This window comes from Cupriavidus sp. (genome assembly GCF_057315035.1).
The window spans coordinates 1-48,181 of record NZ_DBHKYV010000056.1 but is presented as its reverse complement, the minus strand read 5'-3'; the positions used below and the strand labels follow the sequence as shown (position 1 = coordinate 48,181).

Genomic DNA, 48,181 nt, shown 5'->3' with positions numbered 1-48,181 from the left:
TGGTCCACAAGGCAGCCCAGCGTACCGCAACCCTGCATGAGTCGATCGCCCCGGTCCATGCGCCGGTGACTGAATACTGAAATCCACAGTCGGTGGCGCGGCATTGAAAGCCGGGCCACCTTGAATAAGCGCAGGGGAAGGGCGGTAACCGCTATGACACGCAATCACAATCTCGGTCGCAAGCTGGAAATGGCCGCCGTCGCCTTCGCGACGGGATTTTCATCTCACGGGCACTCCTCGTCGTCCCTGGGTGTACTGGCTGGAACGCTGGCGGTTTGCGCCCTGGTTGCGCGCAGTACGTTCAACAAGCGCTCGGCGACGGCGAGCATGTTGCTCTCCCAGGCAAAACGATCAACGTTTCGGCACGCGTAAAAAAAATCAATCAATCATGACCAAGCAGTTTCCGACCTTCGCCGACCTGTTCGCCCAACTTGGGCTCCCCACCGACGAAGCCGCCATCGGTGAATTCATCGCCGGACATTCACCTTTGCCGCGCAGCATTGAGTTATGCGAGGCGCCATTCTGGACACCGTCTCAAGCAGCATTGCTGCGCGACGAGTTTATCGATGACGCTGACTGGGCTCCGGTCGTCGACCAATTGAATCTTGCGCTGCGTGGTACAGCCTGATTTATCGACGTTTCAAATGCGTCGATCTGGCACCTCCAGCGTTCTAGTTCGCCACCGAAGCCTCAAACACGCGTCGATAGTTGCCACCCAGGATTTGCTCCGATTCAGACTGGGAGAACCCGGCAGCAACTAGGGCGCTGCCAAGGCGTGGCAATTGCGCGTAGCTATTAAACACGGGTGGGGAAATGAACCCAAGCATGTCCGTCCCAAGGCCGACGTGGTCTACGCCTACGACGTCGGCCATGCGCCGGAAGCCATGCGCCATGTCCTGCAGGTCGCGAAACGTGGCGGAGTTCGGCCATACGCCGATGACGCCGCCAGTGCCGGCGATCGCGCGCGCATGATCGGCTGAGATCGATCGACCGCGACTAGTCGGCCGCGTAGCCAGCGCGGTGTGCGACAGGACCAGCGGCTTCGTTGTCACCGCGGCGGCGCGTTTCACCAGATCGAAGGTGCCATGCGCCACGTCAACCACGATGCCCAGTGCGTTACAGCGGCGCACCACGTCGGCGCCGAAATCGGTCAAGCCGCCGTGGACGGGCGCCTCTGTCTGGATGTCCCCGAGTTCGTTGACGCGGTAGTGGGTCAGCTGCAGGTGTCGCAGTTGATGCAGCGTAAAGGCCTCGTCGACACGATCAAGTTTGCCTTCAAGAAAATCCGCACCTTCCGCCGAGATAATCGCCCGTGGCCCGGCCGCATCAGCCGATGCGAGTGCGGCCGCATGTGTGATTACCTTGATCCCTTCGTGCTCGACGAGCGCCTTTGCGCGAGCGAATTCGTCCTGCGATAGCCGATAGAGTTCGCCTGGCTCCGGCTTGCGCCAAGCCTCGAAGCGCCGCCGATCGGCGGATACCCGCGTGACCAGCGTATCCGTCACGATCGCAAGACAAATCACGTCCATGCCGCCCGCGACCATTGGCGCACTAACGGGCGTGAACGGACGATGCGCGCCAAGCGCCGGATCGCGGGATACCGTCACCCGGCCGGCATGGCTATGCATGTCGATTGTCACGACACCCGCAGACGCGCGCCAGGATGCCGATTCGTCCTGGCGCGGTTCGGCATGCCCGCCGGAACGCCCCGGTGCGCATGCTGCAAGGCCCAATGCGGCCCCCAGGGCGAGAAACGCGCGTCGATTTGGCCTGAGCGTTGACGTCGCGACAGCGGCGGGTTCGCACGCGAGCTCTGCATCTTCCAGTCGGTATCGCCAGCCGTTCGGATCGTCCTGCAGGCGCAACAGGCGGCCACGCAGACGAACCGGCCCGGCGCTCAACGCAATACTATCGATCGCGAAAACTTCCACGCTGGTCAGTGGATCGCATGGCGGGCAACTGCCACAGCAAGGCTCCGCTGCGGCGAGCACGAAATAGTCGGCCGCGTCCGAGTTCGGATCCAGGGGAATCATCCAGCCAACGATCTCCACTTCCATCGAGTGCCAGGCAACCGCAGCATCGCTGCGAATTTCGGCCCAAGCCAATTGAGTGGTTATGTCGCAGTGCAAGGTGTCTCCTCGGCGTGTTTGATCGAAAAATTCACTGACGCACCAGTTCGCCAGTATGTCATGTGTAGCTTGCATCTCCCGCCATTTACGGTAGTTTCTGCGTTGGTACGCGAGCCAACATAACAACGTCTACGGGGCGCGTACTGTACCGTTGTAGAAGTGCAAGAGATGCAATGTCCCGGCTATTGAGGGTCACCGGCGTATCGAGCTGGAAGGGATGGCATCGATAAGACGGGGTGGAAGTCGTGAGTTCTCCAGGGTTGCAGCAGGACGTGATCAATCGCAGGGCATGGGGGAGTTGGGGCGCCAGGCACTGGTTCCGGGCGCTCAGTGACTGGACCGATCCTGGCGAGGCTGCAGCGGTTGCCTTGGTGGCTGACAGCGTTCGGGGCACGCCTATCCTCGACGTAGGTGTGGGCGGAGGCAGGACGGTGCCGCTGCTGCGCCGCCTGAGCACTGACTACCAAGCCATCGACTACATGCAGGAGATGGTTGATATCTGCCGCCGCAACCATCCCGGCGTGCGCGTGCGGCTGATGGATGCACGCGACCTTTCCGCGTTTGACGACAACAGCTTCGGGCTGATTGCGTTCAGTTTCAACGGCATCGACGCGGTGGACTATGCCGGTCGGCAGGCCATCCTGCGGGAATTCAGGCGTGTGTTGCATCCGGGCGGAAGGTTGATTTTCTCAACCCATAATCTGCAAGGCCCCTCGTATCGCGAGACGCCGATTCGCGGTCTGCATTGGCCGTCTGGGTCGAATAATCCCCTGCGGCTGGGGTTTGGCGTGGCGCGGATTGTGATCAATTTCCCGCTGGCCGCGATCAACTACCGGCGCAATTCACGGCTGAATCGCGAGTTCGACGGGTATGCAATACACGTTTGCGCCGCGCACAAGTTCGCCATCGTCATTGTCTACACGGAACTGCAACACCAGCAGCGCGAGTTGGCCGCATTGGGTCTTGAGACGGAAGCGGTATTTGGCAATCTCGACTGTCAACCGCTTACGTTGGCAAAGCCGCTCCGAGACGTCAACTGGTTTCACTTCGTAGTGCGCAAGCCGTAGCTGAATCCTCGGGCGCTTTGCGGTCGATTGGCGAAACGGCGATGGCTGTTGCGCAGGCCCAACTGCAATTCCGATCCAAAAATACGTCTTATCTGAGGAGTTGATAAGACGTTTTTCGCTTTGCAACTTGTCTTTCATTTGCGACTTCCTTGCCGGGCTTGACGACATGGGTCATCGGCATTACGGGTGCCATGTATATGTGGGTGACATAGGAGTTTGGCTAGGACCAAAGTGGGGTGTGAACCCTGTACATCGCGATCTATCCTGCGCCCCGATTGTGTCGCTCTAGACGGCTAAAGCTGTAGTTGCAGGTGGTGAGAGTTGTTCATCCCGAGTTTGCAGCAGTTCAGTGCGTTGCCGCGAGACACGCCAGCAAACCGGGTCGTCCATGAATCGCCTTCGTTACCGTATTGTTTTCAACCGCACACGTGCCATGTTCATGGCTGTGGCGGAGACCGCAAGCAGCATTGGCACAGGCAAGCTGGGTGCCAGCAAGCAGGGCAACACGAAGGACAAGGGAACCGATGTCGCACGGCTGGCGATTCCCGCTATCCGGCTGGCCATCTTGGGAGCGATGGGCCTTCCGTTCGTGGCGGTCGCGCAGATCGTCGCGGACCCGAATGCCGGTGCCAATCGACCGGGCGTGGTTCAGACCGCCAATGGCCTGCCGCAGGTCAATATCACGCGGCCTTCGGGCGCCGGTGTCTCGGTCAACCAATACACGCAGTTCGACGTCAACAAGCCCGGCGCGATCCTGAACAACTCACCCGTGATCACGGGTACGCAGCAGGCGGGCTACATCAACGGCAATCCCAACCTGCTGCCCGCGGGCGCCGCAAGAATTATCGTCAATCAGGTCAATAGCACCTCACCGAGCCAATTGCGCGGCTACCTCGAAGTCGCCGGGCAACGTGCAGACGTAGTGATCGCGAATCCGAACGGATTGCTCGTGGATGGCGCGGGCTTTATCAACACCAGCCGTGTGACGCTGACCACTGGCACACCGATCTATGGCGGCAGCGGCAGCCTTGATGCATTTCGTGTCACGGGCGGTCAGATCAACGTCGAGGGGGCGGGGCTCAATGCCGCTAGCATCGACCAGGTAGACCTGATCGCGCGTGCGGTCACGGCCAACGCCGCCATCTACGCCAACAAGCTCAATGTAGTGGCCGGTGCGAACCAGGTCGACTACAACTCGCTGGCCGCAAGCACGATTGCGGGCACTGGGCAAGCTCCCGCGGTCGGTATCGACGTGAGCCAGCTTGGTGGCATGTATGCGAACAAGATCCTGCTGGCATCGACGGAACTCGGCGTCGGCGTCTCTACGCGTGGCGTGCTGGCGGCCCAGGCCGGCGATTTGACCCTGACCACGCAGGGTAAGCTCGTGCTGGCCGGGCAGACCAATGCCAGTGGCAACATCGCTGTCTCGGCGCGCGACGGTATCGACCACAGCGGCACGACGTACGCTGCTGGCGCGGCATTGATCCAAACCGACGGCACACTTGTCAATAGCGGAATGCTGGTCGCGCAGCAGTCGCTGGGTATCCAGGCGCAGAGCGTGGCATCGAGCGGCACGCTCGCGGCGGGTTTGCATCCGGATGGCACGCCCGGCAATGCGGCGGATCTGATGGTAAATGCGACCGGTGCCGTGTCTGCGACGGGGCAAAACCTTGCGAGCGGCAATGCCGCGATCCAGGGCAGCAGCGTCAGCCTGGCTGGCGGCCAGACCGCGGCCAATGGCAATCTGAACCTGACCGCCAGCGCCGGCAACCTGGACCTGACGGGGGCTACGACCAGTGCGGGTATTGGCATTGTGGCCAGTGCCCAAGGCGCGCTCGTCAACGACCGGGGTCAGATGTCGAGCCAGGGCGCCACCAGCCTCACAGCCGGCAGCCTGTCGAATCAGGGTGGCCAGATCGAGGGCGAAACCGTCCAGATCAACAGCCCGGCGATGATCAACACGGGCGCGGTCATCGGCAACAACGTGCAGGTTCAGGGGGCGGACATCGTCAACAACGGTGCCTCGGCACTGATGGCGGCAGTCCAGAACCTGAAGCTCTACGCCTCGAACTCGGTGCAGAACCTCGATGGCGCCACACTCTACAGCGCAGGTAACCTGCAGATCGCGCGCGATGGTACTCGCGATGCCAGTAACGGGTTGCTTGCCAATCAGGTGAATTCGCTCGTCAACCGCTCGGCCAATATCGAGGCCGACGGCGATATCGACATTGCGGCGAACCAGGTCAGCAACACCCGCACGAGCATTGTGACGGTGGCTGGCACGCCGGTGGAGACAGCCGTTCAGACGCTCTCGCTCTGGCAGGCAGGGCTCACGGACGGGGACCTCAACAACCATCTCAGCATCACATTCCCGGCCTGGCGTTGGAACACGCAAAGTGCACAGGTTAGTACGCCGCAAACCAATGCGCTGCGTGCCCCCATCACCGTAACGGTGGACAAGGCGACGGTGACGAACCTGAACACCGGCAAACAAACGCTGTCGTTCACACAGTCGCCCATCGAGGAGTACGAGAATTTCCTGGCGATAACCAACTCGCCGAACTGCGACGTGGATACCGGCATCTGTTCACGCCCCATCGCGACGAACGCGACGCAGTACTACCAGTCGATCCAGGACAACGGATCCACCTACAGCATCACCTTCTGGCCAGACTGGGACCCGAGCAAGAATATCCGTCCGGACCAGGTCCGCCAGCAGAACTTCGGGCACGATTACAACGAGATATCCCGCACTACCGTCACCATGACGGCAACGGACCAGCTCGTGAGCGCCACCGACCCGGCCAAGATCCAAGCCGACGGTAACATCCGCATCAATAGCAACGGCGGCAACATCCTGAACCAGTCCTCGACGATGGCCGCCGGGGGCAACCTGGTGCGATTGGCAGCAGGCGGCACGGTGCAGGACGTTGGTACGACTCTGCAGCAGACCGTGACCACCACGGACACATCGACTTTCTATTGGCACCAGCGGACCGGCGCGAGCGACGACACTCAGGTCGTACCGTATCCGAGCGAGCCCCAGGCGCCTACCACCGTCGCGGCGCTGCCCGCCATTGCGACTGCCAACCAGACGGTGCAAACCACGGCCCAGAATGTGACCGTGGCGTCGGTCAATGCCGTCGGTGCGACCGTTACCGGGAGCAGTGTTGCAGGGGGAGGTGCGAGTGGCACCCAACTGGCCGGGGCCACTGGCAGTGCAGGTGCTGCATCTGCGGGTGCAAACGGGACCGGTGCGGTCCCGGGGCAAGCTCACCCCCCGCAGACACTGGGTACTGCCAAGGGCGGCATTCCAAACCTGAAGCTGCCTACCAACGGTCTGTCCACGTTGCGCACGGCTCCGGGGGACACATACCTCGTTGCCACAGATTCGCGCTTCACCCAGTACACCAATTTCATCTCCAGCGACTACATGCTCAACGCGCTGGGGCTCGATCCGCAGAAAACCCAGAAGCGCCTTGGCGACGGCTTCTATGAAGAGAAGCTGGTGCGCGATCAGGTCACGCAGTTGACGGGCAAGACGTTCCTGGCCGGCTTTACCGACCAGTTGGAAGAATACAAAGCGCTGATGAACAACGGCGTCACGTATGCCAAGACGTTTGATCTGACCCCCGGGGTAGGCCTGACCGACGAGCAGATGCGCCAGCTGACCACCGACATGGTGTGGATGGTGTCGCAAGACGTGACGCTGCCCGATGGCACGACGCAATCGGTACTCGTGCCCAAGGTCTATCTGGCGCAAGGTAATGGCGTCGACCTGAAGTCCACTGGCGCGCTGGTGGCCGGCAATGCCGTGGCAATCAATGCGACCGGCACCGTGCAGAACAGCGGCGTGATCGTCGGCGACATCGCCACGCAGGTGGTGGGCACGGACATCGTCAACCGGGGCAGCATCGGCGGCGCGGGCACGACCGTGGTAAATGCCACGCAGGACGTACGCAACCTGGGCGGCCGCATTGGTGGACAAGACGTGGTGGTGGCCGCAGGTCGCGATGTTGTCAATGAATCGCAGACGATTACGAATTCCACGGTGCTAGCAAATGGCAATAGTGCGAATGCCACGAGGATTGGCGCAGTGGCGTCGATCTCGGGGACGAACAATGTGGCTGTGCTGGCTGGGCGTGACCTCAGCATGGTCGGCGGAGCCATCACTGCCGGCAACAATGGGCTGATCGCTGCAGGCCGGGATATCAACCTCGGCACCGTCGTAACGGGCACCACGCAGGACGCCGCCGCGCATGGTGGACAGGACTACCTGCGCGACCAGACCGTTGTGAATGTCGGTAGCACCGTTCAGACAGGCGGGGGCGTGACGGCAGTCGCCGGCCGCGACATGATGCTCACGAGTGCAAACGTCCAGTCTGGCGACAGCACCACGCTGGTTGCCGGACAGAACGTGGCCATTGTCAATGCCACGGACACTCGTGCGCACAGCGCGGGCGCGCAATCGAACCGGGAGCAATCCAGCTTCAGGCAATCATCGTATGACGAGACCGTGCGTGGCACTACGGTGCAAGCTGGCGGCAACGTGCGAGTTGCCGCAGGTCAGGCCGACATCGCTGCCGATGTGCTCACGGCCAACGGCATCACAGCCGAGAAGTCCTCTGGTGGAACCCTTGGTGTGGTTGGTTCGAGTCTCACGGCCGGCACTGGCACTGCCGGCGGCAATGTGACGCTGGTGGCCAAGGACGATATCGTCGTGGCTGAAGCCCGCGAGATACACGAGGAGAGTAGCGAACAGCGATCGCGCAGCAGTGGTTTCCTGTCGCGCAAGTCCAGCTACGATGCCACTTCGACGTATGAGAATGTCGGCATCGGCAGTCTGGTCAGCGGCGACACGGTGACAGCGGTGGCGGGCAATGACCTGCTGGTACGCCAGAGTGCCATTACGGCGACAGATGCCGTCAATCTGACGGCCACTCGTGGCGATGTGTTGATCACTGCCGGTCAGAACACGCGCGAATCGACGGAAGCGCACGAGCGTTCGGCGTCCGGGCTGTCGTTCTCGGCAGGTAAGGGCGGCATCGGCATGTCGGCTGGCAGCAGCGATGCCAAGTCGAACTCGCATACGGTGGCTGTGACGCAGAGCGATGCCCGCTCCACGGTGGGGGCCACCAACGGCAACGTGACCATCGTCGCTGGCAAGGACGCCACCATCGTCGGCAGCGACCTGATCGCAGGGCGCACTGGCGACAACAAGGACGCCGGCAACATCGCGATCCAGGCTGAAAACATCACGGTTACGACCGGTGTCGACAGCGTCGTGCAGGACAGTAGCCGGAGCAGTCGGTCGACGACGTTCGGTATCAGCCTGGTGGGTACGCCGCTCGACACGATCCGCAACCTGCAAGCCAACAACCAATCGGACAGCACGGTCACGCGTGCCAAGCAAAACCTTGGCGAAATCGGCCACTCGGCCGGCACGGCGCCGCAGGTGGCTATCACGCTTGGTAAAAATTCCAGCAATGCCACCTTCCACTCCGAAAGCGTTACCAACAGTGGCAGTTCGCTGACTGGCGCCGGCGATATTACACTGCGTGCCACCGGCAGCGGGCAGTCCGACGCCAATGGTAAGGCGACGGATGGAGATATCCTGCTGCACGGCTCGGCAGTCAGCGCCGGCGGCAAGGCCACGCTTGACGCACAGCGCAATGTCAATATCGAGGCGTCGACCGACACCTACAGCGAATCAACGTCCTCGAACTCGAGCGGCTGGAAGATCAGCACGGCCGCAGCGACGCTTGGCGATATTGGCCGCAACCTGAACGGTAGCGCCAACAACAGTGGCGTATCGACGTTGCCGTTTGGCAGCCAAAAGAGCAATGCGAGCAGCGATCTGGCCGTCAGCCAGCAGAACGCCAGCACCGTGACGGGCGATTCCGTATCCATCGTCAGTCGCACGGGCGATGTGCGCATCGCCGGCAGCGGCGTGGCGGCCGAGAACGATATCGCGATCGCCGCGAAGCAGGGGCGCGTCGATATCCTGTCAGGTCGGGAGGCGAAGTCGCAGCGCAGTGACAGCAGCAGTCGCGTGATCGGCGATCTGGGTGGCGATGGCTATACCGGCATGACTGGCATCCGTACCGAATCGCACCATCTTGACGCGGGCGGCACCTCCGAGAATACGATTCGCAGCCAGGTCGTGAGTCAGAACGGCAGCGTAAGCATCGCCGCCAAGGATGACCTGACGGCACGCGGTGCAGATATTGCCGCAGGCCAGGACGTCACGCTGATTGGCAAGAATGTGGTGCTGGACCCCGGTACCGATGACAGTACGTACAACCAAGTCGACAAGTCGAGCCAGTATGGCGTGACACTGGCACTCTCGGGCTACAGCATTACCGCGGCCAAGGCGGCCGAATCGGCTGCCAGGGCAGTGGAGGATGGCAAGGACAGCCGTGTGGCGGCGCTATACGCTACGCAAGCAGGTCTGGCGCTGGTAAATGGCGGCGTCATTGGCAAGGAGGTGCTCACCAGTGCCGGGCAGCAAACGCCGGAAGTCATCAAGGTGACGGTCAGTGTGGGCGGTGGTAGTCAGCAGAGCGAGTCTCACAGCACGGCCAGCAGCCAGCAGGGCACGACCGTGAAGGCGGGCAATGCCGTAACTGTCGTGGCGACGGGCTCGGGACAGAAGGACGCCGAGGGCTATGCGATCGACGGCGATATTACCGGCCGCGGCGTCCAGATCAGCGGAAAGACTGTGGACTTGGTGGCTGCGCGTGACGTGACGCTTGAAAGCGCGCAGGATCGCACCAAGAACGACAGCCGCAGCAGCGGCAATAACTTTGGGGTGGGCGTTGGCTTCGCTCTGGGCGGCGCGCAGAACGGTTTCACGATCGAACTGTCGGCCGCGCAGAACAAGGCGAAGGGCAATGGCGAGTCGGTGACGAATCAGAACTCGCACGTCTCGGCCACGGACTCGCTGACCGTGACCAGCGGGCGCGACACAAACCTCAAGGGTGCGCAACTGATTGCCGACCGAATCGAAGGATCCGTCGGGCGTGATCTCAATATCGAAAGCCGTCAGGACACGGAAACCTACCACTCGAAGGAATCGTCGTCGGGCATGCAGGCCAGCATCTGTGTTCCGCCGATTTGCTATGGCACCACGGTAAATGCGTCGGCGACGATGAGCAGTGGCGACACCGACAGCACGTATGCATCGGTGCGTGAACAAAGCGGCATCTATGCCGGTCAGGGCGGGTTCGATGTCAACGTCAAGGGCAACACAGACCTGAAGGGCGGCATCCTGGCCAGCACGGCAGACCCGACGAAAAACAGCCTCACCACTGGCACGCTGACGACGAGCGACATCGAGAACAAGGCGGAATACAGCAGCAGTTCTTCGCAGTATGCGGCGACCTTTAGTGCGGGCAAGAGCCTGCCGGATGGCAAGGATCTGGCTGGCAATACAGTGAAGCAGGGAGCCTACTTTGCGGACAATCTGAATCTGGCCGGTAACGTTGCCAACAGTGCAATGGCAAGTGCTGCGGGCAATGCCCAGAAGCCGATCACCGGCAACGCGTCGGGCACGACGAAGAGCGCGATTGCTGCCGGCACCGTCACAATTTCGGACGCCGAGAGCCAACAAGCCAAGACCGGCAAGACGGCGGAAGAAACGCTGGCCAGTCTGAATCGCGATACGGAGAACGCAAACCAGAGCATCGACAAGATCTTCGACGCACAGAAGGTAAAGGACGAGCAGGCGCTCCGGCAGCTGACTGGCCAGACGATCCAGCAGGCGGCACCGATCATATACAACCAGGTGGGGAATGCGCTAAAAGGGCAGCCGGAGTACGTGAAAGTTGCCGTCCACGGACTCGTAGGTGGGCTGGTCAGCAAGGCGCTGGGCGGGGACTTTGGAACGGGCGCGGCCGGTGTGGCGGCGGCGACGGCGGCAATTGCCGCGCTGGACGAGAACCTCGGTAGTCTTGGGGTGGATCCGGCTACAAAGGACAAGCTGTTGCAGTTGGTGGGTACGGCGGTGGCAGGGGCGATTGGTGGCAATGCAGCGGCGGGTACGGCTGGGATGGCGGATGCGTACAACCGGCAGTTGCATCCGGACGAAAAGCAAAAGCTGGCTCAGTTGCAGCAGGGTAAGAGCCCTGCAGAAGAGCAGCGACTTGCTGATGCGGCGTGTGCGCTGGTGCTGTGTGCGGCAGATTTCTCTACGAACGATCCGAGTTACGCCGAAAAGCTTGCTTCCCAGCAGCGCGGCCAGCAATACACGGTCGAGCAGGAACAATTGAAAGCCACTGGCCTCTTTGTGTACGGGCCTTTGGACCCTGTATTGGACCTGCAAGCGCGGTCGCGGGACTACGCAGTCAATGCGGCAAAATACATAGCTCAGGGAGCAGCCGACTTTGCGAACCAGTTTGGAAGTCTGCTGAAGGCTAACGGGCCGCAGTCCCCATACGTGAATCCTGATGATTTGGGCGGCCCTGGAGGAACAGGTGCGCCTCCACCGTCTGCGCCTGCCGTTGTGACCGTTGCAGTACCGTGCGCACCTGGAGCGCTATGCCCCGTCGTGGTAGCAACGCCTGGTTCAGTCGGTAGCGTGCCAGGGAACGCGATTCTTGCTAATAATGAAAGTCAAGGCAATAACAGCCGGTTGCCGATCCCTGAACCTACCACCGGCACAAATGGGTTGCAGGTGGAATCGAATCCGAAGCATACCGCCGGCATGCCCGGCAATAGGCCGAATGCAGGTGTGGAACCAGCTAATTCGCTCGAACTGTTCAACTCATCCGTGCCAAGTGGTGATGGTGTGCGGTACGCTATTGATTCGAGTGGTAACATTAATCGATTTTATTCGGATGGTAATGGTGTTTTTCACTGGTCGGGCTCAACAGGCGATTCATCGGCACCTTTGAACATCTCGAAGATTCCGATCGACGTAAAGAGAATACTCGGATTTAAAGGAAAGTAAATGTTATCTGGAAACCCCGATACCTTCGCCATCTGGTGTGACTCGGTCGATTCATGGTCAACGGATAGATTTAAAAACGGATGTTTCGGCTACATCATCGGTGGAAGAATAATCTGGTCAACTCGATCAACTCTTGCGGTTGACTTAGAGATGCTTTCACAATTGCACTGCATGAGTCATGCCGTCGAAAATGAGAATTTTTTCAACCTTTCTGTCAATGAAGCATATAAGGAGTTATGTAATCTAACTTTCCCTGCAGCGGATTCCGATATTGAAAGAAATGATTTCAGGTATCTGGTATCTGCGGAGAGCCTGTCCGACGATGGGCACTATGTATTCCTTGTGGAATCAGATGAAAAAGCAAGATTGATATATGGGTTTAAAGAAGAGGGAGATAGTATCTTAGACATTTTTTTGATGCGCGGAGAGTTCCAATCCGTAGTAACTAGTGCGCTACAAAAATTTAAGATGGTATGACGTATCTGTGGTGAGAGAAAGCGTATAGTATTATCTTGGATTGGGGTGCGGAAATTAATAAGGAATATTTCGCAGATTTTCGTTTAATGGATGTTTAATGTGGATCATGATTTATAATCTACGGTAAATGGCCATATAATTGCTCACGAAATTGCTGTAGCCAGAAGTTTTTTAGTAATTGACGTCAACATGAAGCTCTATCTTTTCGCAGCCCTGTCCCTGTCAAGCGCCACCGCCGTGGCAGCCTCGCAAGCCGTCGTCCTGGAAACCCCGGTGACCTACGCCCCCGGTTCGGAGGTGGTTGAGCGAGTCAAGACCGAATGCCATATCGAAGACATGCTGGCAAACCGTGTTGGAGACATCTTGCGCAAGCGCAACAAAGGTGGCACCGGCACGGTTGCGGTGGGTGCCGATGCCAGCGGATCGCAAGTGCTCAGGCTCCAGATCTCCCATGTGCTCGGCATTGGGGGCGGTGCGTGGACGGGACCCAAGGCCCTCACCGTGATCGCTGAGTTGGTTGAGGATGGAAAGGTCGTGCGAAATACCAAAGTGAATCGCTGGTCCATTGGCGGATTCTGGGGCGCCTTCAAGGGGACCTGCTCGATCCTGGATCGCAGCGCTATCGTGATTGCCAAGGATATGGCCCGGTGGGTGCGTGACCCGTCTTATGTCGTGAAGGACGAGGGGCCGCCGAAGGATCCATCGGCGGCAGAAGCGGCGGCTTCCGAGCCCGTGGCCGCGCTACCCGTCGCGCCCGCAACCGAGCCCGCAGCGGCAACGCTCGAGTAACGCCAACCCAATTCATTCGCCATATTCCGACGGGCGCGAAAGCCCCGTCCGGCCCTTGTTACGCCGATGTCCTTCAAACTGCCGCACATTGCCACTGCCGCGTCACTCGCGGTTGGCTTTTCGAGCCTGTCGTCATCCGTAATGGCGCAGGTCTCGCCACCTACCGGCCAGGCGGCCGCCCTGACCAACGCCGAGCAAGACCAGCGCACCCGCCAGCAACGGGAGGCGCGCGAACGGGCTGCCATCGTCGATGCACCCGCCGTGCGTGCCGAGGCCATCGCGCGTGCCGAATATCCTGCGCTGCCGCAGGATACTCCGTGTTTCCGCGTCACCCGTTTCGTCCTCGAAGTCCCCAAGGACCTCCCGGCCGACCTGCAAACCGCCGGCGCCTCGGCCTTGCCGATGGACCCTTTCGCCTTCTCGCAGCTTTGGCTCGATCACTACCAGGGTCAATGCATCGGCAAGCAGGGCGTTGAAACGTTGGTAAAGGGACTCTCGCAAACGATTCTGTCAAAGGGCTACGTGACCACCCGCGTGCTGGTACCAGAACAGGACCTGTCATCCGGCATGCTGAAGCTCGCACTCATTCCGGGTGTGATTGGCGACATCCGCTTCAGTGATCCGGACCTATGGGGGACCTGGAGAACAGCCTTTCCCACCGCCCCGGGGGAACTGCTGAACCTGCGCGACCTGGAGCAAGGTCTTGAGCAGATGAAGCGCGTGGTGAGCCAGGACGTCGACATGCAGATAGTGCCGACATCGGTGCCGGGGCGTAGCGATGTCGTGATCACGGTCAAGCGCAACAAGCCCTGGACGCTAGTGGCATCGGTCGACAACTCGGGCTCGCGTTCGACAGGCAAGTGGCAAGGTAATCTCAGTGTCGGCATCGACAATCCGCTGGGGTTGAACGACATGTTCAACATCGGCTACAACCAGGATCTGATGTTCAACAACAAGGAGCACGGCACGCGCGGCTGGAACGGATTCTATTCGGTGCCGTGGGGGTACTGGACGGCTACGCTGTCTGCCTACAGCAGCAATTACTTCCAGCAGATCGCGGGCGTCAATACGACGTTCATTTCGAGCGGCCAATCGGAGAACGTCGACCTGAAGCTGCACCGGGTACTGAGTCGTAGTCAGAATGATGTGTTCGGCGTGCAGGTACGGCTGACGCGTCGTTTTGGGAAGAGCTTCATCGAAGATACCGAGATCCCGCAGCAGCATCGGAACAACACGATTCTAGAATTCGGCATCACAGACCGCCACTACTTCGGCCAGTCGCAGTTAGACGCCACGCTGGCATTCCGCCAGGGCATTGGCGCGTTCGGGGCGCAGCCTGACGCGCTGGCCGCCGACGACGGACCAACATGGTGCTTCCGGATGATGGTGCTCGATGCCAACCTGTCCGTGCCATTCAAGGTGGCCGAGCAACCGTTCCGTTATGTCACTTCGGTGCGGGGGCAATTCACCAATGACCGGCTCTACTACGTCGATGACCTGACGATTGGCAGCCGCTATACGGTGCGTGGCTTCGATGGTGAAAGCCAACTTGCAGGCGAGCGTGGATTCTATTGGCGCAACGAACTACAGGCTCCGCTAGGCAGTAGCGGGCAGGCACTCTACGTCGGTATGGACTATGGCCGGGTGCACGGTCCATCCACGCAGGGACTTGTTGGTACGCAACTGGCAGGCGCGGTGATCGGCATGCGGGGTGGTATCGGAACACAGAAATTCGGTGGTGCGTCTTATGACGTGTTCCTGGGTGCTCCGGTGTACAAGCCGCAGGCATTCCATACGGCTGGGATGACGGCAGGTATGCAGGTCGTTTATCAGTATTAAGTTGCTGCCTCTATCGAGGGGTGTTGGACCGCAGCAACCGATTAGCCCAGACACTTCTGTTAGATTCGGGATCCAAAAGATGTGAACAAAAAAGGGTGGGTCAATGGGTCGTAGAAAAAGGGAGCCGTCGCTCGGTGCTGTATTGCTCGATTCCCCATGGTGGGTTTCCCTCGTGCTGGCATTGGGCAGCTACATTGGGCTCCGCGCCGTTGTTCCCGCTGTTTTCGCCTCCCATCCTTATTTGATTGGGCTCGCCATAGCCAGCCGTTCCCTTGCATGGGTTCCGGCAACGATGTTCAGCTTCTTGGGCCTGCTTGCCTATCTGCGCGCACGAAGGCGCCAGCCGGAGGTCGATGCATCGTCTCGCGGTGCGCGGCACCCGCGCAGAGTTCGCCCCGCTGGGGATGTTGCGAGCATCAGCCCTGTTGCCGATCGAAATCCCGATGCTAGAGACAGTATTGACGAGGCACGCTCAATCCTGAATCCAGGCACTACGCTCGTAAAGCCTACCGAATGGTCCCTTGACGCGCTCAAGCAGTTGGAATGGAAACGGTTCGAGTCGCTGTGCGCCTGGTACTACGAAGCCATGGGCTTCACTGTTACCACGGTCCCGCATGGCGCGGACGGTGGCATTGATGCCACGCTGTACAAGGAAGGCTTGTCCACGCCGATCGCCGTAATCCAGTGCAAGGCATGGCGCTCGCCGGTAAAAGTTGAAACGGTTCGGGCGTTGGGCGGAGTCATGCATGCCAAACAAGTGCAGCGAGGAGTGTTCTGGTCGCTGACGGGTTTCATTGGCCAGCCGGTTCAGGACTATGCCGCCGAGGCAGGTATCCAGTTGCTGGACGGTGCCGGCATTGTCGAACGCATCCGGGCACTCGATCAGTACAAGCAAGCCACGCTGTTGGCGAAGGCATTCGAAGGCGACTATCGCACGCCGACCTGCTCCGCTTGCGGGCAGAAGTTGGTGGAGCGCGAGGGTAAAGGACGATCGTTCTGGGGTTGTCGAAACTACTCGAACGGTTGCAGGTTCACGCTTGCGCGCGCGGCATGACACTCATTTCATCAACACGCCGTAGCGCAAGACTCTGCCGCGAGAACATCGCAGGATGATGGTTAATCGTCGAAACCAATGAATGCACGCATCGAAGGCAAGCTCAAGACCTGGAACAACGACAAGGGATTCGGGTTCATTGCCCCGTCGAACGGCGGTCAGGATATCTTCGTTCATATTTCGGATTACCCCCGGCGGGACGGGATGCCGAGAGTAGGGGAGTCATTGACATTTCTTGTTGCGCTCAACCAGGATGGCAAGAAGAGAGCAATCAGTGTCCAACGGCCCAACAGCAGACAGGCAGCGCCATATCGGGCACGCTCACAACCGCCGGCGCGAAGTTCGATGGGTTCTCGTCTGGCTGCATTCCTTGTCGTTGCTGCTCTCGCGACAGCGGGATACAAGTACTTCGCCCCAAAGCACCAAGTGTCGCAAACCGCGATCTCGGACGCTAGCCCGGTGCTGACCGCGGAAAACTCGGAGGCATCCAATCCATTCCGATGCGATGGACGGACGCACTGTTCGCAGATGACTTCCTGCAAGGAGGCCAAGTACTTCCTGAACAACTGTCCGAACACGGAAATGGACGGTGATGGCGATGGCATCCCGTGTGAGTCTCAGTGGTGTACGGGCACGTTTTCCAGATAGACTTTCGAACCACGGGTGGGCGATGGTGTCGGGAAAGTTGCTCGGCAAATGGCTGGGTTAGCGCGACGCCGCCAATGTAATCGACACACCATAAGGGAGGCTCCGCATGTTTACCGAATGCCCCACTGAAAGAAGCCAGCTTATTGCCGACCGCGTCGAGCGCTTCGTGCGTGACGTCGTGGTGCCCTACGAGGGTGATCCGCGCTGCGGTGATCACGGTCCGTCAGATGATCTTGTCTCCGAACTGCGTGCCAAGGCTCGTGCCGCCGGGGTCATGACGCCTCATATCCTTGGCGATGGCGCTCACTTGACGCAGCGCGAGACCGCGGCTGTGCTCAAACGCTCCGGGTTGTCGCCACTCGGCCCGGTCGCCGTGAATACCATGGCGCCGGATGAGGGCAACATGTTCCTGTTGGGCGCGGTTGCCACTGCAGCGCAGAAGGATCAGTTCCTGGCGAAGTTGGTCAGTGGCGATGCCCGTTCGGCGTTCTTCATGACGGAGCCGGCCGAGGAGGGCGGGGCGGGTTCCGATCCGTCGATGCTCCAGACCCGGGCGGTCAGGGACGGCGACGACTGGGTGATACGCGGACGCAAGAAGTTTATTACCGGTGCCGAAGGGGCAAGCGTGGGCATCATCATGGCGCGCACCGGGGACGCCGATCATGTCCAGGCCACGATGTTTCTGGTCGATCTGCCGCATCCGGCAATCCGCATCGAGCGCTTGATCGATACCATCGACAGTTCCATGCCCGGCGGTCACGCGCTGGTTGTGATCGACGACCTGCGCGTGCCCCAGTCCCAGGTGCTCGGCGAAATTAACGAGGGCTTTCGGTATGCGCAAATCCGCCTGTCACCGGCGCGGCTTTCTCATTGCATGCGTTGGTTCGGCGGTGCCGTGCGGGCCGACGAGATTGCGCGCGCGTATGCAGTCACGCGCAAGGCGTTCGGCAAGCCGCTGATCGACCACGAAGGGGTCGGCTTCATGCTGGCGGAGAACCTGATTGACCTGCAACAGTCGGCACTGATGATCGACTGGTGCGCCGGGGTGCTCGATGGCGGTTTGCTCGGTACCGCGGAAAGTTCGATGACCAAGGTTGCAGTTTCCGAGGCGCTGTACCGCGTATCGGATCGTTGCGTGCAGATTCTGGGCGGCACGGGCGTGTCTCGGGACACGATCGTCGAACAGATTTTCCGTGAGATTCGCGCGTTCCGCATCTATGACGGTCCGACCGAAGTTCACAAGTGGTCACTGGCGAAGAAGATCAAGCGCGACACGCTTGCCGCAGCCGATTAAAAGTAGGCGAGGACGCGCCGGGCTGGACGTTGTTCCCGACCTATTAGCTCGGCGCGTGAGTCCTGTGCGCCCTCGGCGTTTTCTTATCGAGAACGGCCACCAGAAGCAGGCCCAGCGAGGGCGAAAAGGCCAGCGAGAAGATCGTCCAGCCAATGCCGACGCGTCCCAGCAAATGAGCCAGCAGGCCGACCCCGAGCGAGCAAAGAAGCCAAACACCAATTGCGAACATGGCAGCGACTCAGAAGAGTTATCGGTGTCATGCAGTATGCGAGGTTGTGGCCAAATGATTTGACGTGGCGGGACAGATGCTTTGCTTTTCGGGACGCTAGGGGAAAGCGCTTAGCGGGACAATCGGACCTGCGTGATGCCGCAGCGGCGCATCATTACATCAGCGGACCGTAGCCGCGTTCGGACGAGTACCGGCAATTTGCAGCTGCACGATGGCCGGCAGGTATCGCCGGGCGAACGGGTTAAGGCGGAAAAGGTCTTCTGTCAGCTTGGCCCAACCGCGGGGCGCCCGATACTCATGCACTGACACGGCTGTGATCTTTGATGACCAGGTAGACAGCCGTGGTCCTATCTCGTCGCTGTTGATCCCCCACGGCATCGGCGGCAGGCGGTAGTGCGGTGTTTGCATGATGCCCCACCGGGTCAACTCCGAAAACCAGCGCGGAATCACGTCGAATACAAATTCAGCGCCCGGAACACGCGTTGCGAGTTCGTGAAGGAGCCGGCCCACAGCCTCTGCTTCGAGATACATCAATAGTCCCTGGGCGATGACCAGCACATCACCTTCGGACTCAATCTCGTCGATCCAGTTTGCCTCGCTCACATTCGCGGCAACGTTGCGAAACCGTTTACAAGCGGGGAGAAACTGTTCGCGCAGCGCAATGGCCGGCGCGAGGTCCACTGTGAGCCAGCGCATGCGGCCGTTGTCCACACGAAATGCCTGCGTCTCCAAGCCTTCGCCCAACGATACGACCTGACCATCAGGGTGTTGTTTGAGCCATTGCCCAATCAGCCTGTCGATCTCGGCGGCGCGTGCCGCGAAAACGCCAGTAGGCTCTCCGAAGCGGCCCTTGAAGTCGTAGTCCAATGCGTCGCAGATGCGGATGCTCTCGGCGTCGATGAGAACACCGCTCGAATTGCGCGCTTCGGAAGCCCGATCATAGAGCGTCCACAGCATCGTCTCGCAGACACCTTCCAATCGCGGCCTGATCTGGACAGCTTTGGTGGCGTCGGGGCGGTGCGACGCGTGGCGCGAGGTTGGGACTGAAGGCTGGACGTCCACGGCATTCATCGCATCGCGCTTTAAGCGCTCAAGCGCTTGGCATTCGCGGTTACGCGACGGCGATATGGCGCGATGGTGTCCTCCAGTAAATTAGTCGCCAAGCCTGCCAGTTCCAGAGGGACGGCAGGAAGTTTGGCAGCTAACCGCCAGAGTTCAGCCTGGTGTTCGCTCCATTGCGCGGAAGAAGGGTTGGACACCAGCATCGCCGCGGCCGAGGTGGCCGCAACAAACTGTTCATTGGCATTTTTTGCAAGCGTCATGGCCAGATCCACCCAGCCTGTACTCAGGGCAAGGATCGATTCAGATGCAGCCTCACCTTTTTCAAAGCTCATGAGGTCGATTTCCCGGCGGTCCTGCTCGTCAGGCAGAGGACCGGCGAAAGCAAGCCGCGTGGTGCGCAAGGCGACAACTTGTATTGAAGCCTGAATCAGCTCGAACAAGTCAAGAAAGATATGGGAGGTGTCCAAAGAGGGACGAAAGACTAACGGGGCGGGCGCAGCGAGATGCACAGAGTTCCTTCGGGGGACGTCGAGACGTACCCTGTGATCGAGAATTAAGCCGCCACCGGCAATCGTCGTGGCGGACGCGAAGTCCCTGCAAGCGTTATCCGCAGTGTCGCAAAAAGTCCTTGCATCGGATACCGCAGAATAAGCTGGTGAATTGTGCAATGCAACAATTTTTCGCCACTGAGCCCAGTCCGGCACATTTATGCCATGGCGCCTCGACGGCTTGACGCCTTCAACCAGCTCACCGCGGCCACCATGAGCCGTATCTTGGCAAATACGGCTCATTTTGTGAGCCGCATTTGGGAATTTGCGGCTCACGCGGAGCATTTATATTACGTATTGAGCACTTTTATCCTAAGGAATCGCGGTTCGCAAAGGTAGCGGCGGTGTGCCGAGCCAAACGTGCCCCCAGTTCCTACCTACCCCTCCTCCTCAACACAACATGCGCCGCCGTTCCCAGCACAATTCCCCAGAACGCCGAACCAAGACCCAGAAAGGTCATATTTGATGCGGTGGCGATAAACGTGATGAACGCTGCTTCGCGATGCGCTTCGTCCTGTACAAGTCCCACGATATTGGTGGCGATGGCTCCCAGCAGGGCCAGTCCGGCCAGGACCGCCACGAAAGCGTTGGGAAGCGCTGCGAACAACATGACCACGGTTCCCGCGAAGGTTCCGCCAATCAGGTAGAAGAGTCCGTTTGCGATACCGGCAACGTAGCGGCGCCGAGGGTCGCGGTGCGCATCCTCGCCGGTGCAGATTGCCGCCGTGATGGCGGCAATCACGATGGTGATGCCGCCGGTGAAAGCGACAAGGATTGAAGCGAGGCCGGTTCCTGCCAGTATGGGGCGGCTTGGGGTGTTGTATCCTGAGACACGCAGGATGGCGAAGCCTGGCAGGAACTGGCCCGTCAGGCTGACGATGACCAGTGGTACGGCCAGACTGATGGTTGATTGCCAGTTCCACGTGGGCATTGTGAAAACCGGGTGGGTCACGCGCAAGGTGACGGTGTCGAAATGCGTCAGTCCGAGCGCCATGGCGAGCAGGCCACCGAACGCGAGCACCAGTATCAGGCAGTAGCGTGCTGCCCAGCGCCGGAACACCAGGTAGCTACCGAGCATGCCGAAGCCGAGCCACGGATTGACGCTGATCGACTTGAATATGTTGGTGCCGAACTGAAACAGGATGCCCGCCATCATGCCGAAGGCGATTCCTGGCGGAATGCGCTTTGTAATCTGGTCGAACAGTCCGGTCAGACCGATTGCGAGGATGCACGCGCCGGCCACGATATAGGCGCCGATCGCGTCGCTGACGGGCATGGCGGGAAAAAGCGTCACCAGCAACGCGGTTCCCGGAGCGGACCAGGCCGTGATGATCGGTTGCTTTAGCCACCAGCTGAGCACCAGTCCTGACACCGCGGCGCCCATCGAAATCGACCATACCCACGATGCCACCACGTCGTTGCCGACCTGGGCGGCGTGCGCTGCCTGGAAGAAGATGGCGAGGGGGCCGGCATAAGAAATGATGACGGCGAGCAGGCCGGCGGTGACTGCCGATACAGACCACGTTTGGTTGGAGGCGAAGGAATCCATCCGATCAAGCCCCTATGTCCGTGCGGGGTACATAAGGGATTTTCTCTTCCTCGTAGAGGCGGTAGATCAGTTCCAGCATTTCCTTGATGTCGCGCGACTCGTCCATGGCGCGCATGCTCATGATGATGGGTGAGGTGAGGGCGGGGTCATCCAGTTCCATATAGCTCACGTCGTCGCGCTTGAGTCCATAGACGCTGCTTGGTACGACTGCTATGCCTTCTCCCGCCGCAACCAGCCCCAATGCAATCTGCAGTTCGCGCACGTCATAGATGCGCCGGGGCGTAAGCGCGCGTTCCTGGAACGCCGCCAGGACCTGGTCCGCGAAGCTGGGCCTTGGGGCCTTCGGAAAAACAATCAATGTTTCGTAGATAAGATCCCTCAACGACAGGACCGGTTTCGACAGAGATAGTGGATGACCGACGGGAAGCGCAACGATCATTCGTTCCTCGCGCAGGATTACCCGGCGGATGTTTGCGTCCTCGTGTCGAATCCGGCCGAAGCCAATATCGATGCGTCCGTCCTTGAGTGCGCGAATCTGGTCCATGGTCGACATCTCGTGCAGGCTGAGTTCGACGGCCTTGTTCTCGTCCCGGAAGCGCCGGATGATTTTTGGCAGCATGCCGTAGAGTGTGGAACCCACATAGCCGATCGACAGGCTGCGCTCGATATTGCCCACGCGCCTGGTCATCGATTCCAGTTCGTTGGTCTGCGCAATCAGGTGCACCGCGTGAGAGTAGAAGAACTTGCCGGTCTCGGTGAGCTTGAGCGGACGCGAGTTCCGTTCGAATAGCTGCACCCCCAGTGCTTCTTCCAGTTGCTGTATCTGGCGGCTGAGCGGCGGCTGTGCAATATGGAGCCGCTGTGCCGCGCGCGTGAAGTTGCGTTCTTCTGCAACGGCTACAAAGTAGCGGAGATGTCGCAGCTCCATAAAATACCTCCAAGGTATAGCGCAATACTAAAACGGTGTTGGACTGGTCCGTTTGGCGCCTCTATTCTGCTTTTACACGCTGTTTCAGGGCCCGATTATACCTTCTGAGTAGCCTCAGATCGACCTGGAATGAGGGTTAACCCCACAAAAACACAGAGAGTTAGGAGCAGACATGAGTGCCAAAGTATTCGACTCGAAGGAAGTGCAGGACCTGCTGAAGGCTGCGGCCAATCTGGGAGGCCAGGAAGGCAATGCGCGCACCAAGCAGATCACGCACCGTCTGCTGAGCGACCTCTTCAAGGCCATCGACGACCTGGACATGACGCCCGACGAAATCTGGGTTGGCGTGAACTACTTCAACAAGCTCGGCAAAGATGGCGAGGCGGCGCTTCTGGCCGCTGGCCTTGGTCTCGAGAAGTATCTCGACATCCGCATGGATGCCGCGGATCGCGAAGCCGACATTCATGGCGGCACCCCGCGCACCATCGAAGGCCCGCTGTATGTGGCAGGCGCCCCGGTGCGTAATGGCGTGTCGAAGATCGACCTCAATGCCGACGAAGACGCGGGTCCGCTGATTATCCGCGGCAAGGTGACCGGACCGGACGGCAAGCCGGTGGCCGATGCGGTGGTGGAATGCTGGCACGCCAATTCGAAGGGCTTCTACTCGCACTTCGACCCGACCGGCGCACAGGACGATTTCAACCTGCGCGGTGCAGTGAAGACCGGGGCCGACGGCAAGTACGAGTTCCGCACGCTGATGCCGGTTGGCTATGGCTGCCCGCCGCAAGGTGCCACGCAACAACTGCTTGACGCGATGGCCCGTCACGGCAATCGCCCGGCGCACGTCCACTTCTTTGTCACCAGCGACAAGACCCGCAAGCTTACGACGCAGATCAACATCGAAGGCGACCCGCTGATCTGGGATGACTTCGCTTACGCCACTCGCGAAGAGCTGGTACCGCACGTGGTCGACAAGACGGGTGGCGCAGCGCTCGGCCTCAAGGGCGACGCGTACAAGGAAATCGAGTTCAACATCGAGTTGACGCCACTGGTGCAAGGCAAGGACAACCAGCTGGTGCATCGTCCCCGCGTATCCGCCACAGCGTAACCCCCGCATACGGCGGCCGGCTTCACCAGGCCGCCAACCTCTCCGCGAAGTTTTATCTGAACCGATGCCAAAGGGCTTGAACGAAGCCCGCATAGGGAGACGACTCATGTCCGCAACTATCGACAAAGCACAACAACTGGACGATTTGCTCAGCAATGCCGTTCAGGATGACAAGGAAAATGGCGTCTTCCGTTGCCGCCGCGACATCTTCACCAACGCCGATCTGTACGAACTCGAGATGAAGCACATCTTCGAGAGCAACTGGGTCTACCTGGCACATGAAAGCCAGATTCCCAACAACAACGATTACTACACCACGTGGATTGGCCGCCAGCCCATTGTCATCACGCGTGACAAGACCGGCGAGCTGCACGCGGTGATCAATGCGTGTGCCCACAAGGGCGCCATGCTGTGCCGTCGCAAGCATGGCAACAAGGGCAGCTTTACCTGCCCGTTCCACGGCTGGACGTTCTCGAACGCCGGCAAGCTTCTGAAGGTCAAGGACGAGAAGACCACCGAGTATCCGGTGCAGTTCAACAAGCAGGGCTCGCATGACCTGAAGAAGGTGGCGCGCTTCCAGAACTATCGTGGTTTCCTGTTCGGCAGCCTCAGCGAAGACGTGATGCCGCTGGAGGACTACCTCGGCGAGACCAAGGTCATCATCGACCAGATCGTTTCGCAAGCGCCGGAAGGTCTCGAAGTACTGCGCGGCAATTCTTCCTACGTCTACGACGGCAACTGGAAGATGCAGATGGAGAACGGCTGCGACGGCTACCACGTCAGCACCGTGCATTGGAACTACGCCGCCACCATGGGCCGCCGCAAGGAAGAGGGCACCCATGCCGTCGATGCAAACAGCTGGAGCAAGTCGGTGGCGGGCGTGTATGGCTTCGAGCACGGCCATATCCTGCTCTGGACCAACACGATGAACCCTGAAGTGCGTCCGGTCTATCAGCATCGCGACGAGATCGCCAGCCGTGTCGGCGAAGACAAGGCGAAGTACATCGTGAACCAGACTCGCAACCTGTGCCTGTATCCGAACGTGTTCCTGATGGACCAGTTCAGCACGCAGATTCGCGTGGTTCGTCCGATCAGCGTTGACAAGACCGAAGTCAGCATCTTCTGCTTCGCCCCGAAGGGCGAAAGCGCGGAAAGCCGTACGCTCCGCATCCGCCAGTACGAAGACTTCTTCAATGTCTCGGGCATGGGCACCAGCGACGACCTCGAGGAATTCCGTGCGTGCCAGTCTGGTTACGCCAACACCACTTCGATGTGGAACGACATGTCGCGCGGCGCGCCGTTGTGGGTCCACGGACCTGACGCGAATGCGCAGGGCATGGGATTGAACCCGCTCATCTCGGGCGAGCGCAGCGAAGACGAAGGTCTGTTCGTGGTTCAACACGAATACTGGAGGCAGGTCATGCGCGATGCCTTGCGCAAGGAACAGGCGGAGGCGGCAGCATGAGCATCGACTATCAACACATCTGTACCGCGCTCTATCAGGAGGCGCGCTTCCTGGATGACCGCCTGTGGGACGAGTGGCTGGCCTGCTACGCCGACGACGTCACGTACTGGATGCCGGCGTGGGATGACGATGACCAGCTCACCGAAGACCCGCAAAGCGAAATCTCCCTGATGTACTACCCGGATCGTGGCGGCCTGGAAGACCGCGTGTTCCGGATCCGGACCGAACGCAGCAGCGCGTCGATGCCGGAACCGCGTACCAGCCACAACGTCACCAATGTGGAAGTGCTGGCAGAGCGTGAAAACGAAGTCGACGTTCGATACAACTTCAACACGCTGAGCCATCGCTACAGGGTAACGGACCAGTACTTTGGCACCGTGTTCGTTACCTTGCGCAAGGTTGACGACCGCTTGCTGATTTCGAGCAAGAAGATCGCGCTCAAGAATGACTATATCCGCCAGGTGCTCGACGTCTACCACGTCTGAGCCAACGGTTGGAATGAGAACGGACGCAGGAGGCAACATGTCCAGCTACAACATCGCACTGAATTTTGAAGACGGCGTAACCCGCTTTGTGGAATGCAAGGCCGGCGAAAAGGTCCTCGATGCCGCGTTTCGCGCCAGGATCAACCTGCCGATGGATTGCTCCGACGGGGTTTGTGGCACGTGCAAGTGCCGCGCCGAGAGTGGCAGCTACGATCTGGGCGACGACTATATCGAGGATGCACTGAGCGACGACGAGAAATCCAGCGGTCTGGTGCTCACGTGCCAGATGGTGCCGCAGAGTGACTGCGTCATTTCGGTACCGGCGTCGTCGACGGTGTGCAAGACCGAGCAAAGCAAGTTCGCGGCGACGGTCACCAAGGTCGAGCAGCACAATGATGCCGCGGTAGTGCTTGAGCTGGACGTCGACAGCATTCCTCCGGTCTTCCTGGCAGGCCAGTATGTGAACATCGACGTACCCGGCAGCGGCATGCATCGTTCGTACTCGTTCTCGTCCGCACCGGGCGCATCGAAGATCAGCTTCCTGATCAAGAAGATTCCCGGCGGCGTGATGAGCACCTGGCTCGAAGCGGCGCAGCCGGGCCACAAGGTACAACTGACCGGCCCGCTGGGCAGCTTCTACCTGCGCGCCGTGGAGCGTCCGTTGTTGTTCCTGGCCGGTGGCACGGGGCTGGCACCGTTCCTGTCGATGCTGGAAGTGCTGGTTCGTGCGAACTCGCAGCAGAAGGTGCATCTGATCTACGGCGTGACGCGCGACCTCGATCTGGTCCAGGTCGAAGCCATCGAGGCATACGCCGCGAAGTTGCCGAGCTTTACGTTCAGCACCGTGGTTGCGGAAGCAGAGTCGAGCCATCCTCGCAAGGGCTGGGTGACCCAGCATATGCCGGCTGAATGCCTGAACGACGGTGATGTGGACGTGTACCTGTGCGGACCGCCGCCGATGGTCGACGCGGTACGCAAGCATTTTGACGACAACGGCGTGAAGCCCAACAGCTTCCACTATGAGAAGTTCACGCCCAACGCTGCGCCGGTGGCCGCATGAGCGCGCGTCGATTCGAAGGCAAGGTGATGGTGGTCACCGGTGCCGCACAGGGTATCGGCCGTGGCGTGGCGTTGCGCGCAGCAGCTGAGGGCGCGAAGGTCCTGTTCGTCGACCGCGCGGACTTTGTTTCGGAGGTTGCGGCAGAAGCCGTCGGGGCTGAAACCGCCGGCTTCATTGCCGACCTTGAGACCTACGACGGTGCCGCTTCCGCGTTGGCGTTCGCGGTAAAGGTGTTTGGCCGAGTCGACATCCTTGTCAACGGCGTGGGCGGCGCGATTCGCATGCGGCCATATGCCGAGTTCGAACCGGCGCAGATCGATGCGGAAATCCGTCGCTCGCTGATGCCAACCTTGTACGCGTGCCACGCAGTGCTGCCGTACATGCTTGAGCAAGGGCGCGGAACCATCGTCAATGTTTCCTCGAACGCCACGCGCGGAATCCGCCGCGTACCGTACTCGGCGGCAAAGGGCGGCGTCAATGCGCTAACCCAGTCGCTGGCGATGGAGTATGGCGAACACAACATCCGCGTGGTGGCTGCAGCACCCGGTGGCACCGAAGCGCCACCGCGACGCGTGCCGCGCAACGCGGCGGGAGACAACGCGCAAGAGAAGGCCTGGATGAACGAAGCGGTGACGCAGGTTACCGAGTCCACCTTCTTCAAGCGCTACGGCACGCTCGACGAACAGATCGCGCCGATCCTGTTCCTGGCGTCTGACGAAGCTGGCTACATCACAGGCGCTGTGCTGCCGGTTGCCGGCGGCGACAACGGCTGAAACTCGCCAAAGAAGCGAGATCAACCAAAGACATCCCGAATAACGGAGGAGACAACCATGCGTCATATTGATGTTCACAAGCTCGCCGACGATGCGCGCTTCAACAAGTTCCATGCTGGCCTGCTGTTCTGGTGCGCGCTGATCATCATCTTTGACGGCTACGATCTTGCGGTAGTGGGCATTGCGCTGCCTTCCATCATGAAGGACATGGGCGTCGATGCCACCCGCGCCGGCTTGATGGTCAGCTCGGCGCTATTCGGCATGATGTTCGGCGCCGTCATCATGGGCACCATTGCCGATCGTATTGGCCGCACCAAGGCCATCGCCATCTGTATTGCATTGTTCAGCGTCTTCACTGCGGCTGCGGGCATGACCCATGATCCGGTCACGTTCAGCATTACCCGTTTCCTGGCCGGACTGGGTATCGGCGGCGTGATGCCGAACGTTGTGGCGCAGATGACCGAGTTCTCGCCGCGCAAGATCCGCGGCACCATGGTCACGCTGATGTTTAGCGGATATTCCGTGGGCGGCATGCTGGCGGCACTAATGGGGAAATCACTGATCGAGACCTACGGTTGGCAGTCGGTATTCCTGGCGGCCAGTGTTCCCGTGCTGATCATCCCCGCAGTGCTGAGGCTGATGCCTGAGTCACTGGCGTTCCTGATCCACCGCAATCGTCTGGACAGCGTCAAGGCAACACTGGCCCGCATGGAGCCCACGTACCGCGCGCAAGCGACGGACCGGTTCGATCTGCCGCAGGCCGAGAAGGGGACCAGCGCTCCCATCAGCATGCTGTTCCGTGATGGCCGTGGCTTCAGCACCGTAATGCTGTGGGTGGCCTTCTTTATGTGCCTGTTCATGGTCTATGCGTTGAGCTCCTGGCTCACCAAGCTGATGGCTGGCGCAGGCTACAGCCTGGGCTCGGCACTGACGTTCGTGCTGGTACTGAACCTGGGTGCGATGGCGGGCGCCATCAGCGGCGGTTGGCTGGCCGACAAGTTCAATATCAAGTACGTGCTGGTGGGCATGTACGCGCTGGCTGCGGTATCGATCACGCTGCTGGGCTACAAGATGCCAACCGAACTGTTGTTTCTGGTGGTCGCGCTGGCCGGAGCATCCACGATCGGCACGCAGATCGTTACCTACGCATATGCCGGGCAGTTCTACCCGGCCACGGTGCGGGGCACGGGTATCGGCTGGGCCTCCGGGGTTGGTCGAAGCGGCGCAATCCTCGCGCCTATCGTGATCGGCGTGCTGGTCAGCATGTCCTTGCCGCTCCAGCAGAACTTCGCGGCGATTGCGGTGCCCGCGGTGATCGCCGTGCTGGCAGTGCTGCTGATCGACCATAAGAAGTCGGCATCGGTCATCGATAGCAAGGCGAGCCAGGATGCGTCGGACTCCGGGAAAACGGTGGTTCTGCGCGCTGAACGCAGGAGTTCCTGAGAGGGCGCGCTTTGCCGATGATTCGGGGTGGGGGTGAGGCTGCGCTGTTTCGCTGGGTCACATTGCTCCATCCCGAACCAGCCCGAAGAATCCAACATCGCCCATCTGCCCGCCCTTCAAGACAATCTCGATACCGTCCCGTCGCGGTACACGGGACCACGCGCGGCACAGCGGTGCACCCGGGGTCAGTCCTGCCGAGATGGTGAGCGCCTCGATCTCCAGGGCGCTGGCCACTTCTCCCGAGCTATCGCCACCCGCTACCACGACGCGTCGCAGGTCGACTTCATCAAGTAGTCGTCGCATTACCTCGGCAAGAACCGCACCTACTTGCCGGGCGGCATCTGCCCGGCATAGTCCGTTGTTGCGCGCCGTTTCGTCGAAAGCCAGGACGCTGGGATCGTCCGGTCCCTCGGCGCTGAAGACGATCACACTCGTGCCATCGCTGATTGCCTTGGCGCCTATCTGCACGACGCGTTCAATCTCGTCACTGCGGGTGCGATCATTCAAGGCATTGGCTAGTTGCAGGCGTTCGGCATGGAAGCCGTTCTCCCGAGCCCATTGAATTTGCCCCGCCGTGACAGGCGAACAGCTTCCGCTGACGACTGCGATGGATGGAACGGGGCCGGCGACCGGCAAGGACGGCTTGGCGGGAAGGAGTCCCTCGCTTCGCCAATAGGATGTCAGCGCATATTGCAACCCGGATGAGGACGCGCTGAACACCCCTTCGGCGCGGTGCTCCCATATCAAGCGACCTGCCGCGAGTAGCGTTTCATCGTCGAGCACGTCAATCATCACGACTGGAACGTCGTCGCCCTGGATCGCATCCAGGCGTTGTGCCGCTTTGCCCTGGCGCAGTTGCACCATGTCGACGAGTTCGATGCGGCGTTGCGTCTGCGCCGACAGATGCCGGCGCAGATCTGCTTCAGCCATGGGCGTGACGGGATGCCGAGACATTGTGGGATGTCGGTCCAGCCGGTATCCCACACCATCCACCATGGCAAACAGATTGCCGAAGACCTGATAGCGCTTCAGTCTGGGCGCGCCAACGATGCTCGGTGACCACCGCCCATGCATGGTCTTGACACCGATGTCGATGGCCTTGCCGATGGAGCCGATCGTGGGCGAGGAATCGAACGTCGAGCAGACCTTGTAGTGAAGGATCGGTGCCCCAAGTCGAGCCAGTGCAGTCATGGCGCGGGGGAGCTCTTGCTCCATCCATTCGGGGCTACGACCGCGCGACGAGCCGGCGATCCCGACGCAGCGCACATGCGGAAATCGTGTCAGCAGTTCCGGGCAAGGGACATCAAGAAACAGTACACTCGGCACACCGGCAGCCGTCATCGCCTCCATCGCATCGGTGGAACCGGTGAAATCGTCCCCGTAGTAGGCGAGCAGGAGATTGTTCTGCGACATAGCCGAGCTCATCGCCAGAACTCCAGGGCAGCAGCGAGCGAAGGCTTCCGCGCGGCCTGTGTCTCCAGCGGAACGCCTTGCATCGCGGCATTCCAGGATTCCCGTAATGCCTCGACTCCGGCCGACACGCCATTGGGGTGACCGAAGATGCCACCGCCTGCGGTGTGAATCAGGTCAGCGCAGCCAATCGCAGCGTAAGTGTCATGCGCCTGCAGCCCCGTCTGCCCCGAACTGAAGACCGGCATCGCCGTCATGGGCGCACCGCTCATGACCGGAGCGAGTACTGATCTGGCTGCCACAACCACGCTCTCATCGGGTTCGCTGAACTTGTTCCGCAGCCCGTTCACGTGCAGGTGGTCTGCCCCGGCGAGGCGCCAGATCTTCTGCCAGGGTGCGTAGTCCCACCCCAGTGCGGGGCTGCGCGTGAGATACCCCCAACCGGCGCGGTGGGCGTGGATCGGCAATTGGGAGTGTCGACGCAGTTCGTGCAAGCCAACGATGCCTACCGAGTTCAGGCACACCATGACGCAAGTGCCGCCGTGCTCGAGCACGAGGTCATGACGGCGTCGCATCTTGTCGAGATCGCCGGTCAGGTTGAATGCCACCATCACTTTCTTGCCGGTTCGATCGGCTGCGGCGTTAACGACCCGCATGACCGCACGCACGCGTTCTTCGAACGGACAATGCGGACCATCGGCCTGCAATTCATCGTCCTTGATGAAGTCAATACCACCGTCGACCAGCGCTTGCACCTGCACGGCCGTTTCTTCTGCGGAGAGTCCGACGCTGGGCTTGATGATCGTACCGATGAGCGGGCCCTGTTTGACACCGGAGAGCCTTCGTGTGCCTTCGATGCCGAAAGCCGGGCCCGGATACGCGGCGGCGAACGACGGTGGCAGTTGCAGATCGATTAGCCGCAGGCCCGTCACCGCGCGAAGCTCGAACAAATTCCCTGCGATGGTCGCCATCAGCGTTGGCAGGCAAGCGCCCAGGTTCTCGATCGGCCAGGACAGTTCCAGCAGGCAGCGCGTGTATGTCTTCGACGTCTTGGGAGTCGGCAAGCTCGGCACGCTTGCCGTGTCGAGAATCTCGAGCCGTTCGACCCGCGCGCCGGAGCGGGCCTTGAGTTCCGGTGTTTCGGTTGCCAGTGCGACAAATGTCCCGCTGGACTGCTCGCCTGCGATGACCTCGGCCGCCCGCGCCGGATCGTCGCCCGTTTCGAGCCAGTAGGTGGCATGGATGCGTTCGGACATATTTTCTCCTGTTTGTCGCGTGCCTTTGTTGCACGACTCAAGTCTCAAGTGATGCGGCGAATGCTCTCAGCGATCTCTTCGCGGTCGAAGACCTTCAACCAGTCGTCGCGCATCAGGCGTGGCTTGCCGAACGTGATGGCCTTGTTGCAGGCATCAGAGAAGGCGCCGGGAATCTCATTGAAGATCACCGCCCCCAGGATGTTCATGTGGCCGAGCAGGAAATCGCGCGCACAGGCCTGCGGCACGCCGCGCTTTACCACTTCGTCCATCGCATCCCGCATCACTTGCAGCAGCGTTGCGCAGATCGTCTCTGACAGGCCTGGTTCGAGCAGCGCCATCTGGTCGACTGTGAGGCGGTACGAGTCCTTGATGGGCTGGTAGATGGCCTTTGCGACCGCTTCGCCGAGATCCCACGCGGACTCGGGGCCTTGCATCAGCGAGCTGGTGATCGATTGCCTGGCCGCACCGCCGCCGAAATAATCCCGCCGCGCGGCTTCGTCAACCTCGTCGTTGTAGATAGTCGGATGGCAGGGATGCGCGATGAAGTAGGTAAGATCCTTGCGGTCTGGCAGATGGCCAGCGAAGGGCGCGGCGGCGTCCAACAGCATGACCATCGTCCCGGGGCGCAGCTTCGACGATATTTCGTGGGCGATTTTTCCGATGATGGTGTCGGGGATTGCCAGGATCACGACATCGACGTTGTCGAGTGCCAGGTCCACGTCGGCGCACTCGAGACCTAGTTCGTCCTTCAGACGCTTTTGTCCAGCCGGGCTTGGTTCGACATGGTGCACGACGTAGTCTGACTTGAGCAGATTCCTTGACAGGCGTACACCCATCTTTCCACCAGCCCCAAACAGGGCGATCTTTGCTTTCATGCTAGTACTCCAGTTAGGTAGGCATCGTGATGTCGATGCACTGCGGATTCATTTCAGGTTTGCGTGCGGGTTGAGTGCGCCGTTTCGATTTGGCGCGGCCTGCTTCTCCCGGGCGGCGATGGCAAAGACGAGCACCGCGGAGAGCAGCATGAAACCGCCGACGATAAACATGGGCACCTGGTAAGAGCCGGTCGCATCCTTGACCGCGCCCGTCACGAACGGGGCGGCAAAGCCAGCAAAGTTGCCAATGGTGTTGATGAGCGCAATGCCTGCGGCTGCGCCGGCGCCGGAAAGAAAGCGACCCGGAATCGACCAGAAGTTGGGCAGCGCGGAGAAAATGGCGCACGCAGTCACGGTGATGACCGCCACGGTCGCGGCAGGCGAGTTCATGTAGAGCGCAACCGGGATACTGATGGCCCCAATCAGCGCCGGCGCCCCGACATGCCAAGGCCGCACGCCGCGGCGGGTCGCATCGCGGCTCCACAGGAACAGCGCGACTGCGGCCGGGAAATATGGAATGGCAGTGATCCAGCCTTTCTGGAACACATCGAACTTTGTACCGTACTGGGCTTCGAATCCGCCGATGATGGTGGGCAGGAAGAACGCCAGCGCATACAGCCCATAGATCAGGCCGAAGTAGGTCAGCGACAGCACCCAGACGCGGCCATCGCGCAGTGCCTGGCCGGCCATGCGGCCATGCGCATGGGGCTTGATCTTCTCTTCCTTGTCCAGTTCAGCGTTGAGCCAGTCGCGTTCGGCTTCGGTCAGCCACTTGGCGTGGGCGGGCTTGTCAGCCAGGTAGAACCACGTGATCACACCGACGACGATGGCCGGCACCGCCACGCCGAAGAACATGATGCGCCAGCCGGCGAGCCCGAACAGGCCATGCGCCTCGATCAGAAGCGCGGCAACCGGTGCGCCAATGACGATGGTGAGCGGCTGCGCCAGATAGAACAGCCCCAGCACATGGCAGCGGTGGCGTGCTGGTACCCACGTGCTCAGGAACAGAATGGCGCCAGGAAAAAATCCAGCTTCGGCAACGCCCAGCAGGAAACGCAGCAGGTAAAGGCCTTCGATGCTGCTGACCCAGGTGAACAGGATGGCGACAATGCCCCAGGTCACCATGATGCGCGCCAACCAGCGACGGGCGCCGTACTTGTGAAGGGCGAGATTGCTGGGGATTTCCAGCAGGATATAACCAACGAAAAATACGCCCGCGGCGAAACCGAATTGAGCGGCGGTCAGCCCCAAGTCCTTTGTCATGCCGTTCGGGCCGGCAAATGAAATGGCTGTCCGGTCCAGAAAGTTGATGAAGAACATCAACGCAATAAACGGTACCAGGCGTAGCGATACCTTACGGATCGCCGACCGCTCGATGGCGGAGTCTTCCAAGTTTTCCACGTTGTCTCCTGTAGGTCGTGCATTGGCAGGAACTGCCGAGCCGCTCGATCGCAGTCTTCCGCTGCTGTCGTGGTGTAATGGTATGATGAGTACATCAGTAGACCAAGAATGATTTGATCGGGGTTTACACGAGGGCGTGCTAAAAGAAAATCAAGGAGCACTTTCGGCGAAGTTCGGACGTGAGTCGTCCGCCGAGCCTTGGGCGCGCCAAGTGGAGACGGGGAAAGGGACTGCGGCGTGGAAAGCGGGCCGCGACCGCCTAAGGCTTGCCCCGGAGTCTGGGGCAAGCCAGTGCTATTGGACGCTTTAAGAGGACGCTTTAAGAGATGTCTGCCGTTGTACCGTCCAGCGTGCGATACAGGGCGTTAGCCCGGGTAAGGTGATCGGACATGGCGCGGGCGGCGCCCTCGGCGTCGTGCATCGCCACGGCGTCAATCACGCGTTGGTGCTCGGCAAGCGTCAAGTCTTCGGCGCCCGGCGCCCGCACGATGCCACGATAATATTCGCGCGCCCATTCAAACATGGCCTGGACGATCGCCGGGAAGATCGGATTGCCGCTGATACGGGCCAGCTCGCAGTGGAAGGCCATGTCGCGCGTGAGGAAAACAGCCGAATCGTTCTTGGCCAAACGCTGTTCTTCCAACCGATTTTGCAAACGCTCAATGTCGTCTGGGGTTGCATTGGCGGCCGCGAGTCGCGCCATGCCGCACTCCAGGAATACACGCGCACCCTTCAGATGCTCCAGAGAGTCAGGATCGGTCCGCAGCAGATGCTGGGCGCCAACACCGATTTGCTGAATCAAGCCTTGTGGGGTAGGGATAACGACGCGCGCGCGTTCGCCGTGCGCAATTTCAATAATGCCGGCTCGTGCCAAGGCTTGGAGCGCTTCGCGGACGGCAGGCCGACCTACGCCGTAGTGCTCCATCAGGTCCCGCTCTGCGGGAAGCTGTTCGCCAGGAGCGATCTCGCCACCGCGGATGCGCTCGGTAAGCCGGTCTAGCACGTCTTCAAATAGCCGCCGCCTTTGGATAGGTTCACTTGTGGCCATGTCTCAACAGTCATGATGTCATCAGACCATATGATGGCATGAACAGGGCGTTGAAGGCCTGCTCACCACGGGGCACAGCGTCCTGATCGTGCTTGCGGCGCAGTTTCAAGATTGCTCAGCGAGCATACCCGTAGGTATTACGCTCACGGATCTTGCCGTTCGACTCATAGATAAGGACTTCAGCCCTTGCCATTGTTGCCAACGCGATGGCATCTGCGATGGCGATGTCGAGGGAGTCATAGGGGGTACGTTTGCCGGTGCCTTCGATCGCGAGGGCCCAATGACCTGCGTGGGGGACTACATGGATATCGCCGGACATACTTCTCCTTTGCTCGGTTGCACCTTGTGCGGCATTCTCGTGGCCAAGTGGCCAACTGCCGCCCGTTCGTTCAGGTCATCGAACATCACACCTGAGGACATGGCTGACAAACTCTACGCTCGCTGGGGGGCGATGGATGTCGGTGGCTGTCCGATTCGCTATTCGAAGGGTTTGACGCGCCTGAAAGCGGCCAGCAGGGCCAGGTCGTAGCTGATTTTCAGTAGGCCACAGGCGAGCAGCGGCGCCGCGACCCAGCCCAGCGCCATTAACGCCCCGGCAAGCGCCGGACTGGCTGCCGCAGCGAGGCTCCGGGGTACCGCCGTCAGGCTGGCGGCGGCGGTCCGCTCGGCTGGTGTTACCACCGCCATTACGAACGCTGTCCGGGTGGGCACGTCCATTTGCGACAGTGCGCTGCGCGCCAGCAATAGCAGCAGCGTTAGTGTCAATGATGGGGAAAAGGCCGCTGCAATCAGGAAGATGCTCGATGGGATGTGCGTAAACACCATGGTGTTCAACAGCCCGATCTTTCTTGCCAACGGAACTGCGGCGAGTTGGGACGCCGTGGTCAACAAACCAGCCCAGAAGAAGAACTGGCCTGCGGCGCCGGGAGACATGCCGAAACGCTCCATCAGCCATAGAGACAACAAGGCGTTGACGACCAGGCCACCGGCGAACGCGTCCACGCTGAACAGCATCGCCAGACGCATGACTATGCCACGTGATGCACCCAACGGAGTGGCGGCCGGCCGCGGCCCTGAATGTGGCTCGGGCAGTCTGGCATAGAGTGCGCAGAGCGCAAGGCCCGTTACCGCGTAGACAACGAACATCAGGCGCATGCCGCTCAGCAGCGGCACGCCGGCATGCATGGCAATCCAGCCCGGCAGGCCTGCGGCCAATGCACCAATGGCAGCGGAGAGAGAACCAACCAGACCGTAGCGGGCGAACAGCGCCGTGCGGGCATCTGGTATCGCTGCCTCGGCCAACCGGGCTTGTTCGAGCGGCAGAAATACACTGACGTCGCCCGAACTGGGATTCAGCGTGCCGATGAACGCGACGATCAGCAGCGGCCAGAGCGAGGAAAGGCTCGCAAAGGCCACGCCGGTAGCCGCCATCAGTAGCGCTGCCAGTATCAGCAGCCTGCGTTGCGGAAACCGGCTACCGACCAGCCCGATCAGGACCGTTGCCAGTGCCGATCCAGCCAGCGTGGCACTGCTGATCAATCCGACGGCAAGCGGCTCGAAGCCCAGGCCTATCAGATACGCGGGCAAGAGCACTGCGATGTATCCGTCGCAGAACCCACGTAGCGCTCGCCCAACGAGAAGCGGCATCACGCCGGCATGGATGCCGGGCGGTAATACAAGCGCCGCGATTCTCATATGGGTTGTCATTTCATGATTCGGTGCTTGAGGGTTTGCTGATCGTCGGGTGACTTCCGGCAGTCCATGCTTCGATACCGCCGACCAGATACCGGGCGTCGAAGCCTACCGCTTCCAGCAGCGCCGCACAGTCCTGGCCAACCTCGTGGCCGCGCACGCAATAGACGATAACCGGACGTTTCGCGTCGAGGGTGCCAATCAACTTGCCGAGTTCATCGGGATTGCACCAGATGGCCCCCGCAATCATTTGCTCACTCGCATCGAACGCTGGCTTGCGGCGGACGTCAATCAGTTGCGGTGAGCCCGGGGTCTGCAAGGCGGCGGCGAGTTCAACGGAGGAGATGGTGTTGGGCATGGGGGAGCCTGCTTCGGTTAGTGCTTTACCGTGGAATAAGCCACCAGGCCGATCAACGCCGCTCCGGCGACGATCACGGGCTCGGGCAGTTTCTTGAACTTCAGCAGCAAGGCGACCGTGACAAGCGCCAGCAATGCAGTCGGGATATCGACGATCGAGCGCCTGGCCAATACGATCACCGCCCCGGTAATTGCGCCGATGGCGGCTGCGGTGACGCCATCCACGAACGCCAGGATGGCGGGCAGCTTGCCGTATTTCTTGAAGTACGGCGCCGGCAGGATCGTGAACAGGTAGCACGGCAGGAACGTTGCGGCCGCGGCGATGCAGGCACCAGGCAAGCCCGCCACGAGGTAGCCGATAAATCCCACTGTGATGACGACCGGGCCGGGTGTGATCATGGCCACCGCGACGGCGTCAACGAACTGCTTGTCGTTCAACCAGTGGTGTTCAGTGACCACGCCGCCGTAGAGGAATGGCACGATGGCCAGTCCCGACCCGAAAACGAAGGCGCCGGCCTTGGCAAAGAACACGCCGATCTGCGCAAGGAGCGGCCAATCGAGCGCACTTAATATGCTGCTTGCCGCCGGCAATGGGGCCGCCGCCAACGCATTCAGCTTGCCCTGGCGCAACCACTTTGGCGGGGCACGCCAGAACCAGACCAGGACACCGGCTGCAAGGAATAGCCACGCAACCTCTGATTCGGTAATGACCGTCACGGTAACCAGTACCAGATAGATAAACCACAGCAATTTGTCTTTGCCCACGCTCTTGCGGGTCAGCTTGTATGCGCTGATGGCAATGATGCCGATCACTGCCGCACCCACGCCGTAGAACACGGACTGCATCCAGGTCAAGCCGCCAAAGCGCGTGTACGCCCAGCCGAGCGCCAGCACCATCAGGAACGATGGCAGTACGAAGGCAATGCCGACGAGCGTGGCGCCGATGATGCGGTAATGCACGTATCCGAGGTAGATCGCCAGTTGAGCGGCCAGCGGCCCTGGCGCAAGCTGGGCCAGGGCGAGCCCCTCCTTGTAGTCGGCGTCGGTGATCCACTGCCGCGCATCGACCAGATCGCGGTGCATATACCCGGCCAGCGCCACCGGGCCGCCGAAGCCGAAGGTGCCCAGCCGAAGGAAGTAAATCACCAATTGCCGCAGCGTATAAGCAGGGTCATTGAGCACCGGGCCGGCCATGGAGGTGTCGGGTAGTTGGGGCGAGTTCATCAGCGTTTGCGGGTGCTTGAGAAATGCGTGTACAGCGAGTCGAGTACCTGGCCGACTTCGTCCAGCAGCGCGTCGTCATTGGGCAGGCGCTCGCGCGCGCCGCCCAGCACCGCCTCGAAGCCTGCGGCTTCTGCAACGGGTGTGCCCCCGACGTCCAGTACATGCACCATCTGGCCCAGGCGGGCGAGTCCCTTGTTCTCGTCGAGTCCAAAGCTGGCGACCAGTACCTCAAAGGAAACGCGGTCGCCGCTGTGCGTAAACGTCGCGCCATCGAAGTCGAACCCCAGCGCGTCATCCGGGCATTGGTGAATATCGTCGAGCCAGAGGAAGGTGGCGTGGGGATCAATAAAGCGTCGGATCAGCCAGGCGCATGCAACGCGGTCTACCCAGAGATGGCGCCGGGTTGCCCAGCGGCGCCCCTGGTACTGGCTGGGGTCACGTCTCGGAACGCTGCCTGCCGTGCCACGTGGTTCGCCCGGTGAAAGCAGGATGTCGATCGCGGCATTGAAGTCGCGCCATTGCGCTTCGGCGCGGGCGGACGCTTCATTCGGGAAAAAGTCGATCTTGCGAATTGCGTCAAATCCTCGGCCGTGCCGCCGTGCCGTGCGCAGCAGTTCTGCTTCGTCGGTGGCGGACAATGTAGTCCGGGCACCGGAGACTTCCGCCATCCAGTCCGCGTATTCGGTGGTCCGGTCGAACAGCGCGCGATATTCGTGTTCCTGCTGCTCGTCGGTTGCGTGCACCGACAGCATCCAGACCTTGCCGTCCTCGCTGGCGGCATCGGCCGCTAGCGCCTGCAACTGCGCTCGCAGTCCTCCCAGGTCCGGCAGCAAGTAAGCCCCGTCGCGCAGCGCCGCGGCGCCCAGTGCCTTGATGCCACGCCAGAAGCGCATGCGGGCAGTGGAGGCAGAGGTCGGCAGGCTGACCACGAGCAGTAGCCAGGCGGTTTCGGGAGTGGATCGAAGGGCGTTCATGCAGCCAGCTTAGTGGGCTGTATGAGCTATTTCAATCTTGTAGAGATCTCTACAAAACTCTACAAGCGCTGGTGGCGCCAGCCTTGGCGACGAGGTTGGCGAAAGCACTTTGGACCCTCTTTGCACTACACCCTCGCACCGCAACGTCGGCGGCATGCCAGTGGGATGAACTAAGCTGAATTGCGACCGAAACGGAAGCAACCGGCTCGAATCTTGTCGCTTCCCTGATGGTTGCCAGTTCTAATAATTTCATCAACTTGGTGGGGGATGGCAATGAAATACATGATCAGCTGGTTCGACCGCCCAAAGGGTTCCGTTGAGGAGTACGAGAGCGCCCAACAGCGAATTCTCGATGTCTTTGGCCAGTGGAAAGCGCCAGACAACCTCAAGATCGAGTTATTCGTGGTGCGGGTGGGCGAGTGGGGTGGGCATATGCTCGTGGATTGCGACGATCCATTGACGGTTCACAAAGCCTGCTCGACATTCCCCGCCTTTGAGTTCCGGGCGCACCCGGTAATCCCCGTGGAGGATGCAGTCAGGGTCGAACTCGAGGCTATCGCCTGGCGCGACGGCCTGGGGAAAAAATAGCCTCCATGGCTCACCGATGTGGACCGCTGCCAGTCGTCAGGGAATGGAGGGTAGGGACCGAACCTTGCTGTATTTCGGTTGGCTGACCTTGTTCGTTTACCTGGCGACGCCGGCTGGCGCGCTCGTTGATATCCAGACGTCCTACATCCTCAAGAACGAGTTGCACGCGACGGCCACGCAGACCTCCGCGTTCCGGCTGGTGACGGGCATTCCCGTCTATATAGCGTTCGTGTTCGGGCTCGCACGCGATCAGTGGAGCCCGTTCGGACTGCGCGATCGCGGCTATTTCCTGATCTTCGCGCCGGTTACGGCGCTGGCCTGCGTCTGGATGGCGCATGCGGGCTTTACGTACATGGGACTGCTGGCCGGGACGTTGACGGCCATGCTGGCATTCCGGTTCGTCGCGGCCGCTTATCAGGGGTTGATTGCCCTGGTCGGCCAGGAAAAGCTCATGTCCGGCCGCCTGAGCGCGCTGTGGAACGTGATTGGTGCCGTCCCGGTCGTCGGCGGAGCTTTTGCTTCAGGCTATATCTCCGACCATCTGACCGCAAAGGAAGCGTTCTATCTGGTGGCGGTCTTCAACTTGCTGATTGTTGTACTGACGCTCTGGAAACCGCCTTCGGTCTTTGGACAGATCTATGAGGGCACACAGGCCCGGGCCACGGACTTTGTCGGCAACATCAAACGGCTGGTCAGGCACAAGGCCGTCTATCCAGCAGTGCTGATCTGCCTGCTATGGAACTTCGCCCCAGGCTCGGCTACGCCGTTGCAGTTCTATCTGAGCAATGAACTGCACGCGTCGGACTCCGTGTATTCGTACTACAACGGAATCTTTGCCGCAGCGTTCGTCCCGACATTCCTGCTCTACGGCTTTTTGTGCAAGAGAGTCGCGCTGAGCAAGCTGCTGTGGTGGGGCACGATTATCGCCGTGCCGCAGATGATTCCGCTGGCGTTCATTCACTCCGCCGATCTCGCCCTCGTGCTGGCGGCGCCGATCGGGCTGATGGGCGGCATTGCCACGGCCGCCTATCTTGACCTTGCGATGCGCTCGTGTCCGCCTGGCCTGCAAGGCACCCTGATGATGCTGGTGGATGGTGTGCTGGCGCTCTCGGGGCGCGCCGGCGACCTGTTGGGTGCGTGGATCTACAACAGCGCGCCGTCGCACGGGTTCACGTACTGCGTAGTCGCGACCACGGCCGTGTACGCGCTGATCCTGGCCGTGATCCCGCTGGCGCCGAAGGCGTTGATCGCGACGCGCGATGGCGAATCCAATCCCGACGTCTACTGCCCGTAGCCAGCCATATTGGCAGCAACGCATCCTGCCGCCAGGAGCGTCAGGTCATCCGCAAACTGGCCAATCAGTTGCGCGCCAATCGGCATGCCGGCAGACCCCGTGCCAATGCGAAACGCAACGGTTGGAACTTGCAGCACCGTCCATAGAGCACCGAACCGCGGGGAACCAGAGTCGACGATTCCCACTTCAGCCTCGCCGTCAGCCGCGGGATAGAGCAGCACATCAGAGTCAAGAAACAGCTGCGACAACTGGGTCTTGCCGGTTTCCACCCGCATGCGCATGGCAAGGTACTCCTGCGGCGAGATGTTTTCTCCGCCTGCCAGGCGCTGCAGGATTCGAGGGCTCATTTGCTCCTGCGCCGTGCACCACTCGTGCTTCAACGATTGCCGTGCTTCGTACGCAAATACGCGGCTCTGTTCCTCAGCGAGTGTTTCCAGGGCAGTCGGCAGGACAATTTCGGTTACCTGTCCGCCAGCCTGCGAGTACCGGCTTGCGAATGCCTCGATAGCCGACACGGCCTCAGCGCTCGCATACGCCCATTGCGACGAGCGCACCAGACCCAGCCTGGGCAGTCGAGCCATGTCCACGGCCTTCCGGGCCGCGGCTTCGCCGAACAGAAAGTAAGCGGCATCGTCTACGCGTCGGGTAAGCAGGCCGACCGTATCCTGCGAGTGACTAAGGTGTTTGACGCCAGCCGTGTTGATCAAGCCGAAGGTCGGCTTGTACCCGACAACGCCGCAGTACGATGCCGGCCGCGTAATGGAGCCCGTGGTCTGCGTGCCAAAGGCGACCGGTATCATGAAGTCGGCGACAGCCGCAGCCGAGCCACTCGACGACCCTCCCGGTGTGCGGGCAAGGTCGAGCGGATTGCGCGTACTCGCGGGCGATTGTGTCGCGAACTCGCTGGTCGCAACCTTGCCCAGGAGTACTGCACCCGCCTCAACGGCGGTGGCGACACAACCGGCATCCGCCGCCGGCTGGTAGCCCTGGTAGATTTGGGAGCCAAAGGCAGTGGGATAGTCGACCGTCTCGATAATGTCTTTCACGGCGAAGGGAATCCCACGCAACGCGCCGCCAGACTGGCGATCTGCGACCTGGGCGGCCCCCACGGCCTTGTCGGCATCGAGAGCCACGAAAGCCTGGACGAGTGGGTCCCTGTCCTGAATGCGTTCAATGCAGGCGCGCACCAGTGCTTCTGATGTCAGTTTGCCTTCGGCCATGAGCCGGGCAGCCTCGCGCACCCCAAGCCGATTTGGTTGAGAAATCATCTCAGTTCACCGTGATATTGGCCGTGCGGATCACGGTTGCCCATCGGTCGTGCTCGGCGCGCACAAATTTTGCGAAGGATTCCGGGGAGCCCGCAACGGGTACGGCGCCCTGGTCCAGCAGTTGTTTGCGTACGTCTGCGTCGCCAAGCACTCGCGCAACCTCGGTGTTGAGGCGCTTCACGATTGTTTCGGGGACACCCTTGGGTGCAAACAGCCCGAACCAGCCATCGACTACATAGCCCGGCACGCCCGCCTCGGCGACGGTCGGCACGTTTGGCAGCAGCGGGCTGCGCTGTGCCGACGTGACGCCAAGGGCGACGAGCTTTCCGGCACGAATCTGCGGCAGGCAGAGCGGCAGGTTGCAGAACATCAGCTGCACGCGCCCTGAGAGCAGGTCGGTGAGCGCCGGAGAGCCGCCTTTGTAGGGCACATGAAGCATCTCGGTCCTGGTCATCGACTTGAACAGTTCGGCCGACAAATGCTGGCTGCCGCCGGCGCCACCGGATGCGTAGGCGTATTGCTGCTTATGAAGGACTTCGATCAGTTCCTTCACGTTCTTGGCTGGGACGCTGGGATGCACCACCAGAACGTTTGGAACGCTGGCGACATTGATAACCGGAACGAAGTCGCGCATCGCGTCGAACTTCAGGTTTTTGTGCAAGCTGGGATTCACCGCGTTGGTGCTGGCTGCGCCAAACAACAGGGTGTAGCCGTCATGCTCGGCGGACGCCACATAGCCAGTGCCGATATTCCCGTCCGCACCGGCACGGTTGTCAACAATGATCGGTTGCGACCATGTCTCGCCCAGTTTGTTGGCGACAACCCGGGCCAACGTGTCGGTAACACTGCCCGCATTGAACGGCACCACCATGCGGATCGGCTTGCCCGGGTACGTTTCTGCGCCTTGTGCCATCGCGCTTGCGGGAAGGAAGGGCAGGGCGAGGCAGCAGAGGACCAATGCGCGCATCAATCGGGACGGAGTCATGGGAGAGCCTTATCGGTACGTGGGAATGCTCACAGGTTAAGACCACGCATTGGATCAATCCAATATAAAATTAGCGCTCATTCATATATAAAACATATCAATAGGATAGGCATGCTATCCCTCCATGCGTTAAAGCTGTTCGTGGTGGTAGCCGAGGAACTGCACTTCGGCCGCGCCGCGCTTCGGCTGCATATCGCCCAGCCTCCGCTAAGTCAGCAGATTCGCCAGCTGGAAGCGGCGTTAGGCACGCGCCTTCTGACACGCACCACGCGAAGCGTGGAACTGACGCTTGCCGGACGCGTATTGCTCGAACGGGCGACGCAGCTGCTGGCGGACGCCGATGCGGCCGAGAACGCGGTACGGCAGGTTGCGGAAGGCCGCGTTGGTTCAGTCGCGCTGGGCTTCACCAGCAGCGCCGCCTATCGGGTGCTACCAGGCATTCTGGAAACATATCGCGCGGGATATCCGGACGTCGAAATGGTGCTGCGGGAACTGACCACCGATGTCCAGATTGCAGACCTGCGTAGCGGCAAGCTCGATGTGGCAATCGTGCGGGCCGATCAGACCGTTGCCGACGCAACGCTGGACAGTTTCGAGGTCGAGCGCGAGCCCATGGTGCTGGCCATGGCCCGTGAGCATCCGCTGGCGCAATCCCGCACCGTGCAATGGCGTGACCTCGACGGCGTAAGCCTGGTCAGCTTCAGTCGACGACTCTCGCCGTATTTCAGGAACCTGTGCGAGCGTGTCTTCCTGGCCGCGGGCATTCAGCCGCGCGTCGAGCAGGAGAGCGTGCTGCCTACCATGCTGGCGCTCGTGGAGGCAGGCATTGGCGTTGCGCTGGTGCCGGCATCGGCAGCCGAAATGCGGTCATCGCGGCTGGTCTACCGACAGTTGGCGCCACTGGAGGAGGTCGGGGTCCAGCCAGTGGAAGCCATTCTTCATTGCGCATGGGCGCGGAACCTCGACAATCCCGCGGCGCATGCGCTGATAAATCTGCTACGCATTGGTTAAAACTCCGACGGCGCCTCCCGTCAACGCCTGATCATCAGCGAACACACCGCACTCACGGCACATAGTGTGGCGACGATCGGGAAAATGATCGATGTCTGGCCGGTCGCATCGATCAGATGCCCGACCACCGGTTCCCCGAGTCCGGCGAACGCATATGACATGGTATTGAGCACGCCTGTCGCGGTGCCTGCGGCGCGACGGCCGAAGATGTCGGGGCACAATGCCCAGAACGAGGACGCAGGGCCGAACACAAAGAAGCCGCACAGGAACAGCAACGCGATGCCGACCATGCTGCCATGTGGCACTTCCATCATGGTCAAGGCGGTGATTGTCGCCAGCACCATGTAGGAAACGATGGCCAGGTAGCGCTTGCCGCGGAACAGGACGTCCGAAATCCAGCTGTTTGACAGCGATCCGAGTGCCATGCCGACCGGCAGCGCGACCGTGATCCACCTCGGATCAATGGTGGTGGACGCGGTTTTCCAGTCCACGCCAAGGAAGTGCACCGGCACCCAGACCACGAGCGCGTAGCGCGCCGCATTCTGGAATCCGATGGCCAGGCCCGTGACGTAGAGTCTCCAGTTCTTCAACACCAGCGCATAGCGTTGCGCGCTGCTCAGATCGTCTCCGGCATCGGTATCCACCGAGTGCGCCCTGGTTTCGCTTTTGGTCGTTGCCAGCTGCTTGTCGTCGGGGCGCTCGGCCACGAACAGCATCAACACCAGTACGCCGAGCAGCATCGAAAGCGGCGCCAGACGGAAAATCCAGATCCAGTCGAGATGGAGTACGCCAAGGATGATCACCGGCAGCACATAGGCCAGCACCGATGAGAACCCGGAGAAGCCAACGTATACGCCATAGACGAATCCACGCCGCTCCACGCCCCACCAGTTCGACAGCAGCCGGCTGCCTGGCGCGAACCCCATCGACTGGAAATAGCCATTGAGGCCCCAGACAATCAGGAAGAACAGGAAGCTGTCGCCGAGGCTGAAGATCCAGTTGGCGGCCAGTGACAGCAGCGCGCCAAGAATCATCATCACCTTGCCGCCGAGCTTGTCGCCGAGGTTGCCGTTGACGAACTGACCACCGGCGTAGCACCACAACATGGTCGCGCTGATCCAGCCGATCTGGTATTTCGACAGGCCGAAGTCATGCTGGATACCGGCCACGGCAAAGCCAAGCGTCTGGCGGCCTGTGTAGTAGAAGAGGTAGCAAAACGTGACACCGATCAGCGCGCGCCATTTGTACTGGTCGAAGGTGGTCTGCGCGATGGCCGGCTGTTGCGGCCAGGCGTTGGTCGTCTCTGTGGGCATTGGGCTGTCTCCGAGCGGCGCGCAATCTATGGTTGCGCTGCGGTTCGATTAATGGACGTGAGAAGTGCGGCTCCCGCCTTGGCCGCATGGAAAACGGCCAGCGCGTGGAGCCCGGCTGGTGCTGGAGCTATCTGGATGTGAGTTGGGGTAGTGGCAAGCGTACGTTGTCGATTTAGCTCACACAACGCAATCATTCTCGCAATATCTGCGAAAAAAACTCACACGCTGGAGTACATGGCCGCGTACTTGCCCTCGTACTTGCTCGGGGCTGCGCAGGCTATTTGTGCTCGCCTTGTAACGACAACCAGTCGAGGAAATCGCGCAAGTAAACTGGCTTGTCGGCATCGCGTGGCAGCAGGCGGTAATAGGTGCTGCCCGGTGCATGGATGTCCGGAAAGGGCAATGCGATGCGCCCGCTGGTGCTGTCGGCATCGAGCGTCGGAAACGCACCGATGGTGCAGCCGAGATTGTCGACCACGGCCTGCAAGGTGACGAAGAAATGATCGAAGCGCAACGTGCGCAGCGGCCGCAGGTCTTCGATGCCCGCGTGCTGCAGCCAGTGCTCCCAGCTGCCCGGGCGCGTCTCGGTGTACAGCCACGCCGCCTCCGCAAGGTCCTGCAGATCGCGCAAGGGCGTGGCAGCAAACAGGCCCGGCCCGGCGATGACGGTTTGACGTTCCGTGAAAACGGGCTCGACCTCGAACTGGCCTTTTACATCGGCAGAGCGGCGGATTGCTACGTCGAAGGCGCTGCCGAAGCCCGATTCATTGCTGAAGGCGGTTGACACGCGTACCTCGACATCCGGATGCCGTGCCCGAAAATCTGCCAGGCGCGGAATCAGCCAGCGCATGGCGAACGTTGCCGGCGCGTTGACGCGAATGATTTTCTGGGCCGCGATCTTGCCGTAGCGCTCCGATGCCGCACCGATGTGATCGAACGCGGCACTGATCTCGCGGGCGAAGGCCTCCGCGTGGACCGTTGCCACCATGCGCTGCCCCTGGCGCACAAACATGGGCTGGCCCAGCCAGGTTTCCAGGATCTCGACCTGCCGGCTCACCGCACCGTGCGTGAGATGCAGTTCCCTTGCCGCGGCAGAGTAGCTGCCGGCCCGTACGGCGACTTCAAAGATGCGCAAGGCGTTCAGCGGGGGCAGCTTATGCGGCATGGCGGGGAGGGGATGTGTGAGGTTTCCTCGCAGAATAGGGTAAGTATCGTCGCTTGTGTGAAGAAATACGCCGGACTACGATCGTCTCACCCCATCGGAACTGAGACAAAACATGAGCAAAGAGATCGTCGTCAACGGCCATTCGTACCGCCTGCCGAGCGCCCCGACCGTCATCGTCTGCATTGACGGCTGCGAACAGGAATACATCAACCTGGCAGTTCAGGCGGGGGTGGCCCCGTTCTTTGAAAGCCTGACTCAGCGCGGTACGGTCCTGACCGGCGACTGCGTGGTGCCTTCCTTCACGAACCCCAACAACCTGTCGATCGTCACCGGCGCACCGCCGTCCGTGCATGGCATTTGCGGCAACTACTTCTACGACACCGAGACCAATGCCGAAGTACTGATGAACAACGCGCGCTACCTGCGCGCCCCGACGATTCTTGCGGAAGCTGCGCGCGCCGGGGCATCGGTGGCGGTCATCACCGCCAAAGACAAGCTCCGCGCGCTACTCGGCCACCGGCTGGAAGGCATCTGCTTCTCGGCCGAGAAAGCCGATGAAGCCACTCTCGCCGAAAACGGCATCGACGACGTGCTTGCCAAGGTCGGCATGCCGTTGCCATCGGTCTATAGCGCCGATCTGTCCGAGTTCGTGTTTGCCGCCGGTGTGCACCTGATGGAGACCGTGCGTCCAGACCTGATGTACCTGTCCACCACCGACTACGTGCAACACAAGCATGCACCCGGTACAGCAGGCGCCAACGCGTTCTACGCGATGATGGACCGCTACCTGCAGAAGCTCGATGCACTGGGCGCGGTGATTGGCGTGACGGCCGATCACGGCATGAACGCCAAGACCGATTCGCTGGGCCGCGCGAACATCCTGTTCCTGCAGGAATGGCTCGATGCGCAGTTCGGCAGCGCGTCCGGCCGCGTATTGCTGCCGATCACCGACCCCTATGTGGCGCACCACGGCGCGCTGGGTTCGTACGCTACGGTGTACATCGCACCGCAGGCCGATGCCGCAGCAATCCGCCAGGCCATCGCCGCGCTGCGGGGCATCGAGCTGGTCCTGGACAAGGCGCAGGCCTGCGAGCGCTTCGAACTGCCGGCTGACCGCATCGGAGACCTGGTCGTGGTGAGCGAGCGGCTTACCGTGATTGGCACCACGCCAAGCCGGCATGACCTCAGCGGCCTGGACGTGCCGCTGCGCTCGCACGGCGGGATGTCCGAACAGAAGGTGCCAGTGCTGTTCAACCGCAAGATCGCAGGCGACCTGACCGGACGGCTCAGGAACTTCGACATCATGCGCATGGCGTTGAACGGCGCGCAGTAGTTGAAGCGGAGCGGGGGAGCACCACAAGCCTTGATCCTGCCCTTGGTGGTCTCCCCTCTCCCGCACGGCGGGAGAGGGGCGGGGGAGAGG

At 60.8% G+C, this 48,181-nt stretch carries 40 protein-coding genes; 20 read left to right on the top strand and 20 right to left on the bottom strand.

From position 1 onward, the window contains the following. Positions 1-153 precede the first annotated feature (153 nt). Together ACO550_RS36585 and ACO550_RS36580 are read left to right on the top strand one after the other, a co-directional pair. Positions 154-372, top strand: a complete 219-nt coding sequence (locus ACO550_RS36585; RefSeq protein WP_315596054.1) for a hypothetical protein — start codon at positions 154-156, stop codon at positions 370-372. A 16-nt stretch (positions 373-388) separates the two neighbouring features. Next, the gene (locus ACO550_RS36580) at positions 389-628 is read left to right on the top strand and encodes a DUF2789 family protein (protein WP_315596053.1); all 240 of its coding nucleotides are present in this window, start codon (positions 389-391) and stop codon (positions 626-628) included. 43 nt (positions 629-671) lie between these two features. Here the strand turns inward: ACO550_RS36580 and ACO550_RS36575 are convergent, their stop codons facing one another. Next, a complete protein-coding gene (locus tag ACO550_RS36575; RefSeq protein ID WP_485995125.1) occupies positions 672-1,865 on the bottom strand; it encodes a dipeptidase in 1,194 nt (397 codons plus the stop codon). Positions 1,866-2,365: 500 nt separating this feature from the next. Here ACO550_RS36575 and ACO550_RS36570 point away from each other — a divergent pair, with 500 nt between their 5' ends. The 8 genes from ACO550_RS36570 (at position 2,366) to ACO550_RS36535 (ending at position 18,247) form a co-directional block, all read left to right on the top strand. Next, on the top strand, positions 2,366-3,196 hold the full coding sequence (locus tag ACO550_RS36570; protein WP_485995124.1) for a class I SAM-dependent methyltransferase: 831 nt from the start codon (positions 2,366-2,368) through the stop codon (positions 3,194-3,196). Between the two features lie 388 nt (positions 3,197-3,584). Beyond that, complete coding sequence (locus ACO550_RS36565; RefSeq protein WP_315596051.1) at positions 3,585-12,146, top strand: hemagglutinin repeat-containing protein; 8,562 nt, start codon at positions 3,585-3,587, stop codon at positions 12,144-12,146. Then, on the top strand, positions 12,147-12,623 hold the full coding sequence (locus tag ACO550_RS36560; RefSeq protein WP_315596050.1) for an Imm42 family immunity protein: 477 nt from the start codon (positions 12,147-12,149) through the stop codon (positions 12,621-12,623). Between the two features lie 189 nt (positions 12,624-12,812). Further along, positions 12,813-13,412, top strand: a complete 600-nt coding sequence (locus ACO550_RS36555; RefSeq protein ID WP_315596049.1) for a hypothetical protein — start codon at positions 12,813-12,815, stop codon at positions 13,410-13,412. 66 nt (positions 13,413-13,478) lie between these two features. Then, the gene (locus tag ACO550_RS36550; protein ID WP_485995123.1) at positions 13,479-15,251 is read left to right on the top strand and encodes a ShlB/FhaC/HecB family hemolysin secretion/activation protein; all 1,773 of its coding nucleotides are present in this window, start codon (positions 13,479-13,481) and stop codon (positions 15,249-15,251) included. A 142-nt stretch (positions 15,252-15,393) separates the two neighbouring features. After that, a complete protein-coding gene (locus ACO550_RS36545) occupies positions 15,394-16,305 on the top strand; it encodes a restriction endonuclease (protein ID WP_315596048.1) in 912 nt (303 codons plus the stop codon). Positions 16,306-16,383: 78 nt separating this feature from the next. Then, positions 16,384-16,953: a cold shock domain-containing protein gene (locus ACO550_RS36540; RefSeq protein ID WP_315596047.1), complete on the top strand. Its 570-nt coding sequence runs from the start codon at positions 16,384-16,386 to the stop codon at positions 16,951-16,953. Between the two features lie 106 nt (positions 16,954-17,059). Then, the gene (locus tag ACO550_RS36535) at positions 17,060-18,247 is read left to right on the top strand and encodes an acyl-CoA dehydrogenase family protein (RefSeq protein ID WP_315596046.1); all 1,188 of its coding nucleotides are present in this window, start codon (positions 17,060-17,062) and stop codon (positions 18,245-18,247) included. A 43-nt stretch (positions 18,248-18,290) separates the two neighbouring features. Here the strand turns inward: ACO550_RS36535 and ACO550_RS36530 are convergent, their stop codons facing one another. From ACO550_RS36530 to ACO550_RS36510, 5 genes are all read right to left on the bottom strand, one after another. Beyond that, complete coding sequence (locus tag ACO550_RS36530; RefSeq protein WP_315596045.1) at positions 18,291-18,476, bottom strand: hypothetical protein; 186 nt, start codon at positions 18,474-18,476, stop codon at positions 18,291-18,293. A 159-nt stretch (positions 18,477-18,635) separates the two neighbouring features. Further along, the gene (locus ACO550_RS36525) at positions 18,636-19,547 is read right to left on the bottom strand and encodes a class I SAM-dependent methyltransferase (RefSeq protein WP_315596044.1); all 912 of its coding nucleotides are present in this window, start codon (positions 19,545-19,547) and stop codon (positions 18,636-18,638) included. An 11-nt stretch (positions 19,548-19,558) separates the two neighbouring features. Then, positions 19,559-20,362, bottom strand: a complete 804-nt coding sequence (locus ACO550_RS36520; RefSeq protein ID WP_315596043.1) for a polyhydroxyalkanoate granule-associated phasin — start codon at positions 20,360-20,362, stop codon at positions 19,559-19,561. Between the two features lie 97 nt (positions 20,363-20,459). Further along, on the bottom strand, positions 20,460-21,635 hold the full coding sequence (locus tag ACO550_RS36515; RefSeq protein WP_315596042.1) for a benzoate/H(+) symporter BenE family transporter: 1,176 nt from the start codon (positions 21,633-21,635) through the stop codon (positions 20,460-20,462). Positions 21,636-21,639: 4 nt separating this feature from the next. Then, positions 21,640-22,563 (bottom strand): LysR family transcriptional regulator, encoded by a 924-nt coding sequence (locus ACO550_RS36510; RefSeq protein ID WP_315596041.1) that lies wholly within the window; start codon positions 22,561-22,563, stop codon positions 21,640-21,642. Between the two features lie 172 nt (positions 22,564-22,735). Between ACO550_RS36510 and catA the strand changes: the two genes are divergently transcribed. The 6 genes from catA (at position 22,736) to ACO550_RS36480 (ending at position 28,897) form a co-directional block, all read left to right on the top strand. Further along, entirely contained in the window at positions 22,736-23,671 is a 936-nt protein-coding gene (catA, locus tag ACO550_RS36505) for a catechol 1,2-dioxygenase (RefSeq protein ID WP_315596040.1), read from the top strand. Between the two features lie 106 nt (positions 23,672-23,777). After that, entirely contained in the window at positions 23,778-25,136 is a 1,359-nt protein-coding gene (locus ACO550_RS36500) for a Rieske 2Fe-2S domain-containing protein (RefSeq protein WP_315596039.1), read from the top strand. Continuing rightward, positions 25,133-25,621: a benzoate 1,2-dioxygenase small subunit gene (gene benB, locus ACO550_RS36495; RefSeq protein ID WP_315596038.1), complete on the top strand. Its 489-nt coding sequence runs from the start codon at positions 25,133-25,135 to the stop codon at positions 25,619-25,621. Before ACO550_RS36500 ends, benB begins: the two co-directional genes overlap by 4 nt. Positions 25,622-25,658: 37 nt before the next feature. Next, on the top strand, positions 25,659-26,681 hold the full coding sequence (benC, locus tag ACO550_RS36490; protein WP_315596037.1) for a benzoate 1,2-dioxygenase electron transfer component BenC: 1,023 nt from the start codon (positions 25,659-25,661) through the stop codon (positions 26,679-26,681). Then, positions 26,678-27,454 (top strand): benzoate diol dehydrogenase BenD, encoded by a 777-nt coding sequence (gene benD / locus ACO550_RS36485; RefSeq protein ID WP_315596036.1) that lies wholly within the window; start codon positions 26,678-26,680, stop codon positions 27,452-27,454. Before benC ends, benD begins: the two co-directional genes overlap by 4 nt. 57 nt (positions 27,455-27,511) lie before the next feature. After that, entirely contained in the window at positions 27,512-28,897 is a 1,386-nt protein-coding gene (locus tag ACO550_RS36480) for an MFS transporter (RefSeq protein ID WP_315596035.1), read from the top strand. A gap of 57 nt (positions 28,898-28,954) precedes the next feature. Here the strand turns inward: ACO550_RS36480 and oiaK are convergent, their stop codons facing one another. From oiaK to ACO550_RS36430, 10 genes are all read right to left on the bottom strand, one after another. Then, the gene (gene oiaK, locus ACO550_RS36475) at positions 28,955-30,310 is read right to left on the bottom strand and encodes a 3-oxo-isoapionate kinase OiaK (RefSeq protein WP_315596034.1); all 1,356 of its coding nucleotides are present in this window, start codon (positions 30,308-30,310) and stop codon (positions 28,955-28,957) included. An 8-nt stretch (positions 30,311-30,318) separates the two neighbouring features. Next, a complete protein-coding gene (locus tag ACO550_RS36470) occupies positions 30,319-31,563 on the bottom strand; it encodes a RuBisCO large subunit C-terminal-like domain-containing protein (RefSeq protein ID WP_315596033.1) in 1,245 nt (414 codons plus the stop codon). Between the two features lie 44 nt (positions 31,564-31,607). After that, complete coding sequence (locus ACO550_RS36465) at positions 31,608-32,438, bottom strand: phosphogluconate dehydrogenase C-terminal domain-containing protein (protein WP_315596032.1); 831 nt, start codon at positions 32,436-32,438, stop codon at positions 31,608-31,610. 48 nt (positions 32,439-32,486) lie between these two features. After that, entirely contained in the window at positions 32,487-33,758 is a 1,272-nt protein-coding gene (locus tag ACO550_RS36460) for an MFS transporter (protein WP_485995126.1), read from the bottom strand. A gap of 400 nt (positions 33,759-34,158) precedes the next feature. Continuing rightward, positions 34,159-34,887: a transcriptional regulator NanR gene (locus tag ACO550_RS36455; RefSeq protein WP_315596030.1), complete on the bottom strand. Its 729-nt coding sequence runs from the start codon at positions 34,885-34,887 to the stop codon at positions 34,159-34,161. Positions 34,888-35,002: 115 nt separating this feature from the next. After that, positions 35,003-35,206, bottom strand: coding sequence for a DUF2188 domain-containing protein (locus tag ACO550_RS36450; RefSeq protein ID WP_315596029.1), 204 nt, complete (start codon positions 35,204-35,206; stop codon positions 35,003-35,005). A gap of 158 nt (positions 35,207-35,364) precedes the next feature. Beyond that, the gene (locus ACO550_RS36445; RefSeq protein ID WP_485995122.1) at positions 35,365-36,594 is read right to left on the bottom strand and encodes an MFS transporter; all 1,230 of its coding nucleotides are present in this window, start codon (positions 36,592-36,594) and stop codon (positions 35,365-35,367) included. A gap of 1 nt (position 36,595) precedes the next feature. After that, positions 36,596-36,937 carry a rhodanese family chromate resistance protein ChrE gene (gene chrE, locus ACO550_RS36440; RefSeq protein ID WP_315596028.1) on the bottom strand — a complete coding sequence of 114 codons (342 nt, stop codon included), beginning with the start codon at positions 36,935-36,937 and terminating at the stop codon, positions 36,596-36,598. A 17-nt stretch (positions 36,938-36,954) separates the two neighbouring features. Beyond that, positions 36,955-38,160 carry a chromate efflux transporter gene (locus ACO550_RS36435; RefSeq protein WP_315596027.1) on the bottom strand — a complete coding sequence of 402 codons (1,206 nt, stop codon included), beginning with the start codon at positions 38,158-38,160 and terminating at the stop codon, positions 36,955-36,957. After that, positions 38,160-39,134 (bottom strand): chromate resistance protein ChrB domain-containing protein, encoded by a 975-nt coding sequence (locus tag ACO550_RS36430; RefSeq protein ID WP_315596026.1) that lies wholly within the window; start codon positions 39,132-39,134, stop codon positions 38,160-38,162. The genes ACO550_RS36435 and ACO550_RS36430 overlap by 1 nt, the downstream gene beginning before the upstream one ends. Positions 39,135-39,407: 273 nt before the next feature. Here ACO550_RS36430 and ACO550_RS36425 point away from each other — a divergent pair, with 273 nt between their 5' ends. Together ACO550_RS36425 and ACO550_RS36420 are read left to right on the top strand one after the other, a co-directional pair. Then, on the top strand, positions 39,408-39,722 hold the full coding sequence (locus tag ACO550_RS36425; RefSeq protein WP_315596025.1) for a DUF3303 domain-containing protein: 315 nt from the start codon (positions 39,408-39,410) through the stop codon (positions 39,720-39,722). Between the two features lie 16 nt (positions 39,723-39,738). Continuing rightward, positions 39,739-41,016: an MFS transporter gene (locus tag ACO550_RS36420; protein WP_315596024.1), complete on the top strand. Its 1,278-nt coding sequence runs from the start codon at positions 39,739-39,741 to the stop codon at positions 41,014-41,016. Here the strand turns inward: ACO550_RS36420 and ACO550_RS36415 are convergent. Further along, positions 41,004-42,284: an amidase family protein gene (locus ACO550_RS36415; RefSeq protein WP_315596023.1), complete on the bottom strand. Its 1,281-nt coding sequence runs from the start codon at positions 42,282-42,284 to the stop codon at positions 41,004-41,006. The two genes, ACO550_RS36420 and ACO550_RS36415, sit on opposite strands and share 13 nt — an antisense overlap. A 1-nt stretch (position 42,285) precedes the next feature. Further along, on the bottom strand, positions 42,286-43,197 hold the full coding sequence (locus ACO550_RS36410; protein ID WP_315596022.1) for a tripartite tricarboxylate transporter substrate-binding protein: 912 nt from the start codon (positions 43,195-43,197) through the stop codon (positions 42,286-42,288). Between the two features lie 183 nt (positions 43,198-43,380). On the opposite strand from ACO550_RS36410, the gene ACO550_RS36405 reads away from it, so the two are divergent. Next, a complete protein-coding gene (locus tag ACO550_RS36405) occupies positions 43,381-44,280 on the top strand; it encodes a LysR substrate-binding domain-containing protein (protein ID WP_315596021.1) in 900 nt (299 codons plus the stop codon). A 20-nt stretch (positions 44,281-44,300) separates the two neighbouring features. Here ACO550_RS36405 and ACO550_RS36400 read toward each other — a convergent pair whose 3' ends face one another. Both ACO550_RS36400 and ACO550_RS36395 read right to left on the bottom strand, forming a co-directional pair. Further along, positions 44,301-45,593, bottom strand: a complete 1,293-nt coding sequence (locus tag ACO550_RS36400; protein ID WP_315596020.1) for an MFS transporter — start codon at positions 45,591-45,593, stop codon at positions 44,301-44,303. 277 nt (positions 45,594-45,870) lie between these two features. After that, on the bottom strand, positions 45,871-46,758 hold the full coding sequence (locus ACO550_RS36395; protein ID WP_315596019.1) for a LysR substrate-binding domain-containing protein: 888 nt from the start codon (positions 46,756-46,758) through the stop codon (positions 45,871-45,873). A 112-nt stretch (positions 46,759-46,870) separates the two neighbouring features. Between ACO550_RS36395 and phnA the strand changes: the two genes are divergently transcribed. Beyond that, the gene (gene phnA, locus ACO550_RS36390; protein WP_315596018.1) at positions 46,871-48,091 is read left to right on the top strand and encodes a phosphonoacetate hydrolase; all 1,221 of its coding nucleotides are present in this window, start codon (positions 46,871-46,873) and stop codon (positions 48,089-48,091) included. Positions 48,092-48,181: the final 90 nt, after the last annotated feature.

Excerpts from the sequence above, each read along its gene's own strand:
- ACO550_RS36585 (WP_315596054.1), top strand. The coding sequence starts at position 154 with ATGACACGCAATCACAATCTCGGTCGCAAGCTGGAAATGGCCGCCGTC.
- ACO550_RS36580 (WP_315596053.1), top strand. The coding sequence starts at position 389 with ATGACCAAGCAGTTTCCGACCTTCGCCGACCTGTTCGCCCAACTTGGG.
- ACO550_RS36565 (WP_315596051.1), top strand. The coding sequence starts at position 3,585 with ATGAATCGCCTTCGTTACCGTATTGTTTTCAACCGCACACGTGCCATG.
- ACO550_RS36560 (WP_315596050.1), top strand. The coding sequence starts at position 12,147 with ATGTTATCTGGAAACCCCGATACCTTCGCCATCTGGTGTGACTCGGTC.
- ACO550_RS36555 (WP_315596049.1), top strand. The coding sequence starts at position 12,813 with ATGAAGCTCTATCTTTTCGCAGCCCTGTCCCTGTCAAGCGCCACCGCC.
- ACO550_RS36550 (WP_485995123.1), top strand. The coding sequence starts at position 13,479 with ATGTCCTTCAAACTGCCGCACATTGCCACTGCCGCGTCACTCGCGGTT.
- ACO550_RS36540 (WP_315596047.1), top strand. The coding sequence starts at position 16,384 with ATGAATGCACGCATCGAAGGCAAGCTCAAGACCTGGAACAACGACAAG.
- ACO550_RS36535 (WP_315596046.1), top strand. The coding sequence starts at position 17,060 with ATGTTTACCGAATGCCCCACTGAAAGAAGCCAGCTTATTGCCGACCGC.
- ACO550_RS36530 (WP_315596045.1), bottom strand. The coding sequence starts at position 18,476 with ATGTTCGCAATTGGTGTTTGGCTTCTTTGCTCGCTCGGGGTCGGCCTG.
- ACO550_RS36525 (WP_315596044.1), bottom strand. The coding sequence starts at position 19,547 with ATGAATGCCGTGGACGTCCAGCCTTCAGTCCCAACCTCGCGCCACGCG.
- ACO550_RS36515 (WP_315596042.1), bottom strand. The coding sequence starts at position 21,635 with ATGGATTCCTTCGCCTCCAACCAAACGTGGTCTGTATCGGCAGTCACC.
- ACO550_RS36510 (WP_315596041.1), bottom strand. The coding sequence starts at position 22,563 with ATGGAGCTGCGACATCTCCGCTACTTTGTAGCCGTTGCAGAAGAACGC.
- catA (WP_315596040.1), top strand. The coding sequence starts at position 22,736 with ATGAGTGCCAAAGTATTCGACTCGAAGGAAGTGCAGGACCTGCTGAAG.
- ACO550_RS36500 (WP_315596039.1), top strand. The coding sequence starts at position 23,778 with ATGTCCGCAACTATCGACAAAGCACAACAACTGGACGATTTGCTCAGC.
- benB (WP_315596038.1), top strand. The coding sequence starts at position 25,133 with ATGAGCATCGACTATCAACACATCTGTACCGCGCTCTATCAGGAGGCG.
- benC (WP_315596037.1), top strand. The coding sequence starts at position 25,659 with ATGTCCAGCTACAACATCGCACTGAATTTTGAAGACGGCGTAACCCGC.
- benD (WP_315596036.1), top strand. The coding sequence starts at position 26,678 with ATGAGCGCGCGTCGATTCGAAGGCAAGGTGATGGTGGTCACCGGTGCC.
- ACO550_RS36480 (WP_315596035.1), top strand. The coding sequence starts at position 27,512 with ATGCGTCATATTGATGTTCACAAGCTCGCCGACGATGCGCGCTTCAAC.
- oiaK (WP_315596034.1), bottom strand. The coding sequence starts at position 30,310 with ATGTCGCAGAACAATCTCCTGCTCGCCTACTACGGGGACGATTTCACC.
- ACO550_RS36470 (WP_315596033.1), bottom strand. The coding sequence starts at position 31,563 with ATGTCCGAACGCATCCATGCCACCTACTGGCTCGAAACGGGCGACGAT.
- ACO550_RS36465 (WP_315596032.1), bottom strand. The coding sequence starts at position 32,438 with ATGAAAGCAAAGATCGCCCTGTTTGGGGCTGGTGGAAAGATGGGTGTA.
- ACO550_RS36460 (WP_485995126.1), bottom strand. The coding sequence starts at position 33,758 with ATGTTCTTCATCAACTTTCTGGACCGGACAGCCATTTCATTTGCCGGC.
- ACO550_RS36455 (WP_315596030.1), bottom strand. The coding sequence starts at position 34,887 with ATGGCCACAAGTGAACCTATCCAAAGGCGGCGGCTATTTGAAGACGTG.
- ACO550_RS36450 (WP_315596029.1), bottom strand. The coding sequence starts at position 35,206 with ATGTCCGGCGATATCCATGTAGTCCCCCACGCAGGTCATTGGGCCCTC.
- ACO550_RS36445 (WP_485995122.1), bottom strand. The coding sequence starts at position 36,594 with ATGACAACCCATATGAGAATCGCGGCGCTTGTATTACCGCCCGGCATC.
- chrE (WP_315596028.1), bottom strand. The coding sequence starts at position 36,937 with ATGCCCAACACCATCTCCTCCGTTGAACTCGCCGCCGCCTTGCAGACC.
- ACO550_RS36435 (WP_315596027.1), bottom strand. The coding sequence starts at position 38,160 with ATGAACTCGCCCCAACTACCCGACACCTCCATGGCCGGCCCGGTGCTC.
- ACO550_RS36430 (WP_315596026.1), bottom strand. The coding sequence starts at position 39,134 with ATGAACGCCCTTCGATCCACTCCCGAAACCGCCTGGCTACTGCTCGTG.
- ACO550_RS36425 (WP_315596025.1), top strand. The coding sequence starts at position 39,408 with ATGAAATACATGATCAGCTGGTTCGACCGCCCAAAGGGTTCCGTTGAG.
- ACO550_RS36420 (WP_315596024.1), top strand. The coding sequence starts at position 39,739 with ATGTGGACCGCTGCCAGTCGTCAGGGAATGGAGGGTAGGGACCGAACC.
- ACO550_RS36415 (WP_315596023.1), bottom strand. The coding sequence starts at position 42,284 with ATGATTTCTCAACCAAATCGGCTTGGGGTGCGCGAGGCTGCCCGGCTC.
- ACO550_RS36410 (WP_315596022.1), bottom strand. The coding sequence starts at position 43,197 with ATGGCACAAGGCGCAGAAACGTACCCGGGCAAGCCGATCCGCATGGTG.
- ACO550_RS36405 (WP_315596021.1), top strand. The coding sequence starts at position 43,381 with ATGCTATCCCTCCATGCGTTAAAGCTGTTCGTGGTGGTAGCCGAGGAA.
- ACO550_RS36400 (WP_315596020.1), bottom strand. The coding sequence starts at position 45,593 with ATGCCCACAGAGACGACCAACGCCTGGCCGCAACAGCCGGCCATCGCG.
- ACO550_RS36395 (WP_315596019.1), bottom strand. The coding sequence starts at position 46,758 with ATGCCGCATAAGCTGCCCCCGCTGAACGCCTTGCGCATCTTTGAAGTC.
- phnA (WP_315596018.1), top strand. The coding sequence starts at position 46,871 with ATGAGCAAAGAGATCGTCGTCAACGGCCATTCGTACCGCCTGCCGAGC.